Source organism: Acidobacteriota bacterium (assembly GCA_016712445.1).
In the GTDB taxonomy this organism is placed as follows: domain Bacteria; phylum Pseudomonadota; class Alphaproteobacteria; order Caulobacterales; family Hyphomonadaceae; genus Hyphomonas.
In genome coordinates, this window is the sequence record JADJRB010000002.1 from 113,243 (window position 1) to 168,347 (window position 55,105).

The following is a 55,105-nucleotide window of genomic DNA, read 5'->3' on the forward strand; positions in this document are numbered from 1 at the left end:
TGGCATGCCCGGCCGGCGTCGTGAACGCGCCGTGCCGGCGCTCCACTGTCACGCCCGCATAGTTCGCCGTCTTGGCGCGGCCGCCGGTGAGGCCGTTGAAAAGTGTGGACTTGCCGCTGTTGGGCGCGCCCACCAGCGCCAGCCTGAAAGGGTTCAACGCCCGCGCTCCACCTCGATGGCCCGCGCCTCGCGGGTGCGCATCGCAATGATACGCCGGTTCAGGCGGATCGCCAGCGGCTGGCCGGCCAACGGCCCGCGCGTCAGCAGCTCCACATCATCCCCTTCGCAGAAGCCGATCTCGCGCAGCTTCGCGGCCAACTCGGCGACAACCCCGTCGATGGCGACGATCCGGGCGCTGGCGCCTTCAGGCAATTCATCAAGGGTCATGGGGCAAATCCTCGTTGCCCCGTATGTCTTCTTTTTGCGAATGATTTGCAAGTGCTGAGAAGCCGCACCCCTGCGCAGGACACGCTTTGGCGCCCCCGAAGGCGGGTCCAAGCGCAGATCGTCTGGAGGACTTATGGTGCCCGGGGGCGGAATCGCGAACGCCTTTACACCTCTGTTTTGATTTCAGAAATTAATATGGCGCGTCGTCGAATGCCAACAATCTGCCAACAAATCGGTAGCTGTTGGCATGGGAGAGTGGTTCGATTCCGCTTTCCACAGGAAATCCTACAAGATGAAGTCCCTGACTCTAAGAGCCGGGTCAAGAGAGCCTAATCGACGAGGTTGCCGATCCGTCTCGAAGCATGAACTGTGGAGCGAAAATTGATGACCCAGCCCCCAGCCAGTAGGAAAGGCGAAGTCTCCAAGTAAACGACCCGGATCAGGGGCTGGGTCATGATTTATAAGTGTTGCTGGATGCAGGCGGCCGTCGCTGGAAGCCACCTGGTGCACCGGCGAGGAAGCAGACGTCGAGCAAGGCGCGCCGGAGCGGCGTGCAACATGAAGTTCAAAATCCGGTGCGCAGATCACAGGTCATTTTGCCGGGATCACGCTCGCATACTTCCTTGAGCCATTTCCGGAGTGTGGCTTGACCTCGCAGGTCTGGTTCGAGACCATTGCGTGGATGCTGCAAAGAGGCGTTGGCTCTCAGTCCATGTTGGAGGCACTTGCTTGAAACCCGGTCGATTGCGAAACGTGACGGATCTCTCGGAGACTCTGGATCAACTCTCGGCACTTGCCCAGAATACGCGGTTGCAGACCTTCCGCGCACTCATGGAAGCCAGCCCGAACGGCATGCAGGCAGGCGCCATCGCTGAACATCTCGGACTTGCACCGAACAAACTGTCCGGCCACCTGACCATCCTGGTGAATGCCGGGCTCGTAAGCGTCGAGCGCGACGGTCGCCGGATGATCTATCGCGCCGAGATCAAAGCCGTGAATGCCCTTCTGGAAACGCTCGTTCAAGACTGCTGCCATGGACGTCCGGAGATCTGCACACCGCTAGCAGAGCTGAGCTGCCTCTCGTGCTAATTCTATATTCGATAGAATATTGAAATAACCATCTTCTTCCTTTAGTCGGGTCTTGCCGTGAACCCCTCGCGGTGAGGAGACGCGATGAGACACGCCCTGTTTGTCTGCGCCCTTTTAGGTTCGGTTGCGGGCGCGGCTTTCGCTCAGGAACCGTTCCGGCTCGAAGAAGCGGTTGATGCGCCAAGCTGGCTGACGCTGGAGGGCGAAACGCGGGCAAGGTACGAAACCCTCGACGGACAATTCCGGGCGGGCGGAAGCGGCAGCGACCAGCTCCTGCTCTTCAGGACACTTCTGCTTGCCGAGGCCGACACGGGCGCCGTGACATTTGGCGCGGAGATACAAGACAGTCGGACCTATCTGGGCGATGCCGGAACACCGCTCTCGACCAGCTTCTTGAACCCGGTTGACGTACTTCAGATCTATGCGCGTTTCGACGACCTGCCGGGCTTGCTGGGTGAGAACTCGGCCACAAACGTCAAGCTTGGCCGTCAAACCGTTTCCATCGGATCGCGGCGCCAGATTGAACGGGTTGAGTTTGCGAACGTGATCTTCAGCTACACCGGTGCGCACCTGATCAGCGAGGCAGAGAACGGCGACGAGCTCCACATCTTGTCAGTCGTTCCGACAGCCCGCTTTCCGGGGGCGCGGTCTGCCCTCGGCGAGAACCAACTCTCGGGGGACGAAGAGCAATGGGGCCGCCACATTTGGGGCGTCCACTATAGCCGGGCAGAAATCCTGCCGGACCTGGCACCCGGTTTGTCGGGCGAAGTTTTCGTTTATGGCCTTGAAGAAAAAGACACCCGCAGCGCACAGACCCCCGACCGTTCCTACATCACTCCAGGCTTCAGACTGTACCGCAAACCACAAACAGGCCGATGGGACGTGGATCTGGAAGGCGCGATCCGGAAAGGTACCCGTTACGGCACGAGCAGCGCGTCGGACACGCAAAGCCTCACCGTGGACGGCGAAATGCTATACGCGGCACTGGGCTATAGTTTCGATGCCCCTTGGCGTCCGCGCATAGCCATCGAGTATTATTTTGCCAGCGGCGACGAGGACCCTGACGATCTCTCATTCGACCAGTACGAGCGGCTCTTTGGATCGCGCCGGACTGACCTCAACAACACGTCTATCCATGGCCCGCTGACTCCGGCAAACCTGAGTGCGCCGGGCTTGCGGGTGCAGGTGACGCCCAGCGAACGCTGGGACGGCTGGTTTCAATACCACGCAGCCTACCTCGCCTCGCCGACAGACAGTTGGGTCATTGCCCGCCTGCGAGATCCAACAGGGCAATCTGGTGATTTCATTGGGCACGCGTTGGACGCGCGGGCCCGCTACTGGGTTGTCCCGGACAGCCTGCGCCTCGAGATCGGAGCTTCAGCCTTGGCCTTCGGCGAATTCGCCAAAAATGCACCCGGCGCACCAGGCGGCGACGGCACGCTTTTCGGGTACGCACAACTCACGTTTGATTTTTGAAGGACAAGTCCGATGGGCACTTTCGAACGCTATCTGTCTGTCTGGGTGGGTCTGTGCATCCTGGCGGGGATCGGCCTTGGCCTGCTGTTGCCCGGCGCGTTCCAGGCGCTGGCTGTCCTGGAATACGCCAACGTCAACTTCGCTGTCGCCGTTCTGATCTGGGCAATGGTCTGGCCGATGATGATCGGTGTCGACTTTTCGGCCATGCGGCGGGTCGGCGACCGGCCTAAGGGCCTGATTATCACGCTGGTGGTCAACTGGCTGATCAAGCCCTTTACCATGGCGCTTCTGGGCGTTCTGTTTTTCCGGCATGTATTTGCCGGTTTTATCCCGCCCGCCGAAGCTGACGGCTATATCGCAGGGCTGATCCTGCTCGGCGCTGCGCCCTGCACGGCCATGGTGTTTATATGGTCGCAGATGACCAAGGGCGATCCGAACTACACGCTGGTGCAGGTCAGCGTGAACGACGCCGTGATGGTATTCGCATTTGCGCCGCTCGTTGCCTTCCTGCTGGGTGTGTCCGAAATCGCTGTGCCGTGGGAGACACTTGTCCTGTCGGTTGTGCTCTATGTGCTGTTGCCACTGGCCGCCGGCGTTTTGACACGCAATGCCTTGATGAAGCGCCGCGGTGAAGCGGCGGTTTTGGATTTCACCCAGAGCATCAAGCCGCTGTCGGTTATTGGTCTGCTCGCCACAGTCGTCCTGCTATTCGGTTTTCAGAGCGAGACGATCATTGACCGCCCCCTGATCATTGCGCTGATTGCAGTACCCATCCTCATTCAGTCGTATGGCATATTTGCGATTGCTTATGTGGCGGCATGGGCCTGGAAAGTCCCTCACAAGATCGCTGCGCCCTGCGCGATGATCGGCACGTCAAACTTCTTCGAACTTGCGGTCGCCGTTGCCATCAGCCTCTTTGGCCTGAACTCCGGCGCGGCGCTCGCGACTGTCGTTGGCGTTCTGGTCGAAGTGCCGGTGATGCTCACCTTGGTCGCCTTTGCCAACCGGACCAGAGCGGCTTTCCCGGTTGAAGACTGAAGACACGTATCATGAAGGTCCTGTTCTTCTGCGCCGAGCATTCTGCCTACACTTTGATGGCCGCAGGGCTTGCGCGCCATAGGTTTGGACGAAGAGCCGTAATCACAAACGCCGTACCTTCCGGAGCCCGGCCAAATACCCACGCCATTAGAGCCATGGCAGAGCTTGGCATCGACATCACGGGTGATACTTCAACGACGATCCAAGAGATTGACATGGCAGAGTTCGACTTCGTCATCACAATCTGCGCCGAGGAGACGTGCCAGTGTGCCGTCGAAAGTTCAGGAAACTTGCATTGGTGCATTGACGGTCCCCCCTCCGACAATGCCTCGCTGAATCCGGTCGAAATGCGCAAACGTTTTGGCCGTATCCGCGATGTGATCCATGCTCGCCTTGCCTCGTTTCAGGCCGACCATCTCAAGTAGGAGCCAGGACATGCTCGAATACTCTGTTTCTGCCTGGCGTGTAGACACGCACGGCAGTGAAGCGCGCAGCAAGCAGGCCGTGCTTGTTCTCGACACGGATCTTTCTGGCCGGCCGGACGCTTTCAATCCGGCGGAGCTCTTTCTGGCGTCCATAGCCGCCTGCATGCTGAAGGGGATCGAGCGCGTAACGCCTTTGCTTGAATTCCAGCTAGACGGCGCAGAGGTGCATTTACAGGGCGTCCGTCAGGATTCGCCCCCAAAAATGCTCTCCGTCACTTATGAGCTGGTGATCGATACAGATGAAGCCGACGCCCGACTGGAGCTGCTGCACAAGAATGTGCGCAAGTATGGAACGATCTCAAACACGGTCGCCGCAGCACTCGACCTGCAGGGGATAATCCGGCGCAAATCCCAAACGCACGATCAGGAGCCCAAATGATTGTAATTCATCACAACCCCGACTGCGGCACCTCTCGCAACGTGCTCTCCATCATTGAGGCAAGCGGCGAAACGCCTGTTGTCATCGAGTATCTGAAAGAAGGCTGGAGCCGGCCGCAATTGCTCGCCCTGTTCGCCGCCGCCAGTCTGACGCCCCGCACCGCGCTGCGGGAATCGAAGTCACCAGCCCAAGAGCTCGGCCTGCTTGAGCCGGGTGTCAGCGATGAGGTGATCCTCGTCGCGATGCTGGCACATCCCGTCTTGGTGAACCGCCCCATTGTCTGCAGCCCGAAAGGCGTGCGCCTTTGCCGGCCGAGCGAGCTCGTGCTTGACCTGCTCGACAGGATGCCGCCCGGGCCGCTCTACAAAGAGGACGGCGAAATGATAATCAACGAGAAAGGAGTTCGCCTTGGTTGATTCCGATACTTCGCTGCCTGCCCTTGATGAAGCGAGCTTTCACCAGATCGACCGCTCGGCCCTTCTTGCCCCGCTGCATGCCGGGCACGCCCCGCGCATACTGTTGCTTCATGGCTCGCTGCGAGAGCGCTCGTTCTCGCGTCTCGCGAACGAGGAAGCCGCGCGCGTTCTCGGCCGGTTTGGCTGCGAGACCAAAGTCTTTGATCCTGCGGGATTGCCACTTGCTGATGGCGCCCCGGACGATCATCCGAAAGTCCGGGAACTGAGGGATCTGGTCATCTGGTCGGAGGGCATGGTCTGGTGCTCGCCCGAACGCCACGGCGCCATGACCGGAATCATGAAGACGCAGATCGACTGGATACCCCTTTCCCTGGGCGGTGTGCGCCCAACGCAGGGAAAAACTCTCGCCGTGATGCAGGTATGCGGCGGCTCGCAAAGCTTTAACGCGGTCAACCAGCTTCGTATTCTGGGGCGCTGGATGCGCCTGATCACCATTCCGAACCAATCATCCGTGGCCAAAGCCTTTCTGGAGTTCGACGAGGCCGGACGGATGAAGCCTTCGCCATACTACGATCGGATCGTCGATGTGATGGAGGAACTCGTAAAGTTTACCCTGCTGACGCGTGACCGCGCCGATTATCTCGTCGACCGTTACTCCGAGCGCAGGGAAAGCGCCGCAGAACTCTCGGCGAGGGTCAATCAGAAGAGCATTTGAGAGATCCTGCCGCAGCCGAGTGCGCTTGTGCATCGGCCGATGAACGCGCTTTGCGGATAGCAGCTTGCTTCGCCCTGATTGCCCAGATTCTAGTCCGCAAGGGCGACGCGCTCGGCAAGACTGTTATACATAGGATGTCGGCGAGGCACTTCGTCTTCTTTGAATGATTGTTTTGCAGAAGGCCATGAACTGAACTTGATCGGTGTGCTAGGCGGTAATCGTTCGTTGCCAGCTCCGCGCCGAAAGGCCTACAAACCGCCGACGCTCTAATCTCGTCCGGATGAAAGTTCTGTGGCAGGAGAGCTGAGAGCAGGCGCGCAGGCGCCCTGCAGGCCCCGCGCGGGTATTGCTCGCGCTGATCGAACAGCGCCCCAAGATCGTCCAGGAAGAACTTCGGAGCTAAGCGAGAATGCCCGATGACAAGCCGCTTGATCGGTCTTGCATTCCTGATCTTGTTGTCCTTCTCGTTCGACAAGGCCCCATGAGCTTGTCCAATTAGCGTCTTTCGAGCGCATTCAGCCGCAGCGAATTGGCAATCACGGACACAGAAGACAGGGCCATCGCGGCGGCTGCGATCATGGGGGAGAGCAGAGCGCCGGTGATGGGATAGAGCACACCGGCGGCGATGGGGATCCCGGCAGCGTTATAGGCGAATGCAAAGAAGAGATTCTGGCGGATATTCCGCATGGTTGCCCGCGAAATAGTCCGGGCCCGTACAATGCCTCCAAGGTCTCCCTTGAGCAGGGTGACGCCGGCGCTTTCAATGGCAACGTCGGTGCCGGTGCCCATAGCGATGCCGACATCGGCGGCCGCCAGGGCAGGGGCGTCATTGACACCGTCGCCTGCCATGGCAACGACCCGGCCCTCGGCGATCAGGCGTTTCACGATATCGGCTTTCTGGGCAGGCAGCACTTCGGCCTCGACGGCATCGATACCCAGAGAGCGGGCGATCGCCTCAGCGGTGGTGCGATTGTCGCCGGTCGCCATGACGATATGCAGGCCGGCATCCCGAAGGGCTTTCAGCGCGCCTGGCGTAGATGCCTTCACCGGATCCGCAATTGCCAACACCGCCTGCGCGGCGCCATCGACGGCGAGGTAGATGGCGGTTGCGCCGTTCTCCCGGCGGCGCTCGGCAAGGGTCCGCAACGCGCTTGTATCAATAGCGAGTTCGTCCATGAACCGCTCGGCACCCAGCGCCACTTTCTGTCCTTCAACAGTCCCGATGACACCTTTTCCCGTGGGCGAGTCGAACTCTGAGGGCTCAGCGAGCCCAAGACCTTTTGCGCGCGCGGCAGCGACGATCGCTGTGGCGAGCGGATGCTCGCTGTGGCTTTCCAGGCTGGCGGCGAGGCGGAGGGCGACCGTTTCATCCGCGCCCGGAACCATATCCATCCCGACAAGCGCGGGTTTGCCTTCTGTCAGTGTGCCGGTCTTGTCGATGAGCAGTGTGTCGACCTTTTCCATGCGTTCGAGCGCCTCGGCATTCCGGATCAGCACGCCGGCCCGCGCGCCCGCACCGACACCGGTCATGATCGACATCGGTGTCGCAAGACCGAGCGCGCACGGACAAGCGATGATCAGTACCGAGACGGCGGCTATGAGACCGTAAGAGAAGGCCGGGTCCGGCCCGAATATGAGCCAGCCAAAGAAGGCCGTTACAGCGACAAAGATTACGGCTGGAACAAACCAGCCCGACACCTGGTCGGCGAGGCGCTGGATAGGCGCGCGGCTGCGTTGCGCGTCGGCCACGAGATGGACGATCTGGGAGAGCATGGTCTCGCTGCCGACCCGCTGCGCTTCAACAATCAGGCTGCCGGTCTGATTGACGGTTGCGCCAATCACGCGGTCATTTACCGATTTGGTCACCGGCATTGATTCCCCAGTGACCATCGACTCGTCGATGGAGGAGCGCCCCTCGGTGACGACGCCGTCTACCGGTATCTTTTCCCCGGGCCGCACCCGCAGGCGATCACCAGCAACGACCGTCTCGAGCGGTACATCTTCTTCAGTGCCATCTACATTGATCCGGCGGGCTGTTTTCGGCGCAAGGTCAAGCAGCGCCCGGATCGCGCCTCCGGTCGCTTCGCGCGCCTGGAGTTCGAGCACCTGCCCGAGCAGCACCAGCGTGATGATGACCGCAGAGGCTTCAAAATAGACGGGTACGGTGCCGTGCGCCGAGCGCAATTCGGCCGGGAACAGGCCCGGCGCAATCGCGGCTATCATACTGTAGATCCAGGCCGCGCCGGTACCGAGCGCGATCAGCGAAAACATGTTGAGGCTGCGGTTTCTGACAGATGCGGCGCCCCGCGCAAAGAAAGGCCAGCCTGCCCAGAGAACCACGGGCGTTGCCAGAGCCATCTGGATCCAGGGATTGATTGTGGGCGGAATGAACCGGTCAATTCCGAAGACGTGCCCACCCATTTCGATGACCAGCAACGGCAATGACAGCACTAGGCCGAACACAAAGCGCCGTTTCATGTCGCGCAGCTCGGGATTGGGGCCATCGCCTGCGCTGGGCGTCATCGGCTCGAGGGCCATGCCGCAAATCGGGCAGGCGCCGGGGCCGTCGCGCACGATCTCCGGGTGCATGGGGCAGGTCCACTGACTTCCTGCTGCTGCCATCTTCATAGGTGTGGCGCCAGCATGACCGTGGCAGGCAGGCCTGTGGCCTGAGTGGTCATGCATATCCGCCTCATGCGCCGTGGAGGCATTCATGTAGGTGGCGGGATTTGCCTCAAACTTGGATTTGCAACCTGCGCTGCAGAACACGACCTCGGCGCCTTCATGCATAAGGCGGTGCGGGGTGTCTGCCTTCGGGGTCATGCCGCAGACCGGGTCGCGCTTCGGTAACGGATCCGCTTTTGTCCTGGTTTCGGTGGAAGACATGCCGCGCTCCTGCGTGCTTTTCTATATCTTAAGATATACCCCCATACCGTATTCGTCAATTACCCCATGGGGGTATAATTTCAATGCGCCGATTCAGTGATCGTGATCCGATGCAAGGCTCGCTGATGACCAGTGTATGTGGACAATCTTCCAGTCGCCGTCCTTCTGTTTGAGGACCATCGTTTCCATCAGGCTGCTGTTGACAGCCTTGCCCCGGAACATACCGGTGGACACAGCTTCGGTCATGATTGTTGCCAGTCCTTCGCCTTCAAAAATGTGGCGGCTCAGGACCTTTGTCTCGACCGCTTTTGAGAACTCGATATCGGCCCCCATGTGATGGGATCGGTATTCATCGAGAGAGCGCTCGATCCCGCCGCTCTCGGCTATCTGAACGTCAGGGGCCAGCAGAGCAGACAGCGCGGCTGTATCGCCAGAATCGAGCGCGGCGGCGAATGCTTCGACGATCCCGGCGGGTGAGTCCGGTGCTTCAGGGGCGGCGCCCTGATCAGCAGCGGCCGGACCTGCGAGACACAGGAAAACAGCGGCGGTAAAGGCGATGAGGTTGGCTTTCATTGGAGTTTCCTTATTCCATAGGGCCGGAAATCGTTGTGGCGGCGGCGATGATGCCGAGGATCAGTGTAAAGAGGACAGCGTCAAGCCGCAGGGTGATCCGCAATGTTGCGCGCCCCCTGGCAGGTTCGGCCGCGAGCTGATGGGTGACACGGGTCATATTCAACGCGCCGAGCCCGAGGATAAGTGTTGCGGCCAAAAGCTTGGCGGCCAGGAGCCGTCCGTAACCGGAGCTTAGCGTCGACAGGAAGTCGCCGTTGACCCGCCAGAAAAGATAAAGGCCGGACACAAACAGCAGCGGCACGATGAGCCTGGCGACACGGCTGAACGCTTCGGTCCGGGCGAGGACATCTGAGTCAGTCATCGCGGGTCCGGGCCAGAGCGTGACAGGGGCCGCCAGCCAGAAGCCGGCGATCAGGACATGAACCGCCACAACCCAGGGAGCGAGCCCGGGCGCCTCCAGTCCTGCGGTGTGCCCGGTGAGGCCGAAGCCGGCGCTGATGCTGACAGCCGCGAACATCAGAAGGACGCGCCATTTTGCAATGCTTGCCGCAAATAGGAGGATAGCACCAGCGAGGAGGGAGAGCGCAGGGCGCCCGCCGCCAGCCCAGGTCCACCCGAACTGATCGAGTGACAACGCTGCGCCGAGGCTGCCGCCCATCTGTGCATTGAGAATAAGCAGCCGCATCAGTGCGGTGAGACCCACCAGGGCGGCGAGCCAGAAGTAAGCGCGCCGGTTGGCATGCAGTCCAAGCGCCCCGTGGAGCGCCGCCCCGATCGCTGCGAGGCTGGCGCCATAGAGCAGGATCTTTGTTGCAAGATTGGCAGCGTCCAGCAGGAGCATATGAGTCCAACCCTATCTCAGTTGGAAAGTCGACTTTCCAGTCATTGGATGACCATCCTTCGACATCGTGCGCCACTCCACACAGTAGAGACCGGGCGCGAGGTCCGGTAGCGGAACTGTGAATGTGGCAGCCGGAGCTTTTGGTGGCGTGAAGTCGAGATCGATGGCCTCACCCGCTTCTGTTTTGATAGAAAACGCGATGAGGCCCACCGGCTGGCTGAAGCTGAAGGAGAAGGCTTCAGGAGCGGACTCGATGACGGCCGCATTCTCGATGCTCGTCGATTTGACGCTGATGTGAGCAAGCGCTGGAGTAGCTGAGAGCGCGATGGCCAGACATGATCCGGCGATCAGTTTGAGCGTGTGCATGGGATGTCCTTTCAGGACTGAGAGTTTGAGCGGAATGCAGTTCAGAACCAGACCCTGATGCCGGTGACGAAAGAGAGTGTTTCCGTGTCCTCGCCGCGGGCGCGGGCATAGTCTGCGGTCTCGCCAGTTGAGGCTTTCCAGTTGACCCCGACATAGGGCGCGAACTGACGATCGAACTCATAGCGCAGGCGCAGGCCCATTTCCGCAGTGGAAAGTCCGGCGCCGGTTTCAAGTTCAGGAACGTCCTCAGCCGCGAAGTTCAGTTCCGTTCGCGGTTGCAGGACAAGGCGCTGGGTCAGCAGGAATTCATACTCGGCTTCGAGGCGAGCAGAAAGGTCACCTTCGTCGCTGAGGAACACGGCCCCGTCTATTTCGAACCAGTAGTGAGCGAGCCCCTGGATTCCAGCGACTGCGTAGGTGCGGGACGGACCCGGCTCGAAATCATGACGCACGCCTGCCTGCAGATCGAAATAGCGCGCGATCGGACGTGACCAGAGCGCCTGTACTTCAGATTCTTCAAAACTGCTCGTATCCAGGTCGTAGTCGATCTCGGACTTTATCCAGAGCCGGTTCTCGTCCGTACCCCACCAGCCCTGACCTTCCAGAAGAAGAGCGGGAGAGCCCTCGCCCGATTGGTATTCGAACCGGTCGGCGAGGATCATGTAATTTGTCCCTCCGCCATGCTCTTTTTTCAGGGCGTCCTGAGACGCCTTGAACTCATCCTTGTCCCAATAGGTTTCAGCCTGCGATCCGGGTGCGGGTGTTTCCTGCGCAAAAGCAGGCGCGGCCGTCACCGGAGAAAGCAGGACAAGCATGGCAATCATCTGAGCGCGGGTCATCAACGGTGTCCTTCGTGGCTCATGCCCGTCATCGGGGCTTCTTTTGGCGGAGGGTCGTCCGTCACTGGAGTATCTGAAGGCGTATGATCCCTATGCGGATCGTCAGCGCCGGTCGCCGCATTTCGTGGCACGACCGAGACGACCTGCATCATGCCGGCATGCATGTGGAACAGGAGGTGGCAGTGGAAGGCCCAGTCGCCAACATGGTCGGCGGTGACATCAAACGACAGCCGCTCGGCAGGTTTGACGATCACCGTGTGCTTGCGCGGCTTGTGATCGGTATCGCCCACCACGAGGTCGAAGAACATGCCGTGCAGGTGGATCGGGTGCGTCATCATCGTATCGTTGACGAGCGTCACGCGCAGGCGTTCGCCTTCATGGAAAATAATCGGACCCGTCACTTCGCTAAGCTTCACGCCGTCGAAGGACCACATGTAGCGTTCCATATTGCCGGTGAGATGGATTTCCATTTCGCGGCCCGGTGCCCGTGTGTCCGGGTTGGGCGTGAGGCTCCGGAGCTGTGAATACCTGAGCGCCCTGTGCGGCACCGATTCGAGCCCAAGCCCCGGCTCGTCGATCCGGCTCACTTGCACCATCGCAACGTTATCCACGCCGACGCCCATCTTGTGGTCATGGCCTTGCGGGACTGCCGCAGCCATGTCCATGGCGCCATGATCCATGCCCGGCATGGTGCCGTGGTCCATTCCCGCCATTGAGCCGTGATCCATGGATGCCATGTCCATGCCCATGTCGCGGTGGGTCAGCGTCGGGCGTTCGCGCAGCAGGGGAGCGGTTGCAACAAGGCCCGTTTCAGGCGCGAGTGTCGCGACCACCTGACCTGACCGGTCGATCGATTCTGCGACGAGCGCAAACGGCCTGGCGCGGGTCGGGCTGACGATCACGTCATAGGTCTCGGCAACCCCGATCTGGAACTCGTCTGTCTCGACCGGTTGCACATGGAGCCCGTCTGCAGCCACCACGGTCATGGGCAATCCTGGGATCCGGAAATTGAAGATTGTCATGGCTGACGCGTTGATGATCCGTAGGCGGACGCGTTCTCCTGAATTGAAGATCGCGGTCCAGTTGTCTTCCGTCGAATGGCCGTTGATCAGATAGGTGTAGACCGAGGCCGTGACATCCGAGATGTCGGTCGGCGACATGCGCATGGCGCCCCACGACGCGCGGTCGGCAAGCGTGGCGCCGAGACCGTTTTCACGGGCGTCCTTCAGGAAGTCACCAGCTGTGCGCTGCTGGAAGTTATAAATGGCAGCATCTTTCTTCAGGCGCGCAAACACCTTGTGCGGATGTTCGAAACTCCAGTCTGACAGGACGAGGACGTATTCGCGGTCGGCCTGCACAGGATCGGGCCCTGCAGGATCGATAATCAGCGGACCGTAGTGCCCCATCTGTTCCTGCAGCCCGGAATGGGAGTGATACCAGTAGGTGCCGCTCTGCGGGACCGCGAACTCATAGGTGAATGTCGACTTCGGCTTGATGCCGGGGAAGGAAACTCCGGGCACCCCGTCCATGTGAAACGGCACGAGAAGTCCGTGCCAGTGGATCGATGTGTCCTCGTCGAGTGTATTGGTGACCTTGAGGGTCACCTTTTCGCCTTCGCGGAACCGGATCAGTGGTCCGGGCAGCGTTCCGTTGATCGTGATGGCATGGCCGGAGCGTCCACCGATCTCGACGGCGCTGTGGCCGACGGTGAGGTCAAAGGCATTGCCGGAGACTTCAAAGATTCCTTTGTTGCCGGCAGTAGCGCTCCGCGCCCAGGCCGGGAGCAGGGCGCTGGATGCCGCGAAGAGTCCGCCTGCAGCGGCCGTACGGAGGAGATTGCGTCGTGTGAGCATGGGTTCGAACCTTGTGTGAGGAGCGCCTGCCGCGCGCGCCGGAAGCGCCCTGCGCGGCAGGCGACCGGATCAGTGCTGGCTATGGTCCATCTCAGCAGCGGGCTTTTCGTCTGCCGGCGGAGCATCGGATGATTTCTTCATCATCGCGCACATCTCCTTGCAGTTCATGGCCTCGGCATCGGCTGGTTTCATGTCGCCGTGCTTCATGCCGTCCATGTTGCCATGGTCCATGCCCTTCATGCCGGTGTGGTCCATGCCCGGCATCGCGTCATGATCCATCCCGCCCATGTCGCAGGATTTGCCGCTGGCTGCCGCGAGCGCCATGGCCGTCTCGTGCATCTTGCCCATGCAGGCGTCATGCAGGCCTTTCGGGGCGTCGAGCGAACACATCGCTTCAATCCTGTAAGACTTTGATTTTGTGTCCTCAGTCAGAAGGAAATGGACGCGGTCGCCGGCGGCGAAGGCGGACAGGTCAACGCCCTTGGCGGCCTTGAAGTCCATCGTCATGGCGTCCCAGTTGAGGGCGGCGATGGGCGTGTGATCGATCGTGGCTTTGGATGCCTTCACGTCGAGGGCGGCCACTGTGCCTTCGCCCATCGGAAGGCCGCAATGATCAGAGTGCTGCATCGCGGCAGCGGAGCTGTCGCCTTCAAGCGCAAAGGCGGGTGAGGCTGCAAACACAACGGCAGCGGCGAGAATAGAGTGGGAGAGTTTCATGGGAAGCGTTCCTGTGAATGATCGGTGTGGACAGCGGGCGCGAAAGCGCACGCACGTTCAGATGACGAAGAAGCTGACTGCGCGGCCCGGAGGCGGGCGCAGCGATCATCACAGGATCAATTCTGCAGGCGTATCTTCAGGGTAACGAGCGAAGGACTCGGCCTCGGCGGATCTCGGGCCGGTTCAATCCTCAGCGTCGCGAGTTTGAATACCCCGCGGCTCCCGGTGGCAGGCTGGGCAGGAAGGCCGGCGGCGTCAACCGGAAACGTATTGACCGCCTTGTTCGAGGAATCGGACGGCAGGGCAACCGCTTCGCACCCGCTACAGTCATGGCCCTCGTCTTCGGAGCCCGGGTCACAGTGATCAGTGTCAGGCGCGTCCTGGGAGACTGTGTGAATGTCGTGGCTTGCCAGTGTGGCCACCACTGCCCCTGGTCCGGCCACCGCCTGTGCAACCGAAGCGCACGCACACGCCGCATGCCCGCCGCCCAGCACAAGCAGGGTGAGTGCAATAACCGCGCGGCGAAGCGAATCCATCATGGAGCGTTGACCAGCCAATTCCAGTCGGTTAAATATACCCCCAAGAGGTATAAGTCAAATGCATCACGCGCCGCCTAAATCCGTTGTAACCCGGCTCAGAAGAATTGAAGGCCAGGTACGCGGCGTGTCCGGAATGGTCGAGGAAGGCAGGTACTGCATCGATATCCTGACCCAGGTTCAGGCGATCAAGGCCGCGCTCGGCAAGGTCGAAGATGAACTCCTGAAGAACCACGCCGCTCACTGCGTAGAGGAAGCCATACGTGACGGCGATGCTGAGACCCAGCGGCAGAAGTTTTCCGAGCTCGTCGACCTGTTTGGCAAGTACCGTGGCTGAAGGCTCCCAACGCTTCGACCTCGTCTAGGTTTTCCGGATCGCCGAGCTCTGTCAGATGACGCGTTTGATTTCGCTATAGGCGCCGTTGGTGCGAAGCGTGACCTCGACGCTCACGCCGCTCCGGTTGCGCCAATACCAGCCGTGTGCGCCGTCGAAATCGGCGGTGAGTTCTCCCGCATCGCGGGTTTCAGCCCTGCCTTTCCGGTAGCTGGTAAACAGACCGCCAGCGCCATCGGCATGCAGATCCGAGTTTACGTGTCCCGGTGACGCCGTCCATTCATAGGGAGCGACTTCGCCCTTCTTCATGGTGAGCTTGATTTCGGCGGCTTCATCTGGCGCCAGTGTCAGTGTGACCACATCGCGCCAGGCTTCGGTAGCGGGCTCCGATGAAGTCGCAGCTGGCGCGACGCTCGGCTCTGTGGTCTCGGCGACAAGGGCAGGAGGCTGCGTCGTGTTCGCCTGTGCCTCCGCTTCAGACGCCAGCTGCTGCTTGATTTCTCCCATCTGCGTGAGGCCGAGCATCTTGCCCACACCGGTCGGATCAACCGCGTACTCGGCGGGAAGCACGACGGTGCCGAGCAGGACCGCTGCGGCGGCGATGGCGATTGCGGTCGAGCGCAGGAGTTGCGGCGTGGTCGGAAGTTCGGCGCGATTGGGTATGTCGGTATTGTACATGAGCATGGTCTCCTAGGCGACGAAGTAACCGGTGAGCTGGTAGCCGATCAGCAGGAAGCCGGCGGTCATCATCACCACGTTTGCAGTGTAGGCATGTTTCAGGAATGAGGGCGTGCGCCGCCAGAAGCCCATGACGATCAGGATGGCGCCGAGGGCGAGCAGCTGGCCGATCTCGACACCGACATTGAAGGCCAGGAGGTTAGGCAACAGACCGTCCGGCGAAATCTCGTAGTCTAGGATTTTCGAGGAGAGCCCGAAGCCGTGACAGAAGCCGAAGATGAGGGTGGCCGCCTTGGTGTTAGGCTGGAAGCCGAACCAGCGCTGGTAGGCGCCCATGTTGTCGAGCGCCTTGTAGACAATCGACAGGCCGATGATCGCATCGATGATGTAGCTGTTGATGCCGAAGTTGAAGAAGACGCCGGCCAGCATCGTGGTCGAGTGACCGATGGCAAACAGGCTGACATAGATGCCGATGTCCTTCATCCGGTAGAGGAAGAAGATTACGCCCAGCAGGAAGAGGATGTGGTCGTATCCGGTCACCATGTGCTTGGCGCCGAGATAGAGGAAGGACATCAGGTGGACGCCTGAAATCTCCTGGATGTATCCCTTGTCGCCTTCGGCCACGCCGTGTGCGAAGGCCTCGCCCGGAAGCGCAAAGGCGAGAGCGACCAACAGCGCAGTGAGGATTGGCCGGGCGAGCGCAGTGCGCGCTGGCAGGTTTGGAAGTTCAGTTTGCATCTGCCGGGCCTTCATTTGTGCGCATTGCCTTGAGTGTCTCCTTTCGGCAGGCCGAGTAAATGACCTCGCGCGGCGAACGCGACCCTCTGAGCTTTGATACAGGCCGAGTGCCGCAAGCTCTTTCGATGGCATCAGATTGCTCCGTCACCGGAGGTTTGATCTCATTGGGATGAGTTGTGCAGGCGCTCGGAACTGCGAGCCCTGTCACTACGATCAGCGTTCGCATGATTATTGTCCTTGTCCGAAGGAGATGCCCAGCCGGCCCGCAAGCCAGATCGCTGACACGTAAAGGCCGATCGTGATGGCGCTGGCGACGGCAAGCGACACCCAGAAGTTCACGTCTTTCTCCATCAGTGCTGGCAAGATCAGGAAGAAAGGCAGGCTGGGGACCACATACCAGAGCGTCGCACGGGCATGGTTTGCGACCTGGGCGACATCGCCGCCCGTGTCCCGCCACAGCCAGATGATCGCCATCAGCGAGATCAGCGGCAGGGACGCAATCAGCCCTCCAAAACCCGGAAACCGCCGGGCGACTTCCGAGATGACGGCGATGAGAACACCTGACAGGGCTGCCTTGAGGAAGAGATAGGACATGTTGTTTATTTCTAATGTGAACTAGACCCGGGAATTCCATCGAGAGGTGACCCGTCTTTCGACTATCTTTCGGGCTTCCTATCCGGGTCAAGATGATGCCTTCTCCGTTTTCGATTTAGGCTTCTGCGCTGAACTGCTCTTGAACCGAACGCTTTCATTGCCTGTTTCGAGTATGCGGCGGTGATGGGTGAACCAATGGAGCCGCGCGGTTGTCATTTTCGTATCGTCGAACACGTTGGCCCATTCGCCGAAGTTTAGATTGCTCGCGATAACGACGGTGGAGTGTTTGGCAGGCCAGGAGTCTTGCGGCGAGGGCGGGATGGCGCCTGAAATCAGTCTGCGGCACCTGCACTTTTCGCAATCGCTGCCTCAGCTTTCGCCTTGCAGGCCCGGTACAGAACAAGCCGCATCGACCGGAATGATCTAACCCTGCCTGCCGGCTTCATGCCGCAAGCTTCTTTCACGGTTGGGGCCGCAGACAGCTCAGCTTTATTGGCCAGCGTTGCAGAGTTGGCGCACGCGCTCAAAGCAAGGATTGCCGCGAAGAGGGTAATGGCTTTCATGAGGTAGTCCTCGCTTAAGGGTGGTAACGGGTGCCCGAAAAGGCCACAGGCACGTGATGGATATCCGGGCGACGGTGTTTGTTTATGCAGGCGCGGCAATTGCCGAGATCGCTGGCTGTTTTGCATTCTGGGCATGGTTACGCCTCGGCAAGTCGCCGCTCTGGCTGTTGCCTGGCATTGCCTCTCTCGTGGTTTTTGCCTGGCTGCTGACACTGGTTGAGACGGCTGGGGCCGGGCGCACGTACGCAGCTTATGGCGGTGTCTACATCATCAGCTTTCTCGCATGGCTTTGGGCTGTCGAGGGCGTTCGGCCCGACCGCTGGGACGGGATTGGAGCGGTCATCTGCCTTGTTGGCGCCGCAGTCATTCTGCTGGGACCGCGCGCCCCGGGGTGATTGCCTACGCATCGCGGTAAACCAGCAGCCTGAGGGCGTTGCCAACGACAATCAGCGTTGAACCTTCGTGCAGAAGAATGGCAGGGCCGATGCCCAGGCCGAAGAGTGTCGCCGGAACAAGTATGGCCACGACACCAAGGCTGACGAAGAGGTTCTGACGAATGTTCCGGCTCGTCGCGCGGCTCAGGCCGACGGCAAAGGGCAGCGTGTCGAGATTGTCCGCCATCAGGGCTATGTCGGCGGTTTCCAGAGCGACGTCAGAGCCCGCTGCGCCCATTGCAATTCCGACATTCGCGTTCGCCATAGCCGGGGCATCGTTGACGCCGTCGCCAACCATCGCGACGCCGCCTTGCTGTCTCAGCTCCTTGATCTTTGCTACCTTGTCGTCCGGCATCAGGTCTCCGAACGCCTCGTCCAGTCCGAGATCGCGGGCGATGGCGTTGGCGACACGGTGATTGTCGCCGGAGATCATCATCATCCGCGTGATGCCGAGCTTGCGTATCTGCGCGATCACGCGTTTTGCGGCCGGACGCGGCGTGTCCATCAGGCCGATGGCGCCCATGAAGCGGCCGCCCTGCGCGACCACCATCATCGTGCGGCCCGTGTCGAAAAGCGTGTCTACCTCCCGCGCGAGCGTTTCGGGCATGATTGGACCGCTTTCGCCGTCGAACATCGCAGGCTTGCCGATCAGGACGAGTTCGCCTCCGACCATCGCGCTGACGCCCTTGCCGGTGAGGCTTTGGAACTCGGCCGCTTCCGGACCTTTCGGAAGATCCCTCTGGCGTGCCGCCTCCACGATAGCACGCGCGAGGGGATGATCGCTGAAGGCCTCCACAGCGGCGGCGGTCCCCAGCAGCGCGCGCTCGTCGGTCCCTTCGAAGGCGACGATATCCACGACTTTGGGCTCGCCAATGGTCAAGGTGCCGGTTTTGTCGAACGCGATTGCGTTCAACCGGCCAAGCGCCTCCAGCGGCGCACCGCCCTTGATCAGTACACCGCCATTTGCTGCCCGGGCGATACCGCTGAGGATCGCGCTCGGCGTGGCAATGGCCAACGCGCAGGGGCTTGCTGCAACCAGAACGGCCATCGCGCGATAGAAGCTTTCGGAGGGTGCCTCGTCCAGGAAAAGCCATGAAAACCCCGTGAGCACCGCGAGGGCGATGACCAGCGGCACAAAGATCTTCTCGAAGCGCTTGATGAACGTCTGTGTCGGGGACTGTCGTGTTTCGGCTTCAGAAACGAGTTTGACAACGCGGGCAAGCGCAGACTCTGAAGAGAGCCGCGTAACGTAAATGTCGAGACTGCCGCTCCCGTTGATTGATCCGGCGAAGACCTTGTGTTCCGGCCCGGCTGCCTCGATCTCGGGCGCCGATGTACCGGGCAGGGGGCGTTTGTCGACCGGAGCACTTTCACCGGTAATCGGCGCCTGGTTGACGCTGCTTTCGCCGGCGGTAACGACACCGTCGACCGGCAGACGCTCGTTGGACCGCACGACAACGATGTCGCCAAGCTGAATGTTTTCGATGCGTATCTCGACGGTCTCGCCATTGCGTCTGACGAGGGCAGAGTCAGGGGCGAGGTCTGCCAGCGCCTGAATGGCCCGCGTCGCGCGGCCCATCGCATAGTGCTCCAGCGCATGCCCGAGACTGAAGAGGAAGAGCAGGAGCGCACCTTCCGCCCACGCACCAAGGATTGCGGCGCCGGCAGCCGCAACAAGCATCAGGAAGTCAATCTCGAACTTGCCATCTGCTACTTTTTCGGCAGCTTCGCGCAGCGCGAAGAAGCCGCCAAAGCCGTAAGCCGCGATGTAAAATCCTCGGCTTACGCTGTCCGGAAAGGATCCCAGCTGCTGCAGAAGGAAGCCCGAAAGAAGGCATGCCCCACAGAGAAGGGAGAAGGCAAGTTCGTTGCCGCCCAGCCATCCCTTCTTGTGGTCATGCGTATCCTCGGCGCCTTGCCTGGTCACCATGGTTGGACCTCTCGCCTTATGACTACTCTGCCGGCACGGCTGCGCCGCCGGAAACAGGTGTTTGACCCTTGCGAAGCTGGAACCCATGGACCAGCCGGTAAAGCGCAGGCAACACGATCAGTGTAAGGAGGGTAGAGGAGATAATCCCTCCGATCACAACGGTTGCCAGCGGACGCTGGACCTCGCTGCCTGCGCCGACATTGAAGGCCATCGGCACGAAGCCGAGGCTTGCGACCAAAGCCGTCATCAGAACCGGCCGCAGGCGCTGAAGCGCGCCTTCGCGGATGGCGCCAAGAAGGTCTTCTCCCGCTTCGCGCCTTGCCTTGATGAAGCTCAGCATGACGACACCGTTGAGCACGGCGACGCCGGAAAGCGCAATGAACCCGACACCTGCCGAGATCGACAGCGGCATGTCCCTGAGCGCGAGCGCCGCCACGCCGCCGGTGAGGGCCAGCGGCACGCCGGAGAAGACGATCGCTGCGTCCCGGGCGGTTCCGAACAGCATCAGCAGAAGGCCGAAGATCAGGAGAAGGGCGACGGGTACGACAATCGCAAGCCGGTTGCTGGCGGACACGAGCTGTTCATAGGTCCCGCCATACTCGATCCAGTATCCGGCAGGTATCTCGACGCCCTGCGCGATCGTGGTCTGCAGCTCGCTGACAAAAGAGCCGAGATCGCGGCCGCGCACGTTGGCCGAGACGACGATACGGCGCTTGGCATTCTCGCGGCTGATCTGGTTAGGACCCATGACGATCTCCACCGTCGCGAGCTCGCTCAGCGGCAGGAATGTCACCCCATCAATTGTCTGCCGCGATACCGGCAGCGGAATCGGCAGACGTTTGATCGCCGCAACGTCTTCGCGAAGCGCGTCCGGGAACCGGACCACGATATCGAACCGGCGGTCGCCTTCGAAAAGTTGCCCGGCGACGGATCCGCCGAGCGCCGTCGAGACGACCCCCTGAACGTCCTCGATGCTGAGGCCGTACCGCGCAAGCGCGTCCCGGTCGGGGATCACCGAGAGCATCGGCAACCCGGTGACCTGTTCAATCTTCAGGTCTTCAGCGCCGGCCACGCCAGAGGCTGCCGCTTCAACCTGTTCGGCAGTTTCCAGCAGGACATCAAGATCGTCGCCGTAGATCTTGACGGCGACATCGCTGCGGACGCCCGAGATCAGTTCATTGAAGCGCATCTGGATGGGCTGAGTGAACTCGTAATTGTTACCCGGGATCGTTGCCGCGGCGGCTTGCATCTCTTCGACAAGATCGTCTTTCGATTTTTTGGGATCCGGCCATTCCTTGCGGGGTTTGAGCATCACAAACGTGTCCGCCACACTCGGCGGCATCGGGTCGGTCGCGATCTCCGGTGTTCCGATCTTGGCAAAGACCCGCTCGACTTCCGGAAACGCCTTCAGCCGTTTTTCCAGCTGCGACTGCATTTCCACCGACTGGGTAAGGCTGGTGCCAGGAATACGCATGGCATGAAGCGCGACGTCGCCTTCATCCAGGTTCGGGATGAACTCAGATCCAAGACGGGTTGCTCCGAATGCCGCGCCAGCGGCCAGCAGGACGGCAACCACGACCGGAATGACCGGGTAGCGGATCGCCGCGTCGAGGGCTGGGCGGTAGGCGAAGGCTGCGCCGCGCATGACGGTGCTTTCCTTCTCCTCGACCTTTCCGCGGATCAGCAGGGCAACAGCTGCGGGTACGAAGGTAAAGGACAGGATGAGCGCCGCCGTCAAAGCGAGCACCACGGTGAACGCCATCGGGTGGAACATCTTTCCTTCGACGCCTGTGAGGGCAAAGATCGGGAGGTAGACGACTGTGATGATGATGATTCCGAAGATCGAGGGTTTGATGACTTCTGCCGAAGCTTCGGCAGCAAGGTCGAACCGCTCGTCCTGGGTGAGCAATCGGCCGAGCGAATGCTGGGCCATGCCGAACCGCCGGAGGCAGTTTTCCACGATGATGACGGCGCCGTCGACGATGAGACCAAAGTCGAGCGCGCCGAGGCTCATCAGGTTCCCGGAGACCTTGTTCTCCACCATGCCGGTGATCGTCATCAGCATGGACAGCGGGATCACCATTGCGGTGAGAATGGCAGCACGAATGTTCCCGAGCAGAAGGAACAGGATCACGATGACCAGCAAAGCGCCTTCGACGAGGTTCTTCTCGACCGTAGCGATGGTCCGGTCGACCAGAAGGGTCCGGTCATAGACGGTCGTCATCGTTACACCGTCCGGCAGGCTGGACCGAATCCCGTTGATCTTGGCATCCACTGCCTGCGAAACGGTGCGGCTGTTCTCGCCAACCAGCATGAAAGCTGTTCCGAGAACGATTTCCTCGCCGTCCTGAGTTGCTGCGCCCGTGCGAAGCTCCTTGCCGAGTTCAACCGAGGCGATGTCGGAAATGCGGACAGGGACCGAGCCGTCATCCGCAACCACGATGCCGCGCAGGTCTTCCAGGGTGGAGGCCTGACCCGGAATGCGGACAAGGTTCTGTTCGCCGTTGCGCTCAATGTATCCCGCGCCGGCGTTCGAATTGTTACGCTCAAGCGCTGACATAACATCCGCGAGTGTAAGCCCGAAGGCCGCCAGTGCGGACGGATCCGGAACAACGTGAATCTCTTTCTTGAAGCCGCCAATCGTGTTGACTTCCGTCACGCCTTTGACGCCGCGAAGCTGCGGCAGCACCACCCAGTCATTGAGGGTGCGCAGGTCCATTGCAGTCCAGGGCTCGCCTTCCGGTGTCAGAGCGCCGGGCTCAGGCGAAAGAACATACATGTAGATCTCGCCCAGACCGGTCGAGATGGGGCCGAGTTCGGGCGTGACACCCGGTGGCAGGGATTCGCGGGCTGACTGGATGCGCTCGGACACCAGCTGGCGCGCGCGAAAAATATCCGTGCCTTCTTCGAACACGACCGTCACCTGACTGAGGCCGTAACGCGAAATAGAGCGCGTATAATCGAGTCCCGGCAGGCCGGCGATTGCGGTCTCTATGGGAAACGTGATGCGCTGTTCGGATTCAAGCGGCGAATAGCCGGCCGCCTCGGAGTTGATCTGGACCTGGACGTTGGTGATGTCAGGGACAGCATCAATCGGCAGGCGCTGGAAATTGTAAACGCCGAGCGCTGCAAACCCGAAGACACAGGCGAGCACGACCCAGCGCTGGCTGATCGAGAAACGAATGATTTTTTCAAACATGGGTCAGCGTCCTAGTGGTCGTGGCCAGCGCCGGACTTGTCGATGTCCGCTTTGATGAGGAACGAGTTCTCGGTAACGTAAGCCTCGCCGGGGTCGATGCCGCTGAGGACTTCAACGAACTCCCCGTCGCTGCGTCCAAGTTCCAGCATCCGGACTTCGTAGGTGTCGCCGTGCTTTGCAAAGACGGCGGTCGTGTCGCGAAACCGCTGCAAAGCACTCTCGCGCACCGCGAGCGGCACCTGCATCTCAGACGTATCAACTTCAGCCGTGACCCGCATGCCGGCCCTGAAGCCCGCATCCCGTGGCAGGACCACGCGTGCGATCAGGGACTGTGTTCCAGCCTCTGCCAGGGGGAGGAAGCTGTCGATCTCCCCGCGCGCTGTCATGTCGCCGCCCGCCAGCCTGACGGTGACACCCTGACCCGGTTTGATCAGGCCGGCATCCTTTGGAAAAACGTGCAGCTCTGCCTGGGCGGCGCCAAGGTCGCCGATCACGAACAGCGGCTCGCTGGCTGCGACATCCCCCGCGTTCGTGCGCCGTTCGAGCACGGTACCGGAAATAGGCGCGCGGACGGAGTAGGTTTGCAGGCTGCTCGAATTTTCGACCTCGGCGAGAGTGTCGCCCTTGCTCACCCTGTCGCCGACCGTCCGGGTCACCCGGACCACGCGGCCCGGATAGACAGCGCGAACATCAGCGGTGGCAGAGGGTGTAAGCTGGACAGTCCCTGACAACTCGACCCGTTCACGAATGAGCGCTGGTCCGGCCGGTTCGGTCGCCAGGCCTGCATCAGCGGCGATTGCATCGCTGATCGTGGTGCGGCCCTCATAGGACTCGTAGGCCCATTTGTAGGACTTTCCGCCGTAAGACGCGCTCACGGCGACATCGAATGAATGAGGCTCTTCGACGACACCGTCGCTTTTCAGATACTCAGCTTCCGGTTTGAACCTGAAGCTGTCTTTCTTGCCGCCGAGGCGCGCAAGGCCGACCGACAAGTCAACCTTGGACGGATCGACCGGCTTTCCTTCAAAGGTCGGATAGATTCTGTACTCTGGCTCAACGCCCGTTTCGAAGATTGTAACTTCAAGGGCAAATTCGCCGTCTTCCAGCAAGCGGCCTCCGTGTGGGCCTTCTTCGGCCTCGGCCTCCTCATCGCCATGCTCGCCGGCGCCGTGGCCGTCGTCTTCAGCGTGGCCTTCTTCTTCGGCATGGTCATGAGCGTCGGCCTGCGTCTCGGACGACGCGCCGCAAGCAGCGACAATGCCGGCCATCAGCAAGGCTGCGAGACTGAACGTGAGCGGATGAATTGATCGGGTCATTGGGCAGTCTCCTGAAGGGATGGCGGAAGGTTGCGGGCCTGGATTCGGGCAAGCGCAGCTTCGGCAAGATGATAGGTACGAAGAAGTTCGAGACGCTGGTCGCGCAGGCCGAACAGCAGCTTCTGTGCATCGAGGACATCGAGGTAGGAAAAGGCGCCGCGCGCATAGCCGTCATTGGCCAATGAAACCGCACGTTCCGCCTCAGGAAGAGGGCCGGTTTCCAGAAGCCTGATGGCGTCAAGCGCGTTGAGCGCCGTGCGTTCAAGACGCGCGCTCTCGCGGAGCAGGGACTGACGCAGGGCGTCTGCCTCCGCCTCAATCTGGCGCGATTGTGAGGCAGCTTTCTGTTCTGACGGCGCTGCGCGCTTTGGTGAACCGAGCGGCACAGAGACCCCGCCCAGTACCGCGAGGCTTTCGTCGGTGCCGAATTTCCGGACGCCTGCGCTCCACGTGACATCGGGGACCCGGTCAGCTTCGGCAACCCGGATCGCCGCCTGAGCCTGGCGCCGCTCGGCTTCCAGGCGCAACAGTTCGGGAGAGCCTGTCACATCGAGTGGGTGTTCATCATGTCCGTTGCTGCGGGACAGACCGCAGATATCCACGCCAAAATCAGGCGAGCCTGCCCAAAAGTCTGCGAGCGCTGCGCGAAGCCGTTCGGCTTCCTGCGTGAGCCTCTTAAGGTCGCCTTCCGCCACCAGCGCATCAGCCGTTGCGCGGGACCCTGCGAGGAGCGGGTCGCGCGCGGCCTCTACGCGCTTCTCGATCAAAGCCTGTGCCTTGCGCGCGGCGTCGAGCCTTTCAGCGGCAAGTGAGGCACGTTCCTGAGTGAGGGCAAGGTCTACATAGAGAGACTGGATTTCGTAGGCGATTTCCGCCTTACTGATCTCGACCCCCGCTTCGGCGATGTCCACGCTGCGCTCGGCGAGGGACGTGCGCGCCTCGCGCTTGCCGCCCCGCTCCCAGACCCGGTTGAACGTACCGGTGACTTCAAGGTTCTCGATTTCAGAACCGAGGCCTATCCCCGGAAAGTTCTCGAACTCAAGGCTCAGGGAATCGGCAGGCCTCAGCGCGGCGATTGCCCGCTCTGCGCGGGCGGTTGCTACAGCCGCGCGTGCAGCCGCTGGCCTCAGGTCGCTTTCGAGCGCCCTGCGGACGGCTTCGTCAAGCGGGAGGTAAAGCGCGGCGGCTTCGCTATCGCGTGTGCAGGTCTGAGCAGCCGCCGGCAAAAATCCGGACGCCGCAGCGAGCGCGCAGGTCGCGCTCAGGATACTGAATTTCATGGAATGGTCTTCCCAAGCCTGTTGCTGTCATACGGCATGCGCGCGGGACCGCGCGCATTGTCGAGAAGCAATCAGGCGCGGGGGGGGCGTTCCAGGCTAGGAACAAGGGCAGAGCTGGCACTCTGCACGATGAGCGCCGGAACTGCATCAACCGGGACCGCAAGCGCGGAAAACTCAACGGAGTCAGGCTGGGTCATTGGCACATGACAATTGCCATGGGCGTGGACACCATGATCGGTCGACGCGGGATCGTCAGAACCTGCATCATCATGTTGTTGGACTGCCGCGATTTCGGCAGCGCAGCCGTGCTGCTCATGCGGGTCGCACAGAGGCTCTGAACTCGCTGGCAAGGCCAGAAAGGCTAAAGCGGCCAACATGGGCATCAACCGCTGGAGCAGGAGTCGCGCAAACTTCATGTAAGGGGCGTTTAGCCTGATTTTCCTTCGAAGTCATTAAGGACTTCCAGCCACGATGACGCATCTGCTTGATCTTATGTGATATTATCGCGTCTCAACTTGCCGCGACCTGCCAACCGGCCTCGCATCGCAGGATGCTCGGAATGGAGAAACAAACTCAAACAAAAAACACCGGCGCGAAGCCGCCGCCTACTGTCCTGAAGTTGGTTGTCTGACCTCGGTAGAGGCGCGCAGAGGCGAGCAGTACCGCGCTGTCATATGTATAGAGCCGCACGTCTGTCTTCAGGGTCTGCGGGGCGCCATCGAGAAGGATCTGGCGTTCGCCGGGCGCAACAAGATCCTGGGCAATGTAAACTGCCTGCAGAATTTCTTCCCATACCGAGCGCGTAAGCTTGTCCCCTCGGTACACCGCCTTGCCCCCATGCCCGGAGACGGGCTTGAAGAACAACTGCTTGCGCCTTGACCAGAGTTCAGCGGCGTTATCGGGCGAGACCGGGACCGTGCGAGGAATCGAAGACAGGGATTGTACTAAATCGGGAGAAGTGCCCCAACTCTGCAGCAAGTTGGTATCGGAGAGTACGGTCAGATTTCTCTTGTGGGCAAAAAGCGCATGGTTATGGGGATTGGGTGTCACGACGACCGCGTTCTCTAGGTAGGCCTGACGCAAAGCCGCGTGCCGGGGCTCCGACAAACTGAAGTCCACAAGCCGGTTGTACACGAGATCAATTTCGCTGCCGCGTGCGGTAAGCTTACCTCCGGCGCAGTTCAGTTCAGACGGGTCGGCAACTACCGTCTCAATACCGGCGGCTTCAAACAGACGCTTGGCAAGCAGGAATTCAGGATAAAGGTACTGTTCCGCTGGCAAGTCGTCCACTATCGCGATTGTCCTTGGGCGGACGGTGCTGCGCTGGCGCTGCCATTCGGCCTCGAACATCCCGATTACCGTTTGATCAAACGTGCGGGCATCCGGCGCGCTGATGAAGGGCTGTACCGCGTCACAGCAGGCAAGTTGAGCCCGCGCGCCAAACGCGTTCAAGAAGGCGCCGCCGGCATTGGTGTTGATCTCAATGAGGCGGGGAGGACCGCTTCCGAGGTGAAAGTCGTAGCCCATCAGGGCTCCGCGTGGACCAAAGTCGCGCTGCGCTACGTCGGGTGCCCAGGACAGAACCAGATCACGGTAGGTGTCAGTGCGCGCCAACGTTTCTATCGCGCCCACAATTGCCAACATCGACGCACGGTCGGCTTCCGGCAGGAAGACCGGCACGCCGGAGAACAGATGTGGGCGGCTGGCGATATAAAGTTCGTAGAATGAGCTCTCGCCAGCTGCAGACTGCAGCGCCGTTGCCAGCGCCGCCCTGTCAAGCGTGATGCAGAAGCAGCTCTGATTGAACTGGGAGACAAGAGCTTCGGTCGTCGGCAATGTGGCGCTTTCTGCTGCTTCTGGCGCCGATGCTGCAGAAGACGACTGCGAGCCGGATAATTCGCCGCTCATTGTGCTACCCCGAAGTAAACAGCCTGAACCCATCACAAAGCTGGGAGCGGCAATCAGGCGCTCCCGGCCCTCCGGCTTGGCGTCATGATTCCGATCTGTGAGTACAATACGCTTTTTCGCAAAGCGGCAACACACATACCTGTGTGCCCCTTTTGATGTCACGTATCCTTTCGGGGCGGAGCTTCCGGCCCGGCGTCGCCTTTTGGAGCGGTTGTCTCTGTCTTGAATTCAGCCTCGCCTTGGACGCTGTAAATCCTGATTGGCATGAGACAATGCCTGCAATCGGCAGCGCGATCACGGCAACTCCGTAATCGTGGCGCGTCAGAGCTTGAGGCGCTGATTTCATCCACGCGGGACTTTGCACAGTGAGCCCTTTCCCTTTGCGCGCTACATGATCAATTCGCCTTCAGAGGGACCAGCTTATTGAAAGACAAGTCGAGCATTACCGGCGGGCTGTGATCAAGACGGCTCGCATGTAGCTCACAACTTCGTTCTCGACCCAGACACTGCGTCGACCAATATGAACGGGCGCCGGGAATGGCTGGACCGGATCCTTGATCAGCTCATACAGAAGTGACCGGCTGATGGTCAGCCGATCAAGAACATCGCGGAGTGAAAGGAACCGCAATCCGTCCGGGCTTTCGCACGCGTCGCAGCCGGACGCGGCGTTCTGCGGGTCTGCAGCGTCCAGTTCAGCAGCCATGCGGATGAACGCGCGGGGAGGAAACTGGCTCATTTGGGACGGTTCCAGACCATGACGCCGGTGCCTTCTGCTTCGTTCTCAAAGAAGGCCGCGCGCATCGGCTGGGCAAAGCTCGGATCGTCGAGCTTGATGGCGAGGTAGGGCGTCTCGCCGTCTTTCGAATCCTGGCGCCAGGCCGCGCCGAGTTCTGCGCCGCCGGCGTAGAGCCGGAAGTCTGGTGTGTCCTTGCTTTTGCCTTTGTCCTTGTTGGGAACAAGCTGGGCCTTGACGTTAATGGTCATGGTACGGATGGTCCCGGTCCAGGCTCCGTCCTTGAGGGTGAATGCGCCGATCTGTGCCATGGGTCAGTCTCCTTTGCTGGCATTGGTGGGCAGGGCCTTCCGGGCCCGTCTGAACCCGGCGTCTGACGCCAGGAACATGTCGATCATGGCGGCAGCGAGCGTTTCGCTGCGCTCGGCTTCGCCATAAGTCTCTTGGTAGACCGCCGCATAATCCTGCAGCGCGGCTGCGGTGCCCGGATCAAGTGCGAGGGTGAGCCTGACCGGTGTGCGGTCGGCGAGTTTTGCAAGGCGGAGGTTCATGGGGCTGTCTCCTGAAAGGGACGAAGGACAAGGTCCTTGGTCACGATGACACGGACGGGCCAGCCAGGACGGATGGTGATCGAAGGCTGAACGCTGAGGCTTCGATCAACGGCCCGCTGCCCGGCTTCGTTGATCGTGTCGGTTGTCCCGCGGCGGATGGCGCGTTCGATGTCGCCATCCTCGCCGGGCCCGAGTTCGGCGCCGATGCCGAGGAGAGTTGCGAGGCCGGCCGCAGCGAACACCTTATCCCAATGGTGATCGGTCCGGTCTTTGAGGCCGGCATAGCCGGAGGCGTCGCTGCCCGGTTCGGAGATCGTGATCGAGCTGCCATCGGGCATCAGGATCCGGTCCCAGACGACCAGCGCGCGGTCCTGGCCGAACGAGACTTCTGATTGGTAACGGCCGAGCAGGCGGCTTCCCTGAGGGATCAGCAGGTGCTCGCCGCGCACCGTGTCATAGACGTCCTCGGTTACCTGCGCGATGACCGTACCCGGAAGGTCCGAGCTGATGCCGGTGATCAGGCTCGCCGGGATCAGGGAGCCTGCCATCAGCTGGTAAGGCGAAAGCGGGTCCTGCACCCGCTCCGGATTGTAGACGGGGCTGGAGGCCGGTTCACGGACAAACGCTGCTTTGCGGGACTGGAGGTTCGGGTCTGAGTCGGCGCTTGTTGCGGCGTTCGGGGGTTGCCGGTTTAGAGCAAGGAGCTCCGACGCCAGATCGAACCCGGAATCCGGCGTGCGCTGCGCGGAAGTTATTGGCGTCGCCGCGCCGCCAAGACGGAACAGGATCGGGGCGCGGGCTGCTTCTTCGGCCTGAGCGGCGGCTTCAAGCCGCGCCGTGCGGACAGCTTCGTCTTCCGGACGCGTGCGAAAATCCGCCCGATACTCCGTCTGGAACTCTGTCTCGATACCGTAAGCCTGCTCGGCGGCGAGAATGGTCGAGCCGAGATCGCCGGACAGCGGCGCTCCGAGCACGGGCACATCGGTGAGCACCGTATAGTCTGCCGGTAGCGCCGAGAACCCATCCGGCTTGCGCTTGCCGGCCGTAACCAGCTCTTCCTGCTGGACGGGCTCTGCAGGGCGCGGCGGCGCGAGTGCTATTGAGGTTGCCGCGAACAGCCCCAGCGCGCCTAGGCCCGCACCGGCCATCAGGAGTTTGCGGTTGATCCGTGTGGCGGGCTTCGGCGCCGAGCGGATCTGCAGCCGCCGCGCAGCTTCCTTGAACAGGGGAGGTTCGGTCATCAGATCAGCCTCCGAACCAGCGGGACTTGCGGGTTGCACTGGCTTTCGAAATCCGCACGACCGTCTGGGGCTTTGTCCCATGGCGCAGCTCGGCAGCGCCAAACAGCCGGTCGACGATGTAGTAGCTTCCCCTGACGCGGTAATTGACGAGTTCAGCCTCTCCGGCGGACGACAGCACAAAGAGCGGCGGCATCTCGGAGGCGGAGATCGACGCCGGCATCTGGATAAACACCTGGCGCCCGTCATCGAACACGCGGACAGGTTTCCAGTCCGGCGTGTCGCCGGTGAGGCGGTAGTCGAAGTTCAGGGTCTCGAGGCTGACGCCGCGCCCAGCCGTGACAGCGTCCTCTGCGGCGGCGATCGTGTTGCGGGCTGCGAGCCCCGCCAGCTCATCCTGCGGATAGCGCCAGGAAAGCGCGGCCATGTAAGTCGAGGCGGTCGATTCCAGTTCGAGGTGATAAGTCCGCCGGTCGGTCGCGATCATCAGGTTGGTGCGCAGGCCTGCGGCGACGGGTTTGACCAGGATATGCGCCCTTGCTGCGCTGCCGGAACCGGACGCGGTATCCCCGACCACCCAGCGTACCGTGTCTCCCGCCGAAACCGACACCAGCGTTTCTCCCGGCTGAAGCGCGACATCCGTGACCTGGCCAGGGCTGGCATAGAGGCGGTAAAGGGCGCCTTCCGTATAAGGATAGATCTGGACGGCGTTGACGAAGCCGTCCGAGGAAGGCTCGACAACCGCGCCGGCGCGGCCTTCCTTGATTGCTGCTGTGGGCGTTTTCGGACTTTTCTTGCCGGCTGCCGGTTCAACCGGTTTGAGCTGCCCGGGCAGGGGAAGCGCGATGGCCGTTTCGACAATCTCCACGCGTTCGGACTTTGGCTCTTCCAGTGGGATCGCCGCGATAAAGTTGGCGGTATCGATGACCGGCTCTGGTGGCAGCGGCGTGGCGCAGGCCGCGAGCAGGGCGGTCGCCGATGAGGCAAGCAGGAACCGGGTCATTGTCTTTCTCCTGTGACAAGGTCTTCGCTCCAGCTGAGCGAGCGGACATAAAGGCCGAGGGGGTTGGCGCGCAGGGTCTCGGCATCCTTCGGCGGCTGCAGCGTGATCGTGAAAACACCTGTGAACCGCTTTGCGCCGGTGAGCGCGCCGCCTTCATAGGTCTTCTCGATCCAGCGGCCCTGGAAGCTTTCCTCACTGACGCGGACGATGCTGACGACATCCACCGTGCGCGAGCGCCGGCCAATCGCGGCGAATGGATCATTCTCGCGGGCATACTCTGAGAGCGTAGTCGCCGCTTCAGGTCCGGCGAAGGTGTACGCTTTGAGCCAGTTCTCGCGAACGACGACCGGATCGATCGACAGGCTACGGACAAAGGTGATGAACCCGGCGAGATGATGCGCGATCTGGGCGTCGGAGGGCGCGTAGGTCTCCGTCGCCGGGCCGACGGCCTTCGCCGCGCCCGTCTCATCAACTTCGACGATGTAAGGCGTCACTGTCGATTGCAGGCTCCGCCAGATCAGCGCGCCGGACGTCGCGAACGAAAGCGAGAGACACCCCAATGCCATCAGCCGCCAGTTTTTCGCCTGAACCCGGGCCGAGCCGATCCGCTCGTCCCAGACCTGTCCGGCTTTCTGGTAGGGCGTCTCGGGATACGGTGAGGTGCCATAGTGAGCGGTTGGGCGTTTGAAGCGCATGGGTTATTCGTCCTTGTTGGTCAGGGAGGGGGCGGCGCCCGAGGAGCCGCGATCGCCGTCGCGCAGGCTGTGCATGGCCAGCTGGCGGGCCTCGCCGAGGCGCTGCGAGGCGCGCATGCCGCGAGCCCAGCCAGGGCTTTTCTCGGGCGCGGAGGAGGACGGAGTTTCGGAGGGTGACGAACTCGAGCCGCCGGTGGATTCGAACGCGCCGCGGGTGCCGCGCCGGTAGGCATCGCGCACAGCGCTGGCTGGGCCGGAGGCCGCGCGGCGCACGGTGTCTCCGGCGGCTTGCGCAACGCCGCCAAGACCGGCGGCAAAGCCTGCAGCGCCGGACTTGCCCGAAGCTGTTGATCCGAGATCAAACGCCGTGCGCGCGCCGCCTGCCAGCGAGGCGCCCGCCTTGACGGCGCTCGCCGCGCCGCCGGCAGCCGCGCCCAGCGCGGCCTTGGCGCCAAGACCGGCGGCGACGGTTCCGGCCGCGACACCGGCAGCGGCGCCGATGGCAGAGCCTGCGCCGAGCTGGGGTGCACCGGTGATCAGGCCGCTCGCCATGCCGGGGCCGAACACGCCCATCCAGAGGAAGACAATGGCAGCGAGTACCGTGCCCATAATCTGCGCGAGTGTGTGTGAACGCCGGTAATAAAAGGGGCCACATATTGGTGGTCTGACCGGCGGGATTGCCGGATTAAAAAAGGGCCATTCCTTATAGCCCCTTGCTGGACAAGCGAGGGCGGAGGATGAAGCGCGTGGAACTGTATGTGAAGGTACGCCGGGCCGTTCTGGCAGACGGCATGAGCCGGCGAGCGGCGGCACGGTATTTCGGGATCGACCGCAAGACGGTGGACAAGATTCTGGTGTTTCCTGTGCCGCCCGAACATGGCCGGGCTGGCAGGATCTACAGGCGCAAGCTGACAGGGTTCACCGGGATCATTGATGCGATCCTGTCGGCAGACCGGCAGGTGCATTCCAAGCAGCGACACACGGCGCAGCGCATCTTCGAGCGACTGAAGGACGAGCACGGGTTCAGCGGCGGCTCGACGATCGTGCGCAATTACGTGGCCGAGGCGCGGCTGCGGTCAAAGGAAGTGTTTGTACCGCTGAGCCACAAGCCGGGTCACGCGCAGGCTGATTTCGGCGAGGCGGATGCGATCATCGCAGGCAAGCGCGTGCGGTTTCACTATTTCTGCATGGACCTGCCGCAGTCGGATGCGTGCTTCGTGAAGGCGTATCCGGCCGAGGTCGCTGAAGCGTTCTGCGACGGGCATGTCGCGGCGTTCGATTTCTTCGGCGGCGTGCCGTTGTCGATCCTCTATGACAACACAAGGCTCGCCGTGGCGCAGATCCTCGGCGACGGCCGGCGCACACGCAGCAGCATGTTCTCGGGCCTGCAGAGCCATTACCTGTTCGAGGACCGGTTCGGACGTCCGGGCAAGGGGAACGATAAAGGCAAGGTCGAAGGCCTGGTCGGCTACGCGCGGCGCAACTTCATGGTGCCGGTACCGGTCGCTGACAGCTTCGAGACCCTCAATGAGATGCTGGTCGACAAGTGCGCCAAGCGTCAGCAGGCCGTGCTTCGCGGCAAACAGGCGAGCATCGCCGAACGGTTCAGGTCGGATGCGGAGATGCTCATGGCGCGGCCCGCTTATGCCTTCGATCCCTGTCACATGACGGCAGGCCGGGCCTCGTCATTGTCACTCGTGCGCTACAAGACGAATGACTACTCGGTACCGACGGCCTTCGCGCACCGGGAGATGGTGATCAAGGCTTATGTCGACCGGGTCGACATCATCTGCCAGGGCGAGCGGATTGCCCGTCACCCGCGCACCTATGCCCGCGAGGACTTCGTCTATGATCCGCTGCATTACCTTGCGCTGATCGAGCAGAAGGCCGGATCGCTGGACCAGGCCGCACCGCTGGACAAGTGGCTCCTGTCGCCGCCGGTGCATCGCATGCGGCGCCTGATGGAAGCCCGCAGTGGCAAGGATGGCCGGCGCGAGTTCATCCAGGTGCTGCGGCTGTGCGAGACGTTCGATCAGACGCTCGTCGAGGCCAGCGTCGCGCATGCACTCGACATCGGCGCCATAAGCTTCGACGCCGTCAAGATGATCGCGCTGGCGAAGCTGGAACACCGCCCGCCGCGGCTGGATCTCAGCCTCTACCCCTATCTGCCCTGCGCCAACGTGCGCGCCACCAGCACAAGCAGTTATCTGGGTCTCCTGGGTATGGCAGGTGCCGCATGAGCGAGGACTTCATGCCCCTGCCAGCTGTGGAAACGCCGGCGACATCGGTGCCGCCGCAGGTCCTGCTCGCCAATCATCTGAAGGCCCTGAAGCTTCCGGCGTTCGCACGCGACTATGAGAAGGTGGCGATGGAGGCGGCCGGTGACCGGGCCGATTATCCGAAGTACCTTTTGCGCCTGTGCGAACTTGAGCGTATCGACCGCGAGCGGCGCAGCATCGAGCGACGCATCCGCCAGGCCCGGTTCCCGCACACCAAGAGCTTCGACACGTTCGAGTTCGCCGCCCAGCCTTCGCTCAACAAGGCGCTGGTTCTCGAGCTGGCCCGCTGCGACTGGATCGAGAAGCGCCGCAATGTCATTGCGCTCGGGCCGTCCGGAACCGGCAAGACGCACACCGCCCTGTCGCTCGGCCTTGCTGCCTGCCAGCGCGGACACAGCGTCGCGTTCACCACCGCTGCCGCGCTCGTCCATGAGCTGATGGAAGCGCGCGACGAGCGCCGTCTCCGGCGCGCGCAGAAGCATCTCGCCAGCGTCAAACTCCTGATCATCGACGAACTTGGCTATGTGCCGTTCACCGCGGTCGGCGCCGAACTCCTGTTCGAGGTCCTGAGCCAGCGCTACGAACGCGGCAGCACCCTGATCACCAGCAACCTGCCGTTCGACGAATGGACCAGCGTGTTCGGATCCGAACGCCTCACCGGCGCACTCCTCGACCGGCTGACGCACCATGTCCACATCCTCGAACTGAACGGCGACAGCTTCCGGCTCGCCACGAGCCGCAAGCGCCAGAAGCGATCCACCCCGGAAAACGGAGGCACCGCATGAAATAGGATCAGAAAACCGTCAGCGCCTCACCGTGTGTCTGGCCTCCGCTTCGCTCCGGCCAGACACCCGGCGAGGCGCAAGAAACCAGCCTCGCCTGCGGGGCTTTTTATCGAACCTGACTGGCCCCTTTTTAAACCGGCAAATGGCCCCTTTTTATCCCGGCGTTGACACCGATTTTCTCACGGCGCGCGCTACCGTGGCCGCCTGCATCAAAAATGACGGCGTTGAACCCTTTCGCGGCAATCGCCCTTGCGAGCACCGCCATCTGCACACCGCGGCCAGAGTAGCCATGGACCAGAAGGACAATAGGACCTTCCCCGAAAGACCAACCTGGACGGCTCGCCTGAGGCCCAAACCAGAACGGTGATGCGCCGGCAAGAAGGGCGGCGTCCTGTTCTCGAAGCGCCATCGGGGCCGACGTGCTAAGCCTTTGTGCCAGTATCCCGGTCTGCTCAAGCGCGTCGTCGGAAGCTGCATGGTCTTCGAAAATATTCACAGATAGTTTCGCTTTTTGCTTTTTAGAATGGCGTCTGCAATTGTCGCCCGAATGAAGGTAGATCCGCGTAAAGGACCCTTGGTGAAGCGGCGCTGCCTCTGGCTCTGGAGACAAGGGCTCAATTCCAATTTCGCCCAGACAGATCGAGACCAATGCAGGCAGAGAATCTGATTCAGCTGAACTCCGAGCCCTTTGCGCCATAGTTGTCCTGGGGACCTTCATGCCGCTGCTTCGGTCTGACCTATCTCAACTGCGATCGCTTTCCGGATGGCCGCAGCAACGGGACCACGTAATTTTTGCTTTGCTATGCGGTGTGCGGCCGCATCGATAGCCCGAACAGACTGCAGCGCTGTTGCAAGCGTTGCGTCTAGAGCGTCGCGCGGTCACGCAGAATCAAAGATTCCCAGTTTGAGCGGGTTGTGATTCACTTCTTTCAGGAGGTGGCTCATGGCTGAGGCATATTCGAAGGATCTTCGTCGCCGAGTGGTGGCGTTTGTTGAGCGGGGCAACTCACGGCAGGCCGCGGCACGTCAGTTTGGGGTAAGCCCCAGCTTTGCGGTGAAGCTGCTGAAGTTGTGGCAGGAGACGGGGAGCGTCACGCCTCGCCCTGTGGGTGGCCGGCGGCACGCCAAGCTGGCGCCATATCTGGATTTCTTGATTGGCGAGGTTGAGGCGCAGCCGGACGTGACGATGCCGGAATTGGCGCGCCGGCTGGCGTCGGAGCACGGGGTGACGGCGGCACCGGCATCGCTCTCCCGGGTGCTCTGCCAGGCCGGGTTCACAGATAAAAAAGCGCTTCTGGCAGCGGAGCAAGAACGCGCTGATGTGAAAGCCGCCCGGGCGGACTGGAAGCACTACCGTCAGCCCGCGATGCAGGCCGAACCCGGTCGTCTGGTCTTCATCGACGAAACATCCGTGAAGACTAACATGTGCCGTCTTCGCGGACGGTCTCTGTGCGGGAAGCGTCTGAAAGCAACGGCGCCATTCGGGAAATGGGGTACACAGACGTTCATTGCAGGCCTGCGCTGTGGTGAACTCACGGCGCCCTGGGTCGTCGAAGGCGCCATGAACCGGTCTGCGTTCGAAGTTTACATCGAGACCCAGCTCGCCCCGACACTCTCACCCGGCGATGTCGTCATCCTCGACAATCTCAGCGTCCACTACAGCCAGCGCGCCGAAGACGCCCTCGCTGAACGTGGCGCGTGGTTCCTCTACCTGCCGAAATACTCTCCCGACCTCAACCCGATCGAGATGGCTTTCTCAAAGCTGAAAGCCCATCTCCGCGCCGCCGCCGCCCGAACCTTTGAGGACCTCAATGACGCCATCGGTGATATCTGCAAGCTCTTCACACCAGCCGAATGCTGGAACTTCTTCAAAGCCGCGGGCTATGCGTCCAAATGAAAGCGCGATGCTCTAGGTCTTCAGGGCTGACCACGATGTCTACGAAACCTGCCCGGCAAGCGTCATTCGGTCCGAACATTTCGCCAAGGACGACTGTCCGATTGAGCCAGGCAGGGTGAAGGCGGCTTCGTGCAAGCTCGATCGCAAAGGCGGGCGGGACGATTCCGATGGCGACTTCGTTGAGCCCGATCCGGAGGGGACTTCTCGCTGCGATCCGGAGATCGCTAGCCAGCAATAAAAACGCTCCCATTGGGTAAGCATGGCCTTCAAGCAGCCCAATAACCGGATAGGGAAATTCAAGCAGACGTGCGGCGAGTTCGGCGCCCTGTCTCACCATGTCCTGTAATGCCGCGCGGTCTCCCGACTTAAAAACCGACAGGTCAAAGCCGGCCGAAAAAACACCTGGGACGGCCGACCGCAGGACCACAGGTCCGCCATTGCGCTCGGCGACGTCTAACGCGTCAGAGAGCCTGTCCAGCATCGCCGGCGACATGATGTTTGCCTTGCCATCATTCAGCGCAATCACGCTGATGCCAGCGTTCCATGTATAGCTTACCCGCTCTGGCATTGTGGCAACTCCTTGATCTGAGGCCAAGGCTTGCGAATTTGATTTAGACCAGTCAATATAATCCGAGATTCTTCAGGAGGCAGTGTCATGGCGCCAAGGCAACGCCACCGCGTGCCCGTCATTGACGCAGCGGTGAAACTTTTCCGCCAGCAGGGTTATGCTGCGACAGGTCTCAATGATCTTGTCGATTCCTCCGGCGCACCCAAGGGGTCGCTCTACCACTATTTCCCGGAGGGCAAGCCTTCGATCGCCGCAGCGGCAGTTGAGGAGGCTGGCCAGCGCGTCGTCCGTACCGTCGAGACGCTGGTGCGCAAGACCGGGTCGACCTCAGAGCTCCTTCGGGAGCACGCGCGGCTTCTTGCTGGCTGGATGGAAAAGTCTGGCTACCGGGATGGTTGCCCGATCACCACGGTCATCCTGGAGCTTGCCCCAAGGGACCGGCGGGTCACCGAAGCCGCGCGAAAGGCTTACAGTGCAAGGCAGGCCCTGATTGAAGGAAAGCTCGCTGAAGATGGATTTTCCCGCACTGAAGCCGGCCGTCTTGCGGTGCTGTGTATCTCTGCTTTGCAGGGGAGCCTCATTCAGGCCCGCGTGGATCGGAGCCGCAAACCAATTGAGGCGACCGCTGGAGAACTTGGCCAGCTTATCGAATTGGCGCGGCTCTCTCGCCGGACCTGAACATCAGCCGGCCTGTTCCTCTAACCGGAATAGAGTCAGACCGGTCCTGTGGAGCCTTGTCCGGGAACGGACCGTTCGCCCGCTATCCACCGATAGGCATCAACCAGGTCGAATCCGATGGAGAGGATATTGGTGGTGAGCACTACAACGCCGTAGATGTACTCGGTGCGCCCGATTGATCCTGCATCAGGCCCCGCCAGCCGTGCTGCGATCGCAAAACAAAGTGGGATCCAAACAACAAGATGAGGGAAGGCCAGGGCGCGCGAGAGCCCTCCGAGACGGAGTGCCAGCCACGTGTTACTGACGCCGACCAGGCCGGCGCTGATGGCTGTCCACAGGCCAACTGGCGTGCCAAGTAAGAAAATCGAAGCTGCGTTGACCGGTACGAGCCAGCCCGCAATCCAGAACCTGACCCAAAGGGGAAGGCTGTTGAACGAGCGCGAAATCGACTGAACGACTGACCGGCCAGAAATCATTGCAGCCTCAGGCTTCGGTCGGGGCAGGCCTGGGGCGCGCCAGGTAGGTTACCAGCCCGGACAGGGCGAGCGCGCCGAGGGCCATCAAGAAGAGTACAGGGCTTTCAGCGGCGCCGGGCGAGCTGGATGCAGGGGTGGATATGCCAAGGAAAGTGAGGTGGGCTGCCACAGCGCCGGCAGAAACGAGAGTGGCGAGAAGGCCGCCCCAGAAGCGCCTTGCCACAAGCAGGATGGCGGCGAGGAACTCGAGCGCTCCGGTCAAGTATCGTCCGAAAGGCTCGATGAATGCGAGCGTGAGGCCTGTCTGGTCGCTGACATTGGCTTCGATGATGGAGAAGATCGGTACGTCGCCAGTGAACTTCTGAATCCCCATGAAGACAAGGAACGCGGCAAGAATGAGGGGCGGCGCTGTGACAAGGATCGGGCGCATGAGAGGAATAATCCATTTGTTGACTGGTGAGTCCGGAATATCCGCTCGCCAGACCGTTACGCAAGCGATATCACGAAAATGTCAGTCCCGCAGAGCGAGGGGACAGGTTAAGCAACGGGCAGATTCTGCCGACCCCAGAAGGAGACGAGATCATGAAAACCCTGTTTTCCGCCGCAGCTGTAATGTTGGCCGCGATTGCCCCGCTGGCCGCTTGTGCGGAAACAAAACGGCCAGCCGGAGAAGCGAGCCGTCCGGTTGAGTCGTCCGAGATCGCTGCCGTTCGCGTCTATGCCGACTGGTGCCCCAACTGCCGGGCGCTCGATCCAAAGCTGGACGCCGTTGCCGCGTCCGGAGAATGGGACGGTGTCAGCTTTGTGCGCATCGACTATACCAAGCGCGACAAGGAGGCCGTATTCGCTGAAGCAGACCGTCTTGGTGTTGGCCCGGCGATCCGGACCCATTTTGCAGGCGGTATCAAGACGGGCCAACTCCTGTTGGTCGATGTCCAGAGCCAGGCCGTGATTGATCTCGTGACGCACAAGGAAACAGAGGCCGGAATCTCCGATCGCATTCGGGCGGCACAGACCGGTAGCTGACTTTAGCCCCGCGGCGGCGCCTTGGCCGCAAGCGCACTGAACAGGGAAACGCAGAAGGGCACGACATAGCTCAGGCCCATCTTCCAGAGGTTTGGAAGTTCAAGCGCAGCAACGCGTTCGAACTGGTTGATCAGAGTCAGCAGCGAGCCCACAATCAGGGCGACGATGACTGCTCGGATCAGGATTGGGCGCATTTTTCAAGGGTCCTTCGGCTCGGAGGGCAGCATCGGCACATACTGCTGGTCGATGCTCCAGAAGTTCAACTCACCTTTTTCAAGGGGACGCTCGGGATCGCCCGGATGTGCGCCGGTCCGAATGGTAGCGGCAATATCCGCCAGGACGCCGGGATGGCGGCGGAAATAGTTGTGCGGATCGAACCGGTCGGCGTCTGTGACTGAAATGAAGGAGACGGACCGGACGCCCCGGAATACAGCCTTGGATTCTTCCGACATGGATTCGGCCGTCAGGGCGCCGAAGCGAGGCGCGCCGAAGACCCAGCCGGACAGGCCAAGTGCGTTGTCTCCTGGATTTACGTAGACGTTGATCTGGCCGAACCCCATGCCAAAAGCTTCGGCGACCAGCCGCTGCTCCATCACGCCAAGGTCCATGTCCGGCGCCGCAAGGATCAGGTTTTCGACCCGGTAAGTGTCGCGCATCGACAGGCCTGACCCGCGCGCTTCAATCATCAGCTCCCGGAGTGCGTCTGTTACCAGCGATACGCCCCGGCTGTGCGCGAGGATCGTGACAGAATCGACTTCCGGCGCCGCGCTGATCAGGCGGATCACTTCTTTCAGGTGGAAGATCGCAAAATCCCCATCCTGGGTGTCGCCAAGATAGCCCCATACCGATCGTCCGCCCGTTGGCCAGCTGAACAAGACCGGCACTGAGGCGCGCCCGGAAGCATTCCAGACTTCGAAGAGATTGAAAGCGCCATGGTCGAATGTGTTGTTGAAGCCATGCACGTAGAGCAGCACGTTTCCGGTATCCTGGCTGGCGACCGCCTCAGAAAGCATTCCCTGAAATGCCTTGCCGGCTTCCTGGTACCGCGCAAGGGACGGGCGCTCACGTGTAAGCACGCCGTTCTCGATCGAAAAAGCGAGCGGCGTGCCGGGGAAACGGACGATTTCACTGATCGAGTTAGCTGAGTAAGCGGGACGCTGGTCGCTCTCGCCGGACATAAAGGCGCCATAGGCCGGCGCGTCCATCCCTGTCACCTCGATGCGGGCTTTGCCAGCCGCCATGGAAGTCGATCGCTCAACGCCATATCCGCCGCCGCGAGGTGCCCGGTCCGTGATATACAAGATTTCGCCGGTCATCATGTCTGCAGTGTCTGCGGGCATCTGGCTATACCGGGCCCACCCGGATGGCGCGCTGCCTGCCGGATAGCTGCTGGCGCAGCCACCCATCAAAAGCGTTGCGGCGGCGGCAACGGCGTACTTCATCGGCGGCTCCAGACAGGTTGGCACAGATAAGGTCTGACCCAGATCAACCCCAGCATCCCGGCGGTGATCGTGGACAACAGGCCGGCGAGGAGCAGGGCGATTGCCGGCGTTCCCCCAAGCGCGCCGGCCAACGCGCCCGACACCGAAAGGCTGAGCGTTATGATCCAGCCGGACAGAAACACAGCGGATGCACGCCAGCCCGTAAGCAGCGTCGAGGAAAACATCGCCGCATATCCCCCGAGCGCGAATGCACATGCGGGGACTGAGCCGAGGAGCGGGCAGTCCCCCGCCTCGCCGAGCGGGGCAACAGCCCATGAAAGCGTGGCCAGAAATCCTGCTATAGTCAGTGCGCCAATCAACAAGAGCCGGTTCATCGGCGAGCCCCGAAGCGAAGTGAATAAAGAGATGCGGAGAAGACAAGAACGTGCGCCGTATTCAGCGCTGTCGGTACGATAAATGATGCCGGCTCCGGCCACAGACTGTATGCCGCAAAGATCGCGGCAATGAGGACCGCCGGGCTCAGCAAGGCCATCCAGCGGGGATATCGAGTCCTGCCCGATGAAATCCTCAGTATCCAGATCACCGAGAAGGCAAGGAGCACAAGCCGGAGGACATTGACGAGCGGCTCGTTCAGCACAGAAAAACCGGCGAGCAGGATTGCGTCGGCGCGCCCCGCATTGATGGCCTGTACAGCCATTCCCAGGAAGGCTCGCTGCCCGATCCAGACCGTTCCAATGATGAACGCATAGGCGCACGCTGCAAAGACGATGAGACGGGCGCGGCGATGGCCCGCCAGCAGGTTGGCCGTCAGATGCCAGTATCCGGCAATGTACAGAGGCGCACTCGCTATACTGATGAAATGTCCGAGAAACAGGCGCGCTTCCGGGACGTGCCCAAAGTAGGTGTAATGAGGATCGGCATAGTTGCTGCCCGGTGTGAGCTGGAGCAGGCCTTCTCCGAGGCCTGTCAACAAAGCGCCGGCGAGCCCGGCAAAGGCGTAACCGTAGAGTGGGTCCGGGGGTTGCTGCGCCGGGGTCACGGGCGGGTATCCCTGCGAAGGTCGAGAACCTGTCCGGCAGTCACCGTGTCGAATGACAGCACACGCCCGTCGGAAAAGGTGACACGCAGGCCGTCGATCTGAGGCGCCTCACCCAGACCGATGATCAGGTTTGCGGAACTGTCCGACGCAAGCCCTTGTCCGGGAACAACCTGGCGAACGATCTGACGACCCAAAATACCGGCTTCGATCACCGCGCCATAGGCGGAGGGGGAATCGTCAAAGCGCAAGATTACGCTTCTGGCGTCCGGCAACCGGTTCAGGAAAACGCGCGCAGGACCGTTCAGGTTTACCCAGACAAGATCGGGCCGGCCATCCGCGTCCAGATCGGCCGCAAGCGGCGTGATCGCGAATAGCCGATTGGCGACTCCGGTTCGCTTCTCGACCGGCACAAAGTGATGGCCCCCGATATTGAGAAGCACCTTGCCGGCATAGCGATGAATGACGGCGGGCTGACCGAACTTTGCATAGTTCTGGGCGATGGCAATGTCTTCCATCCCATCCAGGTTGAAGTCTGCGGTAACGGCGCCCCAACCGAAGCCGAGCCGGGCTGCCTGCATGCTCGCGGCGACATCCTCAAACCCGCCTTCACCATCTCCGGCAAACAGCATGTAATCGGGATTGAACCCGGCCGATCCAGGCAGGTCACCTCTCACCAGCACTTCCGGCAGGGTGTGGCCGACATTCGAAAAATAAAAGTCGAGATGGCCGTCATCGTTGTAGTCCCCGGCCGCGATGCCCATCGGATAGGAATACACGGATGGATTTGGGATAGATTCAAGAGGCGGGGCGCCTGGGTTGCGCCAGGTTTCCACGACGCCCGTATCCTGCGCAGCGACGAGGTCGGCGAGGCCGTCTCGGTCAATATCCGCAAACACGGCCGTAAATGTGTTGTGTTGGCGGCGCAGGCCCCATTCCGAAGTCGCATCCGTGAAGGCGCCCTTGCCGTCACCGATCAGGAGATAGGCATATCCTCCGTACGCGCGCGTAAAGATGGTCTCGCCTTCGACGTCACCATTCCGGATATACCCCGACAGATAGAGGTCCGCGTGTCCGTCACCGTTGATGTCTCCAGGGCTTATTGAAATGATGGTCGTACGGTCGCTGTCCGGCGGAACAAATACACGCTCTCCCCGGGAAAATGAGCCCCCGGAATTGCGGAACAACCAGACGCCGCTTTCGCGCGCGAGCAACAGGTCCGGCAATCCATCGGAATCAATGTCTGTCGAGGTGCCCCCCATTGTTGCATCATGCGCGTCCTTGTCGAGCGCATGGCTCGCGGGCAGGTCTGTCATTGACTTGAAGTCGGGAGCCAGCGCGAAGACGCCGTCAGCCTGGCCGCGTCCGCCGCCCAGCACGATCTCGTCCCGGCCGTCCGCATCCAGATCAATGACGATGCCTGCCATGAAGGGCAGGGATCCGGTTTTTTCGGTCAGGTCGGTGCGGTTCTGGAAGTCAAGCGCAACCGGCACGAACGTGAGTTCCGTCTCGCCCTGAGGCGCCCATTCAAGCTGGAAGAGGCGCAGTCCCAGCCAGCCGGAGCTCAGCACAAGAGCGAGAACCGCACCGATGCCCAGCGCCCCGCACCCGTACCAGAAGTGTCTGAAGCTGATCCTGAATGGCCCCCCTGGCATGGATCAGGCCTTCCGGGCGCCGTCTAGACCGAGCAGTCGGTCAAGCGACCAGGTGCCGGGGCCGCGGGCCACGAGAACAAACAGGATGGCCGCCCACCACACATGGCTGCCCCACCAGCTGTCAGCGTCCGGAAATACCAGACGCTCGATGACCAACGTCATGGCCAGAAGGCCGGCTGCAGCAAGGCGCGATGTGAGCCCGAATACCAGCAGGATAGGTAAAAGGATCTCCATGATCCCCGCCATGTTTGCAAAGCGCTCGACGATCCACTGGGTCGTCGGTGCATATGTGCCTTCCGCCTGGTCGCTGCAAAGGACGAGGGCGCCGGGCCTTGTCTCTTCGGGGCAGAAGAATTCGTAGAGGAACAGATCATATTTGTCCGGGTTGAACGACAGGAACCCGTTCCACTTTGTCAGGCCGGACATGAAGAAAACCCGCGCGACTGCAAGACGCGCCAGGAAAAGGGCTGCCGGTTCAGCGAGGTCAGCCTTCGTAGCAAGCCATGAATACAAGGTGCGAGCGCGATCAAGAAGTGTCACTGGGAGTCCCCCGTTGCCGTGTTGATGTCAGTTATGAAGCCGGCCGCCAGAACCCCGGCAATCAGGCCGGGAAGATTCTCGCCAGGTGCAAGAGCAAGTACGCGCGCGCACGCCGTTCCAAGCGCGTCGCCGTTTCGCAGCGATTCAATAAACGCTGCGTAGGACGCAGGGAGTTGCCGTGCGCTGACCTCGTGTCCAGGCCTCCAGAAAAGGACAGCGTCATCTTGCTGGAGCAGTGTTCTTGCCGCCTCGCTGAAGCCTTCCTCGCCGGCCTCTTGCCAAAGCTCCCAAAGGCGCCACCGGGTTTTCACCAGCGTAGCGCTCGGATGGAAACTGATCCGTGCGGAGATCAGTGCCTCGTCACCGAGACTTTCCAGCGCGGTCGGAGCGAGCAATGCACGGTCAGCTGCGAGGTGCGCCCCCAGCCATCCTCTGTCCAGTCGGGCAAAGTCGCCCAACCAGGCAAGCCCGTGCTTGTTGGCGGCATCATCGATGAAGTCTGGTAGCGCGTGTCCGTAACCAACCAGGCTGTGCTGAACGGGCGGGTGCTGGTCGATATACGCATGTGCCAGGCCGCGAAAGAACGTATCGCCCACGACCTTCGCGAGCCGCTGGTAGTTTGACCTCAGCGCATCGGTGCAGGCGGCTATACCGGAATTGCGATAGACAAGCGCGCGCTGGCCAGGCTCCCTTCGACCGACCATCAGCCAGGCCAGATCGGCCGGCTGCGCGCCGCGGCTCGCCAGTCCCGAAAGGAGGAAGATATGCTGCTCAAGCGGCGTCATGCGCCATTTGTTTCTGCCGGACGATCAGGGTCTCGGCGCGGCTTCTTTCACTCATCAGGTCTTCGAACGGCGGAATATGAGCGTCCCGTTCTATGAGAACGGGTTTCGGACCCCAGTGCTCGAGGGCGAACTTTAGAAGGTGCCAGACGCCGCCGCTCACCGGTTCGTCGTGGCTGTCGATCAGGAACTTGCCGCCAAGGACAGGATCGGGAGAATGGCCGGCGACGTGGATTTCTCCGACCAGTTCGCCCGGTATGGCGCGAACATAGGCATAAGGATCCACGCCGACGTTCGCCGCGCTGATCCAGATATTGTTTAGATCCATCAACAGTCCGCAGCCCGACGTCCGGGAGATCGCGACTAGAAAGTCCGGCTCATCAAGTTCGCTGGCGAAGGGGAGATAGTTCGTGGGATTCTCGATCAGGATTCTCCGGCGGAGGGATGACTGGAACATGTCAATCCGGTCAGAGAGGTGGCTCAGCGCTTCCTGCGTTCGCGGGAGTGGCAGCAGGTCGGCATGATACCTGCCTTCATGCGCGGAGAAAGTTGCGTGTTCGGACACTTGTTCCGGTTCATAGCGGCTGATGAGCTGCTTCAGCCGGGAGAGGTGATCCGGGTTGAACGGGTCCAGGCCGCCAAGCGAGGCGCCGACACCATGAAAGCTGAGAGCGCGGTTGGCGCGCAGGGCTTCCAGCCAGGCAAGCCGCGGGCCGCCATCTACCATGTAGTTTTCAGGATGTACCTCGAACCACAGCCCGTCGCATCCGGTCTCAAGCGCTGCCCGGTAGTGATCGGGTTTCAGGCCAAGACCTGCGTGGAGGGGAAGGGACGGTGAGGGGGACATTGCTGTGGTCCGAGGATCCTGTACTCGATCAGGCCGGGTTTGCGCGATCAAGTTCGCCAAGCGAAGCCGGGCCGGCAGGCGTCTGAATGAACTCGCAGGCGCCCTTCGGGGCGTAAGTCCAGGAATTGCCCTGGAAGTCTACCGTCGATGTGCCTTCGCAGCTCGTGCCCTTGCCAGCCTTGCAGTCGTTTTCGCCGGCCAGCGCAATGCCGTAACACTTGTCCTTGCGGCCCGAGAGGCGCTCGCCGCCTTGCCAGGAAGCGAAGTCGGCCTGGATTTCCGCAGGTGCATTCGGCGCGAGCGTCAGCTGCGTGTTCGGTTTGGCATAGGCTGCGCCGCTCGCGGCAGCTGCAAGCGTGAGGCTGGCCAGGATCGATTTGGCGATAAAGGAGTTCTGGGACATGAGGGTTTCCTCTGGGAGTTGCTCTTTGGGTCCCGCGCGGTTTGCTGCGGAACGCCTTCTGCCTAGCCTTCGCGCTGCATTTTCCAAACTCACGAACCCGTGCTCGGCGTTCACGAACCCGCGATTAGTGACTGTGCAGTCAATAATAGTCTGATACCGACCCTTGAACGATCGGTCGACGGCGTGAAAGAATGTCAGTTGCAGCGGCGTCAATTCGTCAAATGCGGGCCCGGATCGGAGATATTTCATGCCAAACTTCCCCTCTCTCAGTGAAGGCGCCCACCTCAAGGATGTTTTTCTGCGCTTTCCGAGAGGGGTTACGCCCCTTCTACACTTGCATGACGATGTGCTCCGGCGGGACAGCGAGCTGTCCGTCGCCGACCGGGAATTGATTGCGGCCTGGGTATCCGGGCTCAATCAATGTCGCTTCTGCTTCGGCGCCCACCGGGTCATGGCAGAGGCTTTCGGTGTCAGCATGGACCTGATCGACGCTTTGTTTGCAGATCTGGACACTGCGCCAGTTCGCCCGGAACTGGCAGAGTTGCTTCGATTTTCCCGGAAATTGACACTTGCGCCGGAACGCGTCGTGCGAAGCGATACACAGGCGCTGTTTGCTTCAGGATGGAGCGAAGCGGCTGTCTATGACGCCGTTATGGTGGTCTCACTTTACGCGTTCATGAACCGGCTTGTTCAGGCCGCGGGAATCGTTCCGGGTGCTGAGTATGAAAAGCCGGATGCGGCAGCTCTCGAGCAGCGCCGGAACGGCGGGTACGCCGACTGGGGTAGGCGCGAGGGGTTGATGGCGGACAAGCAAGAATCTTCCAGGCCAATTATTGACTAGTCAGTAAACAATACCCACTTCGCCCTCTCCATATCAGGAGAAAGCCATGTCCAGTTTTAAAATCCACGATATCGATACCGCGCCGGAGGCTTCCAGGCCACTGCTTGAAAATTCTGCGAAGGCGTTCGGCCGAATTCCGAACCTTCATGCCGTTATGGCAGAAAGTCCGGAGCATCTGGAGGCATACAAGATGCTGCATGCTCTCTTTGAGCGCTCCAGCCTCAGCAAGGTTGAACGCAATGTTGTCTGGATGACCATCAATGTCGAGAATGCCTGCCATTATTGCGTGCCAGCCCATACCGCCATCGCCCTGATGCAAGGCGTCGATGCCGATATCGTCGACGCGCTCCGGTCCGGAACTGCCCTGAAGGATGCTCGTCTGGAAGCCTTGCGGCAATTCACGCTCGCGCTCGTTCGTCAGCGTGGCCGGCTCGAAGATGCCCAGGTCGCGCAGTTCCTTGGCGCAGGTTTCACACAGCGGCATATCCTCGATGTTCTCCTCGGGCTGGCGCAGAAGACCATGTCCAACTACGCTAACCATCTTGCAAATACGCCCGTGGACGAGGCGTTTGCGAAGTTCGAGTGGACGGTTCCAGCTTGAGGTCAGGGCTTTGTGAAGCGAATGAGGAAGCGCGGCCTGTCGCCCGACGCGAGTAGGCACTTGCCTTACTGCCATACGGGACACATTTAGCCTGTATGGCAGGCAGACCGCGCAACTTCGACCGAGACATCGCACTGGACGCATTTGTTGATGTGTTCTGGACCCATGGGTATGCGGGCGCAGACGTGGACAAGCTGCAGGAGTCTGCTGGGATCTTGCGCGGTAGCTTCTACCGGGCTTTCCACGACAAACCGCGGGCTTTCAGCGAAGCATTTGGCAGATATCTCGAACAGATCTTGATGCCCCGCCTTACAATGCTTGAGCGTACGGATTCAGGCGCGCTTCCTGATTTCATCCAGGCGGTTGGCGCTTTTGTCGCAACGCAGGGGAACCGAGGCTGCTTCTTCTCGGAAACCTTGCTGAACGTGTCCGAACTGGACGGGGACGTAAAGAAAACTGTCCTCCAGGCTCGCTCTCAGTTGTTGCGAAAGCTCAAGAAGCTTGCTCGCGGCGACGCCGGTCTGACAAACTTTGTTTTTGCTTCGGCGCTTGGTCTGCATGGTCTTGCGCGGAGCGGAGCGACAAGAACCGAGATTCGCCGGGCATCGCGCGAAGCTGCAGACGCGATCGCGATTCGGCTCAGCTGAATAGCGACCCCTCATCTGGTCCCCGCGAGTTGTGTCTGGGCGCTTTGAGGGACCGTGCAATTGCATGTCTGGCCTCCTCTCTCCGTTTGGCCTGACCCCATAGACTATCGGCGCCCGCTGCTTCATAGAAAAGCCTGTCGCTGCGACCGGCAAAATGGGTCTTAATCTGCTAGTCGCCGAAGCAGAGTTGAGCGGAGTTACGCCCTCGATCAGAAGCTGTGTGCGGCGAACGCGTTGATTATGCCAAGTCCCGGCACGAGACCTTTCGGACCTCGTGCCGGGCAGGGGATTACATCGTCCAGCCGAGTTCTACGCCATAAATGCGCGGCTGGTTGAAGATGCCGGAGAGGTTGTTGAAGTCGATGGCGGACACCGTGCCGACTTCATCCGTCAGGTTACGGACGAAAGCCTTCGCCGACCAGGGGCCCTGGCGATAACCGAGGCTGGCGCCGCCTTCCCAGCGGCCTTCGGCCGTGAACTCGATGGACTCGTAGAGGAAGATGTTCGAGTCCGACCGATAGGACCAATCGGTGGTGGCAAACAGTTCGCCGCCGCGGAAGTCGCGGGTATAGTCGAAGGCGAAGTTGGCGATCCATTCCGGTGCCTGTGGGAACGGGTTACCATCGATCAGCGCGCCGCCGGTCACCGGGTCGATCGGATCGAGCACGGTGCAGGCCGAGCCGCAGATGCCGGCGGTAAGGCCAGGATCGTTGATTTCGGTGTTGTTGTAGGAAAGGCCAGCACTGAAGGCGAGGCTTTCGGTTAGGAGGGCGCGGATGTCGGCTTCAAAACCGTAGCCTTTGCCTTCTTCGGCGTTGAGCAGCTGGTTGAAGTTGCCGGCGCCGCCGATGGCGGTCAGCTGCAGGTCTTCGACCGTGTAGGCATAGACGGCGAGGTTGGCGTCAAGGCGGCCGTCGAGCAGCGTGGTCTTGAGACCGGCTTCGTAGCTGTCGAGGATTTCGGAATCGGCGGTCGTGATGACGTCGCCGAAAACGAGGCGGCCCTGGATCGACGGGGCGCGGAAGCCCCGGGCGATGCGGCCATAGAGGTTGGTGTCGTCATTGACTGCGTAGGTCAGCGAGGCATCCCAGGAGAGCTGCTCATCGCCGACGCTGACGGGGGGCGGGCTGAGCGGCGGCGCGCCGAAGGGCGAGCCGACGCGGCGGGCGGTCAGGTCTTTCGATTCGTCCGTGTAGCGCAGGCCGACCTGGCCGGTCAGCCGGTCGGTGAGATCGTAGGCGAGGTTGCCGAACACGGCGACGGATTCGGTGTCCTGGGTCTGGAAGGCCGAGCCGTTCTCGATGCCGCCCGCCAGCGTGTCATAGCTGTAGGAGCTGATGTCAATTTCCTCGTCGAAGGCATACAGACCGGCGGTCCAGCGAAGGGCCGCGTCGTCGCCGTTCGACAGGCGCAGTTCGTGCGTGATCTGCTGGTGGTCGTCGATACCATCGGCCGATTCGGCCGGGAACGGAATGAAGCCGGGGGTCGAACCGGTGGGCAGGAAGGCTGCGCCGGCGCCGCCATCCACATCTCCGCGCGAGAAGGTCTCGACGGTTTCGTAGCCCAGGAGGTAGGTCAGTTCGACGCCGGAGAGATCCCAGTCGGCGCGCGAGGTGAAGCCGAAGACGTCGGTTTCGAGGGTCGAGTAGATCTGCGCGTCGGCGAAGTTCTTCTCGCGGTCGAAGCCCGGGCGCGGGCCGGCCGAGCCGGTCTGGAACGCATTGGCCTGGAAACTGACCTGGCCGCCATCAAGCGTGCGGCCGTGCAGGTTCCCGAGCCAGGTGAGGTTGTCGGTGACTTCGACCTTGGCTTGGGCGCGCCAGGCGAAGTCTTCATAGCCGCCGGCATCGGCGCCGCCGGTAGGCAGGGCGGTTTCGATATAGTCGTCGCGGGTTTGGAAGACACCCGAGAGGCGCAGGGAGACCTTGTCAGAGACCGGACCACCGACGGCGCCCTCGACGTTCGCCGTGCCGAAGGTGCCGTAGGAGGCGCGGACATAAGCATCGAGTTCATCGCCCGGCTTGACGCTTTCGAACTTCAGGGCGCCGGCCGGTGTGTTGCGTCCAAAGAGCGTGCCTTGCGGACCCCGCAGGACTTCGACGCGCTCAGTATCGAAGACCGGGAAGCCTTTGAGAACCGGGTTCTCGTAGACGATCTCGTCATAGATGAAAGAGACCGGTTGGGAAGCGTTGAAGTCGAAGTCGGTGTTGCCGAGGCCGCGGATGTAGGGGCGCGGGAAAATGCGGCCGAAGGACGTCTCGATGATCAGGCTGGGCACGCGGGCGGTGAGAAACTGGATATCTTCGCCGGCCTGGCCGTAGGCCTGCAGCGCCGACTCGTCGAGCGAGGTGAGCGAGACGGGCACATCCTTGATGTTCTCCTCGCGCTTGGTGGCGGTCACGGTGACCGACTTCAGCTTGAGGGCGGAGTCATCCGGCGCGGCCTCCTGGGCGAGCGCGGCGGGGGCCAGCAAGGCGATGGCGCAGCAGGACGCCATTGCGGCCCGCCAGGTGCGTGTAAGTTTCATGTATGGTCTCCGGGGTGACGTGAACGCGCGTGCTGCGCCCCGGTGCGCATCAACAGGTATGACGGAAAATTCTCAAGGGGATGACAGGAATGTGAACGCGATTCTGGCGCCGCAGTGTCGCTCTGAGCACGCTCGCCTTCCAGGCGAGTTACGAAGCAAGCGAACACAGTTTCTTCCTCGAGATTGGAGCTTGGCGCTAATAAGACTTCCCGCCGCTTGAGCCGTCTCACATTTTGCGTCTGAAGCTGAAACTCATCCGGAACCAGAGTGAGCTGTCAGGCTTGGAGCGCGTTCGCCGCGCGCAAGTTGACGGGCGCCTCGGTTATGACGGCCCCAAGCAGTCTCGCGCTACAGCCAAATCCTCGAACGCAACCGCTCATCATTGGCTATGTCATGTCATTGGTGGTGAGTGCTACGATGAGTTTCCGATACGCTGGCATCGAGGTTGGCGATCATTCTCCCGACATGGTCTGATCTAAGAAATGTGCCGAATGAGGCGTAACTTGAAAACAGCATTAGCTCGGACGAAACTACGTGCTTCGGCCCGAGAGGTTTTGCAAAGACCGAGTGAGCACCCACGACGTTAGTAGGGAAAAAGGAGTTTCTGCGAATGGCACATGTTTCAATAGCGCCGGATGACCAGCTTGAGCAAAATTCGGCGCTGCTGGGCCTGACAGGGGCGGCGATGGGCTTTGTTCCAAACTCACTGAAAATCATGGCGCGCAATCCCGCGTTGCTCCAGGGATTCATGGGATTGACGGTTTCCCTGATGGGCCCCGGCGCAGCGCTTGCACCGGACCTGCGGCAACTGATTGCCCACATCGCAAGCGCTGCAGCGGGTTGCCGGTATTGTCAGGCCCACACCGCGCATGGCGCAGAGCGCGCGGGTGTTTCAGCGGCGAAGATCGCGGCCGTTTGGTCGTACGAGACGAGCCCCCTCTTCAGCGACGCCGAACGTGCCGCACTTGCGCTGGCGCAGGCTGCCGGCAGTGTTCCGAATACGGCAGACGCAAACCACTTCGACACGCTGAAGATGTATTTCTCAGAAAACGAGATTGTGGAGATTGTAGGTATTGTTGCTCTATTCGGTTTCCTTAATCGCTGGAACGATACATTAGCTACCCCTTTAGAAGAGTCCCCGCTGACTTTCGCCGAGTCGCATCTCGGGGCGAACGGTTGGGTCGTGGGCAAGCACGGCGGATAAATAAAGACCCCGCCTGCTGCGCTCCTTTTCAGCTTTTGGATAAGGTGCTTGCCTTTTCCAGGGGGGGGGCAATTCGCATCCGGCCAATGGAAACTAGCTCGAACACGCCGTGTACCGATCAAACGGCGAGCCGCGGTGCGTACGGGCCGCTTTTCCTTTCAGTTGGTTGGCCCGGGGTGAGACGTGTCGTGTATCAGGCTTGTAGCGTTCACGTGCTCGTGTGCCGACTTCAGCTGTTCGTGAGTATTGGTGCGGTCCGGCCAGGCGTACGTTTGCTTCATGGCCAGAATGCAAAGGAGATGCGCCATGAACCACGCAATCGAACGCGCGATTATTTTCTACAGATTGACCCGGGGTCCCCTGCGGTGCCTTGCAGCTTGCAATCCTTGTGGGCGAACATCCCTGCAATCAGAAGCCACGGGATCCGATCCAAAGTCTCTGCCCGGCAATCCTCGTACTGAAGCGCGGAGCAAATCATGAGCAAGCGGACTCAACAGCCCATACAATTCTACCGGAAACCAGCGAAGTTGACGCTCTATCGCTGGGCGGGTCAGTGGGGCCCTTTCAAAGTAAAAGTGCCGTGCGGCGAGTGCACCCTGACCAAAGACGTCATCATGGACGTACTCGAGAATGAGCTTGCCAACGCGGTGGTCGATCTCGAAGTCAAGGACTGGCTGAGCCATGTGCTCGAAGCATTCATGAGAGGCGCGAGGCACGCTCCGGCAGTTTTGCTGAACGGCAAAGTAATATCTCAAGGCGTCGCCCTGAACCGCGGCCTGCTCGCGGAAGCGGTCATGGCGGCGCACGTCGCACAGTTCCCGGTCAGTGGCACACATGTTTTTGGGAAAGCAAATTGCGGCTACTGCAGCAATGCCAAGGCCAGCCTCGATGCGGCGGGTGTGCCGTATGTCTATCACGATGTTGTGCGCAATCCGGGCGCAATGTACGAGATGATCAGTCGGGCCAAGGCGATCGTTGGTCCCAAAGTGCCAATCACGACGCCTCAGATCTGGATCGATTGCAAATACATAGGTGGCTATGATGCTTTGGTTCGCTTCGGCGACCGGTTCCAGTCAGCGTCGGTTGAAGGGACAACGCGCTCCCAGACAGCGGCCTGACATTTGAGTAGTCATTGCTGGACGCGCTTGCTGTATCCCGCCTCCGAAGTCATTTCGCCAGCGTGATTTTAATCCTCTCTCTACTAGCGTCCATCATATTGGCTTACTTGGACCTCGTGGAAGACTACTGGCGAAAGGTACCTTTCGCCATCGGGGCACTTTCCATTTTATCGACGTCGTCGCAGCCATCATCATCACCAAATGGCTGATCAAGGCGGAACTTTGAAATCCAACAGTCAGGGCGCTTCGAGGATCAGCGGTCTCGCCTCGTAGTTGCTCGGAGGCTCTGCCTGACTATCAGGCAGAACAGGCCGTGCTATGGTCGCCCATGAGCCGACCGGCAGCCTTCGACTGACGGCGGCTAGGTGCTGATCATGTGCCTTAGCGGCAGGAGTGAGACCATCCTGCTAGGCGCGGAAATTGATCATCGCAGGCAGCACGGCCCATTCCTGCCCCACGGGTATCTGAAGCGAATTCCGTAGCTGCTGCGTGCAATTGTATCGGCGTCGCTGCTGCGCGGGTGGTTAATATAGCCGCTGGCGGCGTGGTTCGTGAAATCGACAACAGGTTTTGGCCTGCACCGGTAGTTCGCCACCTTTGTCTCATCCTTGGCCGCCAGTCGGGTCAGCGGGGCGCATGGGTGTGTGCGCTTTCGGCACTGGCAAGGCCGCAGATACCGGCGATTCCGGCGATTGGCCTGCGAATTGCTTCGGGCATCGCCAGCTACATGGCAGCTTTGTGCCAATTCGATTCCTGGGCGCGCAAAACCATCGCAACCAGGGCTTGGCGGCGGTTCTAGCCGGAGGGCAAACACGGTGACGAAGGAACGCATCGATTGGGTCGATTACGCCAAGGGCATCTGCATCATTCTTGTGGTGATGATGCATGCGGTTAACCGCGTGGAAGGTCAGATAGGCGCGGAGGGGTTCCTCGGACCGATCGTGCATTTTGCACAGCCTTTCCGCATGCCGGACTTCTTCCTTATTTCCGGACTCTTTCTTAGCCGCTCGCTGAACGGTCCGCTTACGGAATACATCGACCGGAAATTCATACATTTCTTATATTTCTACGTGCTCTGGCACACGATCCAGCTAGCCGTCTTTGACCTCCCGCTGCTGATGTCGTCGCCCGACAGTTTCCTTTTGCTGTGGCTGTTCGGATTTGTCGAGCCATCGGGCACGCTCTGGTTCGTGCACATGCTGTTGATCTTTTATGCCGTCACGCGGTTACTCCGGCAAGTTCCGGTCATGGTCGTTTTCGCGGGCGCCGTCGCGTTGCAGTCGGCCTACCAACTAGGCTGGATCGACACCGGCTGGTCCGTGCTCGATCGTTTCGCCAACCGTTACGTCTACTTCTTTGCCGGCTATGCGTTCGCGCCTGCCGTGTTTGCATTTGCGTCCCGCGCCGCATCCTCCGTGCCGCTCGCATTGTCCGGTCTCTTTACCTGGGGGTTGATCAACCAGCTTGGCGTCGACCGCGGGCTTCAAACCGGCTTCGGCACCAGCCTTGTCCTCGGCGCAATGGGAGCTGCAGCGGTTTGCACCATTGCCGCGCTCTTGGTCAGGTTCGACTGGGCCAAGGTGTTGCGCTACTGCGGTCGTAATTCGATCGTGATTTACCTCGTATTCCCCATTCCATTGGCGATCATGGTGAAGCTGATCGCAATCGGTAACATGTCTGACAGTCTGGCAGGTCCAGCCAGTGTACTCACGCTTGCGGCGTGCATCGCTGGGCCACTAGCCCTTCATCGTATACTCCGGTCCACTCCCTTATCTGCTTTGTTCGAGCGGCCGAAATGGGCGAGACTTCGGATTGACGTATTGGCAAGTGCGCGAGGGGTAGTGCGAACGTGATCGTTATCCTGTCGTGCCGGAATGGCAGCGACCGCGTGGGCTCCATGCGGCAGCTTTGACGCATGTCCGCCTGCCAACCAAAAATACCATTCACGCGTAGGTCGTGGCAG

The 55,105-nt window shown here is 61.1% G+C and carries 60 protein-coding genes and 1 pseudogene (2 of these 61 cut by a window edge); 21 read left to right on the forward strand and 40 right to left on the reverse strand.

All coding sequences use genetic code 11. The features are described 5' to 3' along the window. On the reverse strand, positions 1-157 hold the beginning of the coding sequence (gene feoB, locus IPK75_13480; GenBank protein MBK8199360.1) for a ferrous iron transport protein B. Its footprint begins 1,673 nt before the window's first position; the window shows 157 of its 1,830 coding nt (coding positions 1-157); its start codon is at positions 155-157; the stop codon falls past the left edge of the window. Further along, positions 154-387: a ferrous iron transport protein A gene (locus tag IPK75_13485; protein MBK8199361.1), complete on the reverse strand. Its 234-nt coding sequence runs from the start codon at positions 385-387 to the stop codon at positions 154-156. The genes feoB and IPK75_13485 overlap by 4 nt, the downstream gene beginning before the upstream one ends. A gap of 753 nt (positions 388-1,140) precedes the next feature. Between IPK75_13485 and IPK75_13490 the strand changes: the two genes are divergently transcribed. The 7 genes from IPK75_13490 (at position 1,141) to arsH (ending at position 5,985) form a co-directional block, all read left to right on the forward strand. Next, positions 1,141-1,476 (forward strand): helix-turn-helix transcriptional regulator, encoded by a 336-nt coding sequence (locus IPK75_13490; GenBank protein MBK8199362.1) that lies wholly within the window; start codon positions 1,141-1,143, stop codon positions 1,474-1,476. Between the two features lie 84 nt (positions 1,477-1,560). Further along, positions 1,561-2,952, forward strand: coding sequence for an alginate export family protein (locus tag IPK75_13495; protein MBK8199363.1), 1,392 nt, complete (start codon positions 1,561-1,563; stop codon positions 2,950-2,952). Between the two features lie 12 nt (positions 2,953-2,964). Next, positions 2,965-3,990 (forward strand): ACR3 family arsenite efflux transporter, encoded by a 1,026-nt coding sequence (gene arsB / locus IPK75_13500; GenBank protein MBK8199364.1) that lies wholly within the window; start codon positions 2,965-2,967, stop codon positions 3,988-3,990. Between the two features lie 11 nt (positions 3,991-4,001). Then, positions 4,002-4,415: an arsenate reductase ArsC gene (locus IPK75_13505; protein ID MBK8199365.1), complete on the forward strand. Its 414-nt coding sequence runs from the start codon at positions 4,002-4,004 to the stop codon at positions 4,413-4,415. A gap of 10 nt (positions 4,416-4,425) precedes the next feature. Further along, on the forward strand, positions 4,426-4,854 hold the full coding sequence (locus IPK75_13510) for an OsmC family protein (protein ID MBK8199366.1): 429 nt from the start codon (positions 4,426-4,428) through the stop codon (positions 4,852-4,854). Further along, a complete protein-coding gene (locus IPK75_13515) occupies positions 4,851-5,270 on the forward strand; it encodes an arsenate reductase family protein (GenBank protein ID MBK8199367.1) in 420 nt (139 codons plus the stop codon). Before IPK75_13510 ends, IPK75_13515 begins: the two co-directional genes overlap by 4 nt. Positions 5,271-5,283: 13 nt before the next feature. Next, positions 5,284-5,985, forward strand: coding sequence for an arsenical resistance protein ArsH (arsH, locus tag IPK75_13520; GenBank protein ID MBK8199368.1), 702 nt, complete (start codon positions 5,284-5,286; stop codon positions 5,983-5,985). A gap of 495 nt (positions 5,986-6,480) precedes the next feature. On the opposite strand, the gene IPK75_13525 is transcribed toward arsH, so the two are convergent. From IPK75_13525 to IPK75_13555, 7 genes are all read right to left on the reverse strand, one after another. After that, positions 6,481-8,871, reverse strand: a complete 2,391-nt coding sequence (locus IPK75_13525) for a heavy metal translocating P-type ATPase (protein ID MBK8199369.1) — start codon at positions 8,869-8,871, stop codon at positions 6,481-6,483. A gap of 93 nt (positions 8,872-8,964) precedes the next feature. Next, positions 8,965-9,444: a nuclear transport factor 2 family protein gene (locus IPK75_13530; protein MBK8199370.1), complete on the reverse strand. Its 480-nt coding sequence runs from the start codon at positions 9,442-9,444 to the stop codon at positions 8,965-8,967. A 10-nt stretch (positions 9,445-9,454) separates the two neighbouring features. Continuing rightward, positions 9,455-10,285: a CopD family protein gene (locus IPK75_13535; protein MBK8199371.1), complete on the reverse strand. Its 831-nt coding sequence runs from the start codon at positions 10,283-10,285 to the stop codon at positions 9,455-9,457. A 12-nt stretch (positions 10,286-10,297) separates the two neighbouring features. Further along, positions 10,298-10,651 (reverse strand): copper resistance protein CopC, encoded by a 354-nt coding sequence (locus tag IPK75_13540; GenBank protein ID MBK8199372.1) that lies wholly within the window; start codon positions 10,649-10,651, stop codon positions 10,298-10,300. A gap of 41 nt (positions 10,652-10,692) precedes the next feature. Continuing rightward, positions 10,693-11,475 carry a copper resistance protein B gene (locus IPK75_13545; GenBank protein ID MBK8199373.1) on the reverse strand — a complete coding sequence of 261 codons (783 nt, stop codon included), beginning with the start codon at positions 11,473-11,475 and terminating at the stop codon, positions 10,693-10,695. 14 nt (positions 11,476-11,489) lie between these two features. Continuing rightward, positions 11,490-13,343 (reverse strand): copper resistance system multicopper oxidase, encoded by a 1,854-nt coding sequence (locus IPK75_13550; protein ID MBK8199374.1) that lies wholly within the window; start codon positions 13,341-13,343, stop codon positions 11,490-11,492. Positions 13,344-13,412: 69 nt separating this feature from the next. Beyond that, entirely contained in the window at positions 13,413-14,060 is a 648-nt protein-coding gene (locus tag IPK75_13555) for a copper-binding protein (protein MBK8199375.1), read from the reverse strand. 597 nt (positions 14,061-14,657) lie between these two features. On the opposite strand from IPK75_13555, the gene IPK75_13560 reads away from it, so the two are divergent. Next, positions 14,658-14,933: a metal-sensitive transcriptional regulator gene (locus IPK75_13560; GenBank protein ID MBK8199376.1), complete on the forward strand. Its 276-nt coding sequence runs from the start codon at positions 14,658-14,660 to the stop codon at positions 14,931-14,933. A 51-nt stretch (positions 14,934-14,984) separates the two neighbouring features. Here IPK75_13560 and IPK75_13565 read toward each other — a convergent pair whose 3' ends face one another. The 5 genes from IPK75_13565 to IPK75_13585 all read right to left on the reverse strand — a co-directional run bounded on the left by IPK75_13565 (position 14,985) and on the right by IPK75_13585 (position 17,503). Continuing rightward, on the reverse strand, positions 14,985-15,608 hold the full coding sequence (locus IPK75_13565; GenBank protein ID MBK8199377.1) for a transmembrane anchor protein: 624 nt from the start codon (positions 15,606-15,608) through the stop codon (positions 14,985-14,987). Positions 15,609-15,620: 12 nt separating this feature from the next. Next, a complete protein-coding gene (locus IPK75_13570) occupies positions 15,621-16,346 on the reverse strand; it encodes a HupE/UreJ family protein (protein ID MBK8199378.1) in 726 nt (241 codons plus the stop codon). 228 nt (positions 16,347-16,574) lie between these two features. Beyond that, the gene (locus IPK75_13575; protein MBK8199379.1) at positions 16,575-16,940 is read right to left on the reverse strand and encodes a DUF3147 family protein; all 366 of its coding nucleotides are present in this window, start codon (positions 16,938-16,940) and stop codon (positions 16,575-16,577) included. A gap of 87 nt (positions 16,941-17,027) precedes the next feature. Continuing rightward, complete coding sequence (locus tag IPK75_13580) at positions 17,028-17,276, reverse strand: ATP-binding protein (GenBank protein ID MBK8199380.1); 249 nt, start codon at positions 17,274-17,276, stop codon at positions 17,028-17,030. Then, a complete protein-coding gene (locus IPK75_13585) occupies positions 17,273-17,503 on the reverse strand; it encodes a hypothetical protein (protein MBK8199381.1) in 231 nt (76 codons plus the stop codon). Before IPK75_13585 ends, IPK75_13580 begins: the two co-directional genes overlap by 4 nt. A gap of 56 nt (positions 17,504-17,559) precedes the next feature. Between IPK75_13585 and IPK75_13590 the strand changes: the two genes are divergently transcribed. Further along, positions 17,560-17,898, forward strand: coding sequence for a YnfA family protein (locus IPK75_13590; protein ID MBK8199382.1), 339 nt, complete (start codon positions 17,560-17,562; stop codon positions 17,896-17,898). Positions 17,899-17,902: 4 nt separating this feature from the next. Here the strand turns inward: IPK75_13590 and IPK75_13595 are convergent. The 12 genes and pseudogenes from IPK75_13595 to IPK75_13650 form a co-directional block, all read right to left on the reverse strand. Then, positions 17,903-19,804 (reverse strand): annotated as a pseudogene (locus tag IPK75_13595) (heavy metal translocating P-type ATPase). An 85-nt stretch (positions 19,805-19,889) separates the two neighbouring features. Next, entirely contained in the window at positions 19,890-23,066 is a 3,177-nt protein-coding gene (locus IPK75_13600; GenBank protein ID MBK8199383.1) for a CusA/CzcA family heavy metal efflux RND transporter, read from the reverse strand. A gap of 11 nt (positions 23,067-23,077) precedes the next feature. Continuing rightward, positions 23,078-24,382, reverse strand: a complete 1,305-nt coding sequence (locus tag IPK75_13605; protein MBK8199384.1) for an efflux RND transporter periplasmic adaptor subunit — start codon at positions 24,380-24,382, stop codon at positions 23,078-23,080. Next, positions 24,379-25,662, reverse strand: a complete 1,284-nt coding sequence (locus IPK75_13610; protein ID MBK8199385.1) for a TolC family protein — start codon at positions 25,660-25,662, stop codon at positions 24,379-24,381. The genes IPK75_13605 and IPK75_13610 overlap by 4 nt, the downstream gene beginning before the upstream one ends. A 573-nt stretch (positions 25,663-26,235) precedes the next feature. Next, the gene (locus IPK75_13615; protein ID MBK8199386.1) at positions 26,236-27,498 is read right to left on the reverse strand and encodes a hypothetical protein; all 1,263 of its coding nucleotides are present in this window, start codon (positions 27,496-27,498) and stop codon (positions 26,236-26,238) included. 514 nt (positions 27,499-28,012) lie between these two features. Then, positions 28,013-28,306 carry an AlpA family phage regulatory protein gene (locus IPK75_13620; protein ID MBK8199387.1) on the reverse strand — a complete coding sequence of 98 codons (294 nt, stop codon included), beginning with the start codon at positions 28,304-28,306 and terminating at the stop codon, positions 28,013-28,015. Beyond that, the gene (locus IPK75_13625; protein MBK8199388.1) at positions 28,303-28,614 is read right to left on the reverse strand and encodes a DUF736 domain-containing protein; all 312 of its coding nucleotides are present in this window, start codon (positions 28,612-28,614) and stop codon (positions 28,303-28,305) included. The genes IPK75_13620 and IPK75_13625 overlap by 4 nt, the downstream gene beginning before the upstream one ends. Before the next feature lie 3 nt (positions 28,615-28,617). Beyond that, the gene (locus IPK75_13630; protein ID MBK8199389.1) at positions 28,618-28,854 is read right to left on the reverse strand and encodes a DUF2274 domain-containing protein; all 237 of its coding nucleotides are present in this window, start codon (positions 28,852-28,854) and stop codon (positions 28,618-28,620) included. Beyond that, complete coding sequence (locus IPK75_13635; GenBank protein MBK8199390.1) at positions 28,851-30,095, reverse strand: TrbI/VirB10 family protein; 1,245 nt, start codon at positions 30,093-30,095, stop codon at positions 28,851-28,853. Before IPK75_13635 ends, IPK75_13630 begins: the two co-directional genes overlap by 4 nt. Positions 30,096-30,099: 4 nt before the next feature. After that, complete coding sequence (gene trbG / locus IPK75_13640) at positions 30,100-31,095, reverse strand: P-type conjugative transfer protein TrbG (protein ID MBK8199391.1); 996 nt, start codon at positions 31,093-31,095, stop codon at positions 30,100-30,102. Beyond that, entirely contained in the window at positions 31,092-31,790 is a 699-nt protein-coding gene (locus IPK75_13645; GenBank protein MBK8199392.1) for a conjugal transfer protein TrbF, read from the reverse strand. The genes trbG and IPK75_13645 overlap by 4 nt, the downstream gene beginning before the upstream one ends. Positions 31,791-31,793: 3 nt before the next feature. Continuing rightward, complete coding sequence (locus tag IPK75_13650; GenBank protein MBK8199393.1) at positions 31,794-32,399, reverse strand: hypothetical protein; 606 nt, start codon at positions 32,397-32,399, stop codon at positions 31,794-31,796. A gap of 128 nt (positions 32,400-32,527) precedes the next feature. Between IPK75_13650 and IPK75_13655 the strand changes: the two genes are divergently transcribed. Together IPK75_13655 and IPK75_13660 are read left to right on the forward strand one after the other, a co-directional pair. Continuing rightward, positions 32,528-34,030, forward strand: coding sequence for an IS21 family transposase (locus tag IPK75_13655; GenBank protein MBK8199394.1), 1,503 nt, complete (start codon positions 32,528-32,530; stop codon positions 34,028-34,030). 11 nt (positions 34,031-34,041) lie between these two features. After that, entirely contained in the window at positions 34,042-34,854 is an 813-nt protein-coding gene (locus IPK75_13660; protein ID MBK8199395.1) for an ATP-binding protein, read from the forward strand. A gap of 130 nt (positions 34,855-34,984) precedes the next feature. On the opposite strand, the gene IPK75_13665 is transcribed toward IPK75_13660, so the two are convergent. Continuing rightward, entirely contained in the window at positions 34,985-35,503 is a 519-nt protein-coding gene (locus IPK75_13665; GenBank protein ID MBK8199396.1) for a hypothetical protein, read from the reverse strand. A gap of 294 nt (positions 35,504-35,797) precedes the next feature. Between IPK75_13665 and IPK75_13670 the strand changes: the two genes are divergently transcribed. After that, positions 35,798-36,751, forward strand: a complete 954-nt coding sequence (locus IPK75_13670) for an IS630 family transposase (protein ID MBK8199397.1) — start codon at positions 35,798-35,800, stop codon at positions 36,749-36,751. Here the strand turns inward: IPK75_13670 and IPK75_13675 are convergent. Then, positions 36,723-37,319 carry a crotonase/enoyl-CoA hydratase family protein gene (locus tag IPK75_13675; protein MBK8199398.1) on the reverse strand — a complete coding sequence of 199 codons (597 nt, stop codon included), beginning with the start codon at positions 37,317-37,319 and terminating at the stop codon, positions 36,723-36,725. The two genes, IPK75_13670 and IPK75_13675, sit on opposite strands and share 29 nt — an antisense overlap. Positions 37,320-37,406: 87 nt before the next feature. Here IPK75_13675 and IPK75_13680 point away from each other — a divergent pair, with 87 nt between their 5' ends. After that, positions 37,407-37,997, forward strand: coding sequence for a TetR/AcrR family transcriptional regulator (locus IPK75_13680; protein MBK8199399.1), 591 nt, complete (start codon positions 37,407-37,409; stop codon positions 37,995-37,997). A gap of 35 nt (positions 37,998-38,032) precedes the next feature. Here IPK75_13680 and IPK75_13685 read toward each other — a convergent pair whose 3' ends face one another. Next, positions 38,033-38,473: a hypothetical protein gene (locus IPK75_13685; protein ID MBK8199400.1), complete on the reverse strand. Its 441-nt coding sequence runs from the start codon at positions 38,471-38,473 to the stop codon at positions 38,033-38,035. Positions 38,474-38,480: 7 nt separating this feature from the next. Beyond that, on the reverse strand, positions 38,481-38,903 hold the full coding sequence (locus tag IPK75_13690) for a hypothetical protein (protein ID MBK8199401.1): 423 nt from the start codon (positions 38,901-38,903) through the stop codon (positions 38,481-38,483). A gap of 152 nt (positions 38,904-39,055) precedes the next feature. On the opposite strand from IPK75_13690, the gene IPK75_13695 reads away from it, so the two are divergent. Continuing rightward, entirely contained in the window at positions 39,056-39,499 is a 444-nt protein-coding gene (locus tag IPK75_13695) for a hypothetical protein (GenBank protein ID MBK8199402.1), read from the forward strand. A gap of 2 nt (positions 39,500-39,501) precedes the next feature. Here IPK75_13695 and IPK75_13700 read toward each other — a convergent pair whose 3' ends face one another. From IPK75_13700 to IPK75_13740, 9 genes are all read right to left on the reverse strand, one after another. Continuing rightward, positions 39,502-39,693: a hypothetical protein gene (locus IPK75_13700; protein ID MBK8199403.1), complete on the reverse strand. Its 192-nt coding sequence runs from the start codon at positions 39,691-39,693 to the stop codon at positions 39,502-39,504. A 3-nt stretch (positions 39,694-39,696) separates the two neighbouring features. Then, the gene (locus IPK75_13705; GenBank protein MBK8199404.1) at positions 39,697-40,941 is read right to left on the reverse strand and encodes an alpha/beta hydrolase; all 1,245 of its coding nucleotides are present in this window, start codon (positions 40,939-40,941) and stop codon (positions 39,697-39,699) included. Continuing rightward, positions 40,938-41,315 (reverse strand): hypothetical protein, encoded by a 378-nt coding sequence (locus IPK75_13710; protein MBK8199405.1) that lies wholly within the window; start codon positions 41,313-41,315, stop codon positions 40,938-40,940. The genes IPK75_13705 and IPK75_13710 overlap by 4 nt, the downstream gene beginning before the upstream one ends. After that, positions 41,312-41,980 (reverse strand): hypothetical protein, encoded by a 669-nt coding sequence (locus tag IPK75_13715; GenBank protein ID MBK8199406.1) that lies wholly within the window; start codon positions 41,978-41,980, stop codon positions 41,312-41,314. The genes IPK75_13710 and IPK75_13715 overlap by 4 nt, the downstream gene beginning before the upstream one ends. Beyond that, positions 41,977-43,632, reverse strand: a complete 1,656-nt coding sequence (locus IPK75_13720) for a CRTAC1 family protein (protein ID MBK8199407.1) — start codon at positions 43,630-43,632, stop codon at positions 41,977-41,979. The genes IPK75_13715 and IPK75_13720 overlap by 4 nt, the downstream gene beginning before the upstream one ends. 3 nt (positions 43,633-43,635) lie before the next feature. Further along, positions 43,636-44,058 (reverse strand): DoxX family protein, encoded by a 423-nt coding sequence (locus IPK75_13725; GenBank protein ID MBK8199408.1) that lies wholly within the window; start codon positions 44,056-44,058, stop codon positions 43,636-43,638. A 110-nt stretch (positions 44,059-44,168) separates the two neighbouring features. Further along, the gene (locus tag IPK75_13730) at positions 44,169-44,957 is read right to left on the reverse strand and encodes a putative DNA-binding domain-containing protein (GenBank protein ID MBK8199409.1); all 789 of its coding nucleotides are present in this window, start codon (positions 44,955-44,957) and stop codon (positions 44,169-44,171) included. Next, positions 44,944-45,801, reverse strand: a complete 858-nt coding sequence (locus IPK75_13735; GenBank protein MBK8199410.1) for a DUF692 domain-containing protein — start codon at positions 45,799-45,801, stop codon at positions 44,944-44,946. Before IPK75_13735 ends, IPK75_13730 begins: the two co-directional genes overlap by 14 nt. A gap of 28 nt (positions 45,802-45,829) precedes the next feature. Continuing rightward, positions 45,830-46,204 (reverse strand): DUF2282 domain-containing protein, encoded by a 375-nt coding sequence (locus IPK75_13740; protein MBK8199411.1) that lies wholly within the window; start codon positions 46,202-46,204, stop codon positions 45,830-45,832. A 247-nt stretch (positions 46,205-46,451) separates the two neighbouring features. On the opposite strand from IPK75_13740, the gene IPK75_13745 reads away from it, so the two are divergent. The 3 genes from IPK75_13745 (at position 46,452) to IPK75_13755 (ending at position 48,293) form a co-directional block, all read left to right on the forward strand. After that, positions 46,452-47,045, forward strand: a complete 594-nt coding sequence (locus tag IPK75_13745; protein ID MBK8199412.1) for a peroxidase-related enzyme — start codon at positions 46,452-46,454, stop codon at positions 47,043-47,045. A gap of 46 nt (positions 47,046-47,091) precedes the next feature. Continuing rightward, positions 47,092-47,646, forward strand: a complete 555-nt coding sequence (locus IPK75_13750) for a carboxymuconolactone decarboxylase family protein (protein ID MBK8199413.1) — start codon at positions 47,092-47,094, stop codon at positions 47,644-47,646. 95 nt (positions 47,647-47,741) lie between these two features. Next, positions 47,742-48,293, forward strand: a complete 552-nt coding sequence (locus IPK75_13755; GenBank protein ID MBK8199414.1) for a TetR/AcrR family transcriptional regulator — start codon at positions 47,742-47,744, stop codon at positions 48,291-48,293. 289 nt (positions 48,294-48,582) lie between these two features. Here the strand turns inward: IPK75_13755 and IPK75_13760 are convergent, their stop codons facing one another. Beyond that, on the reverse strand, positions 48,583-50,820 hold the full coding sequence (locus IPK75_13760) for a TonB-dependent receptor (GenBank protein MBK8199415.1): 2,238 nt from the start codon (positions 50,818-50,820) through the stop codon (positions 48,583-48,585). A gap of 685 nt (positions 50,821-51,505) precedes the next feature. On the opposite strand from IPK75_13760, the gene IPK75_13765 reads away from it, so the two are divergent. The 4 genes from IPK75_13765 to IPK75_13780 form a co-directional block, all read left to right on the forward strand. Then, positions 51,506-52,024: a carboxymuconolactone decarboxylase family protein gene (locus IPK75_13765; protein ID MBK8199416.1), complete on the forward strand. Its 519-nt coding sequence runs from the start codon at positions 51,506-51,508 to the stop codon at positions 52,022-52,024. A 476-nt stretch (positions 52,025-52,500) separates the two neighbouring features. Then, on the forward strand, positions 52,501-53,142 hold the full coding sequence (locus tag IPK75_13770; protein MBK8199417.1) for a glutaredoxin: 642 nt from the start codon (positions 52,501-52,503) through the stop codon (positions 53,140-53,142). Positions 53,143-53,957: 815 nt separating this feature from the next. Then, on the forward strand, positions 53,958-54,995 hold the full coding sequence (locus IPK75_13775; protein MBK8199418.1) for an acyltransferase family protein: 1,038 nt from the start codon (positions 53,958-53,960) through the stop codon (positions 54,993-54,995). A 21-nt stretch (positions 54,996-55,016) separates the two neighbouring features. After that, positions 55,017-55,105 carry the 5' end (the start) of a hypothetical protein gene (locus IPK75_13780; GenBank protein ID MBK8199419.1) on the forward strand. It continues 175 nt past the right edge of the window, so the window shows 89 of its 264 coding nt (coding positions 1-89); its start codon is at positions 55,017-55,019; its stop codon lies off the right edge, out of view.

Bases quoted from the DNA above. Each gene is read 5' to 3' on its own strand.
- IPK75_13485 (MBK8199361.1), bottom strand. From the start codon at position 387: ATGACCCTTGATGAATTGCCTGAAGGCGCCAGCGCCCGGATCGTCGCC.
- IPK75_13495 (MBK8199363.1), top strand. From the start codon at position 1,561: ATGAGACACGCCCTGTTTGTCTGCGCCCTTTTAGGTTCGGTTGCGGGC.
- arsB (MBK8199364.1), top strand. From the start codon at position 2,965: ATGGGCACTTTCGAACGCTATCTGTCTGTCTGGGTGGGTCTGTGCATC.
- IPK75_13505 (MBK8199365.1), top strand. From the start codon at position 4,002: ATGAAGGTCCTGTTCTTCTGCGCCGAGCATTCTGCCTACACTTTGATG.
- IPK75_13510 (MBK8199366.1), top strand. From the start codon at position 4,426: ATGCTCGAATACTCTGTTTCTGCCTGGCGTGTAGACACGCACGGCAGT.
- IPK75_13515 (MBK8199367.1), top strand. From the start codon at position 4,851: ATGATTGTAATTCATCACAACCCCGACTGCGGCACCTCTCGCAACGTG.
- IPK75_13525 (MBK8199369.1), bottom strand. From the start codon at position 8,871: ATGTCTTCCACCGAAACCAGGACAAAAGCGGATCCGTTACCGAAGCGC.
- IPK75_13530 (MBK8199370.1), bottom strand. From the start codon at position 9,444: ATGAAAGCCAACCTCATCGCCTTTACCGCCGCTGTTTTCCTGTGTCTC.
- IPK75_13535 (MBK8199371.1), bottom strand. From the start codon at position 10,285: ATGCTCCTGCTGGACGCTGCCAATCTTGCAACAAAGATCCTGCTCTAT.
- IPK75_13540 (MBK8199372.1), bottom strand. From the start codon at position 10,651: ATGCACACGCTCAAACTGATCGCCGGATCATGTCTGGCCATCGCGCTC.
- IPK75_13545 (MBK8199373.1), bottom strand. From the start codon at position 11,475: ATGATTGCCATGCTTGTCCTGCTTTCTCCGGTGACGGCCGCGCCTGCT.
- IPK75_13550 (MBK8199374.1), bottom strand. From the start codon at position 13,343: ATGCTCACACGACGCAATCTCCTCCGTACGGCCGCTGCAGGCGGACTC.
- IPK75_13555 (MBK8199375.1), bottom strand. From the start codon at position 14,060: ATGAAACTCTCCCACTCTATTCTCGCCGCTGCCGTTGTGTTTGCAGCC.
- IPK75_13560 (MBK8199376.1), top strand. From the start codon at position 14,658: ATGCATCACGCGCCGCCTAAATCCGTTGTAACCCGGCTCAGAAGAATT.
- IPK75_13565 (MBK8199377.1), bottom strand. From the start codon at position 15,608: ATGTACAATACCGACATACCCAATCGCGCCGAACTTCCGACCACGCCG.
- IPK75_13570 (MBK8199378.1), bottom strand. From the start codon at position 16,346: ATGCAAACTGAACTTCCAAACCTGCCAGCGCGCACTGCGCTCGCCCGG.
- IPK75_13575 (MBK8199379.1), bottom strand. From the start codon at position 16,940: ATGTCCTATCTCTTCCTCAAGGCAGCCCTGTCAGGTGTTCTCATCGCC.
- IPK75_13585 (MBK8199381.1), bottom strand. From the start codon at position 17,503: ATGAAAGCCATTACCCTCTTCGCGGCAATCCTTGCTTTGAGCGCGTGC.
- IPK75_13590 (MBK8199382.1), top strand. From the start codon at position 17,560: ATGGATATCCGGGCGACGGTGTTTGTTTATGCAGGCGCGGCAATTGCC.
- IPK75_13600 (MBK8199383.1), bottom strand. From the start codon at position 23,066: ATGTTTGAAAAAATCATTCGTTTCTCGATCAGCCAGCGCTGGGTCGTG.
- IPK75_13605 (MBK8199384.1), bottom strand. From the start codon at position 24,382: ATGACCCGATCAATTCATCCGCTCACGTTCAGTCTCGCAGCCTTGCTG.
- IPK75_13610 (MBK8199385.1), bottom strand. From the start codon at position 25,662: ATGAAATTCAGTATCCTGAGCGCGACCTGCGCGCTCGCTGCGGCGTCC.
- IPK75_13620 (MBK8199387.1), bottom strand. From the start codon at position 28,306: ATGAGCCAGTTTCCTCCCCGCGCGTTCATCCGCATGGCTGCTGAACTG.
- IPK75_13625 (MBK8199388.1), bottom strand. From the start codon at position 28,614: ATGGCACAGATCGGCGCATTCACCCTCAAGGACGGAGCCTGGACCGGG.
- IPK75_13630 (MBK8199389.1), bottom strand. From the start codon at position 28,854: ATGAACCTCCGCCTTGCAAAACTCGCCGACCGCACACCGGTCAGGCTC.
- IPK75_13635 (MBK8199390.1), bottom strand. From the start codon at position 30,095: ATGACCGAACCTCCCCTGTTCAAGGAAGCTGCGCGGCGGCTGCAGATC.
- trbG (MBK8199391.1), bottom strand. From the start codon at position 31,095: ATGACCCGGTTCCTGCTTGCCTCATCGGCGACCGCCCTGCTCGCGGCC.
- IPK75_13645 (MBK8199392.1), bottom strand. From the start codon at position 31,790: ATGCGCTTCAAACGCCCAACCGCTCACTATGGCACCTCACCGTATCCC.
- IPK75_13650 (MBK8199393.1), bottom strand. From the start codon at position 32,399: ATGGGCACGGTACTCGCTGCCATTGTCTTCCTCTGGATGGGCGTGTTC.
- IPK75_13655 (MBK8199394.1), top strand. From the start codon at position 32,528: ATGAAGCGCGTGGAACTGTATGTGAAGGTACGCCGGGCCGTTCTGGCA.
- IPK75_13660 (MBK8199395.1), top strand. From the start codon at position 34,042: ATGCCCCTGCCAGCTGTGGAAACGCCGGCGACATCGGTGCCGCCGCAG.
- IPK75_13670 (MBK8199397.1), top strand. From the start codon at position 35,798: ATGGCTGAGGCATATTCGAAGGATCTTCGTCGCCGAGTGGTGGCGTTT.
- IPK75_13675 (MBK8199398.1), bottom strand. From the start codon at position 37,319: ATGCCAGAGCGGGTAAGCTATACATGGAACGCTGGCATCAGCGTGATT.
- IPK75_13680 (MBK8199399.1), top strand. From the start codon at position 37,407: ATGGCGCCAAGGCAACGCCACCGCGTGCCCGTCATTGACGCAGCGGTG.
- IPK75_13685 (MBK8199400.1), bottom strand. From the start codon at position 38,473: ATGATTTCTGGCCGGTCAGTCGTTCAGTCGATTTCGCGCTCGTTCAAC.
- IPK75_13690 (MBK8199401.1), bottom strand. From the start codon at position 38,903: ATGCGCCCGATCCTTGTCACAGCGCCGCCCCTCATTCTTGCCGCGTTC.
- IPK75_13695 (MBK8199402.1), top strand. From the start codon at position 39,056: ATGAAAACCCTGTTTTCCGCCGCAGCTGTAATGTTGGCCGCGATTGCC.
- IPK75_13700 (MBK8199403.1), bottom strand. From the start codon at position 39,693: ATGCGCCCAATCCTGATCCGAGCAGTCATCGTCGCCCTGATTGTGGGC.
- IPK75_13705 (MBK8199404.1), bottom strand. From the start codon at position 40,941: ATGAAGTACGCCGTTGCCGCCGCCGCAACGCTTTTGATGGGTGGCTGC.
- IPK75_13710 (MBK8199405.1), bottom strand. From the start codon at position 41,315: ATGAACCGGCTCTTGTTGATTGGCGCACTGACTATAGCAGGATTTCTG.
- IPK75_13720 (MBK8199407.1), bottom strand. From the start codon at position 43,632: ATGCCAGGGGGGCCATTCAGGATCAGCTTCAGACACTTCTGGTACGGG.
- IPK75_13725 (MBK8199408.1), bottom strand. From the start codon at position 44,058: ATGTCCGGCCTGACAAAGTGGAACGGGTTCCTGTCGTTCAACCCGGAC.
- IPK75_13730 (MBK8199409.1), bottom strand. From the start codon at position 44,957: ATGACGCCGCTTGAGCAGCATATCTTCCTCCTTTCGGGACTGGCGAGC.
- IPK75_13735 (MBK8199410.1), bottom strand. From the start codon at position 45,801: ATGTCCCCCTCACCGTCCCTTCCCCTCCACGCAGGTCTTGGCCTGAAA.
- IPK75_13740 (MBK8199411.1), bottom strand. From the start codon at position 46,204: ATGTCCCAGAACTCCTTTATCGCCAAATCGATCCTGGCCAGCCTCACG.
- IPK75_13745 (MBK8199412.1), top strand. From the start codon at position 46,452: ATGCCAAACTTCCCCTCTCTCAGTGAAGGCGCCCACCTCAAGGATGTT.
- IPK75_13750 (MBK8199413.1), top strand. From the start codon at position 47,092: ATGTCCAGTTTTAAAATCCACGATATCGATACCGCGCCGGAGGCTTCC.
- IPK75_13755 (MBK8199414.1), top strand. From the start codon at position 47,742: ATGGCAGGCAGACCGCGCAACTTCGACCGAGACATCGCACTGGACGCA.
- IPK75_13760 (MBK8199415.1), bottom strand. From the start codon at position 50,820: ATGAAACTTACACGCACCTGGCGGGCCGCAATGGCGTCCTGCTGCGCC.
- IPK75_13765 (MBK8199416.1), top strand. From the start codon at position 51,506: ATGGGCTTTGTTCCAAACTCACTGAAAATCATGGCGCGCAATCCCGCG.
- IPK75_13770 (MBK8199417.1), top strand. From the start codon at position 52,501: ATGAGCAAGCGGACTCAACAGCCCATACAATTCTACCGGAAACCAGCG.